The sequence below is a fragment of the Methylobacter tundripaludum SV96 genome, assembly GCF_000190755.2.
GTDB lineage: Bacteria > Pseudomonadota > Gammaproteobacteria > Methylococcales > Methylomonadaceae > Methylobacter_A > Methylobacter_A tundripaludum.
Genome location: NZ_JH109153.1, coordinates 859,214 through 915,133, shown reverse-complemented (window position 1 = coordinate 915,133; position 55,920 = coordinate 859,214). Strand labels below are relative to the sequence as shown.

At 46.9% G+C, this 55,920-nt stretch carries 64 protein-coding genes and 2 tRNA genes (2 of these 66 only partly in view); 31 read left to right on the top strand and 35 right to left on the bottom strand.

The annotated features are described in order from the left end of the window. Nucleotides 1-1,702: the 3' portion of a bifunctional diguanylate cyclase/phosphodiesterase gene (locus METTU_RS16940; protein WP_006893052.1), read on the top strand. Its footprint begins 1,247 nt before the window's first position; only the last 1,702 of its 2,949 coding nucleotides appear in the window; its start codon lies off the left edge, out of view; the stop codon is at nucleotides 1,700-1,702. Nucleotides 1,703-1,789: 87 nt separating this feature from the next. Here METTU_RS16940 and METTU_RS16935 read toward each other — a convergent pair whose 3' ends face one another. Both METTU_RS16935 and METTU_RS16930 read right to left on the bottom strand, forming a co-directional pair. Further along, nucleotides 1,790-2,386 carry a TetR/AcrR family transcriptional regulator gene (locus tag METTU_RS16935; RefSeq protein ID WP_006893051.1) on the bottom strand — a complete coding sequence of 199 codons (597 nt, stop codon included), beginning with the start codon at nucleotides 2,384-2,386 and terminating at the stop codon, nucleotides 1,790-1,792. Nucleotides 2,387-2,413: 27 nt separating this feature from the next. Next, entirely contained in the window at nucleotides 2,414-3,316 is a 903-nt protein-coding gene (locus tag METTU_RS16930) for a LysR family transcriptional regulator (RefSeq protein ID WP_006893050.1), read from the bottom strand. A 183-nt stretch (nucleotides 3,317-3,499) separates the two neighbouring features. On the opposite strand from METTU_RS16930, the gene METTU_RS16925 reads away from it, so the two are divergent. From METTU_RS16925 to METTU_RS16895, 8 genes are all read left to right on the top strand, one after another. Then, the gene (locus METTU_RS16925; protein WP_006893049.1) at nucleotides 3,500-4,084 is read left to right on the top strand and encodes a beta-class carbonic anhydrase; all 585 of its coding nucleotides are present in this window, start codon (nucleotides 3,500-3,502) and stop codon (nucleotides 4,082-4,084) included. 36 nt (nucleotides 4,085-4,120) lie between these two features. Continuing rightward, entirely contained in the window at nucleotides 4,121-4,270 is a 150-nt protein-coding gene (locus tag METTU_RS24100; RefSeq protein WP_006893048.1) for a hypothetical protein, read from the top strand. Nucleotides 4,271-4,355: 85 nt separating this feature from the next. After that, a complete protein-coding gene (locus METTU_RS16920; RefSeq protein WP_006893047.1) occupies nucleotides 4,356-4,862 on the top strand; it encodes an NUDIX hydrolase in 507 nt (168 codons plus the stop codon). Next, nucleotides 4,859-5,623 (top strand): Nif3-like dinuclear metal center hexameric protein, encoded by a 765-nt coding sequence (locus METTU_RS16915; protein ID WP_006893046.1) that lies wholly within the window; start codon nucleotides 4,859-4,861, stop codon nucleotides 5,621-5,623. Before METTU_RS16920 ends, METTU_RS16915 begins: the two co-directional genes overlap by 4 nt. A 91-nt stretch (nucleotides 5,624-5,714) precedes the next feature. Beyond that, nucleotides 5,715-7,661, top strand: coding sequence for a heavy metal translocating P-type ATPase (locus METTU_RS16910; protein ID WP_006893045.1), 1,947 nt, complete (start codon nucleotides 5,715-5,717; stop codon nucleotides 7,659-7,661). Nucleotides 7,662-7,674: 13 nt separating this feature from the next. After that, the gene (locus tag METTU_RS16905; RefSeq protein WP_006893044.1) at nucleotides 7,675-8,367 is read left to right on the top strand and encodes a VIT1/CCC1 transporter family protein; all 693 of its coding nucleotides are present in this window, start codon (nucleotides 7,675-7,677) and stop codon (nucleotides 8,365-8,367) included. After that, nucleotides 8,364-8,645 (top strand): GIY-YIG nuclease family protein, encoded by a 282-nt coding sequence (locus METTU_RS16900; protein WP_006893043.1) that lies wholly within the window; start codon nucleotides 8,364-8,366, stop codon nucleotides 8,643-8,645. The genes METTU_RS16905 and METTU_RS16900 overlap by 4 nt, the downstream gene beginning before the upstream one ends. 160 nt (nucleotides 8,646-8,805) lie before the next feature. Continuing rightward, on the top strand, nucleotides 8,806-9,447 hold the full coding sequence (locus tag METTU_RS16895; protein WP_006893042.1) for a uracil-DNA glycosylase: 642 nt from the start codon (nucleotides 8,806-8,808) through the stop codon (nucleotides 9,445-9,447). A gap of 99 nt (nucleotides 9,448-9,546) precedes the next feature. On the opposite strand, the gene METTU_RS16890 is transcribed toward METTU_RS16895, so the two are convergent. The 6 genes from METTU_RS16890 to METTU_RS16865 form a co-directional block, all read right to left on the bottom strand. After that, nucleotides 9,547-10,122: a hypothetical protein gene (locus METTU_RS16890; RefSeq protein ID WP_006893041.1), complete on the bottom strand. Its 576-nt coding sequence runs from the start codon at nucleotides 10,120-10,122 to the stop codon at nucleotides 9,547-9,549. Between the two features lie 15 nt (nucleotides 10,123-10,137). After that, complete coding sequence (locus METTU_RS16885; RefSeq protein WP_050897796.1) at nucleotides 10,138-10,524, bottom strand: ImmA/IrrE family metallo-endopeptidase; 387 nt, start codon at nucleotides 10,522-10,524, stop codon at nucleotides 10,138-10,140. A gap of 536 nt (nucleotides 10,525-11,060) precedes the next feature. Continuing rightward, nucleotides 11,061-11,477 (bottom strand): type II toxin-antitoxin system HicB family antitoxin, encoded by a 417-nt coding sequence (locus METTU_RS16880; protein WP_006893039.1) that lies wholly within the window; start codon nucleotides 11,475-11,477, stop codon nucleotides 11,061-11,063. After that, nucleotides 11,474-11,665, bottom strand: coding sequence for a type II toxin-antitoxin system HicA family toxin (locus METTU_RS16875; RefSeq protein WP_006893038.1), 192 nt, complete (start codon nucleotides 11,663-11,665; stop codon nucleotides 11,474-11,476). Before METTU_RS16875 ends, METTU_RS16880 begins: the two co-directional genes overlap by 4 nt. Nucleotides 11,666-11,830: 165 nt before the next feature. Beyond that, entirely contained in the window at nucleotides 11,831-12,409 is a 579-nt protein-coding gene (locus tag METTU_RS16870) for a hypothetical protein (protein WP_006893037.1), read from the bottom strand. Nucleotides 12,410-12,536: 127 nt separating this feature from the next. Further along, nucleotides 12,537-12,815, bottom strand: a complete 279-nt coding sequence (locus tag METTU_RS16865; RefSeq protein ID WP_006893036.1) for a helix-turn-helix domain-containing protein — start codon at nucleotides 12,813-12,815, stop codon at nucleotides 12,537-12,539. A gap of 98 nt (nucleotides 12,816-12,913) precedes the next feature. On the opposite strand from METTU_RS16865, the gene METTU_RS24630 reads away from it, so the two are divergent. The 17 genes from METTU_RS24630 (at nucleotide 12,914) to METTU_RS16790 (ending at nucleotide 23,387) form a co-directional block, all read left to right on the top strand. Further along, the gene (locus METTU_RS24630; protein WP_006893035.1) at nucleotides 12,914-13,180 is read left to right on the top strand and encodes a helix-turn-helix domain-containing protein; all 267 of its coding nucleotides are present in this window, start codon (nucleotides 12,914-12,916) and stop codon (nucleotides 13,178-13,180) included. Next, nucleotides 13,177-13,524: a hypothetical protein gene (locus METTU_RS16855; protein ID WP_006893034.1), complete on the top strand. Its 348-nt coding sequence runs from the start codon at nucleotides 13,177-13,179 to the stop codon at nucleotides 13,522-13,524. The genes METTU_RS24630 and METTU_RS16855 overlap by 4 nt, the downstream gene beginning before the upstream one ends. Next, the gene (locus tag METTU_RS16850; RefSeq protein ID WP_006893033.1) at nucleotides 13,525-13,767 is read left to right on the top strand and encodes a hypothetical protein; all 243 of its coding nucleotides are present in this window, start codon (nucleotides 13,525-13,527) and stop codon (nucleotides 13,765-13,767) included. Then, entirely contained in the window at nucleotides 13,768-14,043 is a 276-nt protein-coding gene (locus METTU_RS16845; protein WP_006893032.1) for a hypothetical protein, read from the top strand. Further along, complete coding sequence (locus METTU_RS16840; RefSeq protein ID WP_006893031.1) at nucleotides 14,043-14,426, top strand: hypothetical protein; 384 nt, start codon at nucleotides 14,043-14,045, stop codon at nucleotides 14,424-14,426. The genes METTU_RS16845 and METTU_RS16840 overlap by 1 nt, the downstream gene beginning before the upstream one ends. Nucleotides 14,427-14,720: 294 nt before the next feature. After that, complete coding sequence (locus METTU_RS16835) at nucleotides 14,721-14,957, top strand: hypothetical protein (RefSeq protein WP_006893030.1); 237 nt, start codon at nucleotides 14,721-14,723, stop codon at nucleotides 14,955-14,957. Nucleotides 14,958-14,969: 12 nt separating this feature from the next. Beyond that, on the top strand, nucleotides 14,970-15,188 hold the full coding sequence (locus METTU_RS16830) for a hypothetical protein (RefSeq protein ID WP_006893029.1): 219 nt from the start codon (nucleotides 14,970-14,972) through the stop codon (nucleotides 15,186-15,188). A gap of 88 nt (nucleotides 15,189-15,276) precedes the next feature. Beyond that, entirely contained in the window at nucleotides 15,277-15,735 is a 459-nt protein-coding gene (locus tag METTU_RS16825; RefSeq protein WP_006893028.1) for a hypothetical protein, read from the top strand. A 170-nt stretch (nucleotides 15,736-15,905) separates the two neighbouring features. Continuing rightward, nucleotides 15,906-16,220 carry a hypothetical protein gene (locus METTU_RS16820; RefSeq protein WP_006893026.1) on the top strand — a complete coding sequence of 105 codons (315 nt, stop codon included), beginning with the start codon at nucleotides 15,906-15,908 and terminating at the stop codon, nucleotides 16,218-16,220. A gap of 28 nt (nucleotides 16,221-16,248) precedes the next feature. Next, nucleotides 16,249-16,467 carry a hypothetical protein gene (locus METTU_RS16815; RefSeq protein ID WP_006893020.1) on the top strand — a complete coding sequence of 73 codons (219 nt, stop codon included), beginning with the start codon at nucleotides 16,249-16,251 and terminating at the stop codon, nucleotides 16,465-16,467. Between the two features lie 730 nt (nucleotides 16,468-17,197). Further along, nucleotides 17,198-18,340 (top strand): hypothetical protein, encoded by a 1,143-nt coding sequence (locus METTU_RS16810; protein WP_150107883.1) that lies wholly within the window; start codon nucleotides 17,198-17,200, stop codon nucleotides 18,338-18,340. An 8-nt stretch (nucleotides 18,341-18,348) separates the two neighbouring features. Further along, the gene (locus METTU_RS16805) at nucleotides 18,349-18,807 is read left to right on the top strand and encodes a hypothetical protein (protein WP_006893017.1); all 459 of its coding nucleotides are present in this window, start codon (nucleotides 18,349-18,351) and stop codon (nucleotides 18,805-18,807) included. Further along, on the top strand, nucleotides 18,804-19,922 hold the full coding sequence (locus METTU_RS16800) for a zonular occludens toxin family protein (RefSeq protein WP_006893016.1): 1,119 nt from the start codon (nucleotides 18,804-18,806) through the stop codon (nucleotides 19,920-19,922). The genes METTU_RS16805 and METTU_RS16800 overlap by 4 nt, the downstream gene beginning before the upstream one ends. Nucleotides 19,923-20,445: 523 nt before the next feature. After that, nucleotides 20,446-21,744: a phage replication initiation factor gene (locus tag METTU_RS16795; RefSeq protein ID WP_006893015.1), complete on the top strand. Its 1,299-nt coding sequence runs from the start codon at nucleotides 20,446-20,448 to the stop codon at nucleotides 21,742-21,744. A gap of 136 nt (nucleotides 21,745-21,880) precedes the next feature. Beyond that, complete coding sequence (locus tag METTU_RS23360) at nucleotides 21,881-22,132, top strand: hypothetical protein (protein ID WP_150107882.1); 252 nt, start codon at nucleotides 21,881-21,883, stop codon at nucleotides 22,130-22,132. A gap of 14 nt (nucleotides 22,133-22,146) precedes the next feature. After that, a complete protein-coding gene (locus METTU_RS24995) occupies nucleotides 22,147-22,455 on the top strand; it encodes a helix-turn-helix domain-containing protein (RefSeq protein ID WP_081466945.1) in 309 nt (102 codons plus the stop codon). Beyond that, the gene (locus tag METTU_RS16790; RefSeq protein WP_006893013.1) at nucleotides 22,365-23,387 is read left to right on the top strand and encodes a tyrosine-type recombinase/integrase; all 1,023 of its coding nucleotides are present in this window, start codon (nucleotides 22,365-22,367) and stop codon (nucleotides 23,385-23,387) included. Before METTU_RS24995 ends, METTU_RS16790 begins: the two co-directional genes overlap by 91 nt. Nucleotides 23,388-23,425: 38 nt before the next feature. Here METTU_RS16790 and METTU_RS16785 read toward each other — a convergent pair. The 14 genes from METTU_RS16785 to METTU_RS16725 all read right to left on the bottom strand — a co-directional run bounded on the left by METTU_RS16785 (nucleotide 23,426) and on the right by METTU_RS16725 (nucleotide 39,450). Further along, nucleotides 23,426-23,502 (bottom strand) — tRNA-Pro (locus METTU_RS16785). Between the two features lie 104 nt (nucleotides 23,503-23,606). After that, entirely contained in the window at nucleotides 23,607-23,960 is a 354-nt protein-coding gene (locus tag METTU_RS16780) for a MerR family transcriptional regulator (RefSeq protein WP_006893012.1), read from the bottom strand. After that, nucleotides 23,944-24,240 (bottom strand): integration host factor subunit alpha, encoded by a 297-nt coding sequence (ihfA, locus tag METTU_RS16775; RefSeq protein WP_006893011.1) that lies wholly within the window; start codon nucleotides 24,238-24,240, stop codon nucleotides 23,944-23,946. Before ihfA ends, METTU_RS16780 begins: the two co-directional genes overlap by 17 nt. A gap of 2 nt (nucleotides 24,241-24,242) precedes the next feature. Beyond that, complete coding sequence (pheT, locus tag METTU_RS16770; protein ID WP_006893009.1) at nucleotides 24,243-26,618, bottom strand: phenylalanine--tRNA ligase subunit beta; 2,376 nt, start codon at nucleotides 26,616-26,618, stop codon at nucleotides 24,243-24,245. A 28-nt stretch (nucleotides 26,619-26,646) separates the two neighbouring features. Continuing rightward, complete coding sequence (gene pheS, locus METTU_RS16765) at nucleotides 26,647-27,666, bottom strand: phenylalanine--tRNA ligase subunit alpha (protein WP_006893008.1); 1,020 nt, start codon at nucleotides 27,664-27,666, stop codon at nucleotides 26,647-26,649. Nucleotides 27,667-27,798: 132 nt separating this feature from the next. Beyond that, nucleotides 27,799-28,161, bottom strand: a complete 363-nt coding sequence (rplT, locus tag METTU_RS16760; protein ID WP_006893002.1) for a 50S ribosomal protein L20 — start codon at nucleotides 28,159-28,161, stop codon at nucleotides 27,799-27,801. Between the two features lie 16 nt (nucleotides 28,162-28,177). Next, nucleotides 28,178-28,375, bottom strand: coding sequence for a 50S ribosomal protein L35 (rpmI, locus tag METTU_RS22690; RefSeq protein ID WP_006892999.1), 198 nt, complete (start codon nucleotides 28,373-28,375; stop codon nucleotides 28,178-28,180). A 177-nt stretch (nucleotides 28,376-28,552) separates the two neighbouring features. After that, nucleotides 28,553-29,077, bottom strand: coding sequence for a translation initiation factor IF-3 (gene infC / locus METTU_RS16755; RefSeq protein WP_081466944.1), 525 nt, complete (start codon nucleotides 29,075-29,077; stop codon nucleotides 28,553-28,555). Nucleotides 29,078-29,098: 21 nt separating this feature from the next. After that, nucleotides 29,099-31,006, bottom strand: coding sequence for a threonine--tRNA ligase (gene thrS, locus METTU_RS16750; protein WP_006892997.1), 1,908 nt, complete (start codon nucleotides 31,004-31,006; stop codon nucleotides 29,099-29,101). 61 nt (nucleotides 31,007-31,067) lie between these two features. Further along, a tRNA-Val gene (locus METTU_RS16745) sits at nucleotides 31,068-31,144 on the bottom strand. Between the two features lie 105 nt (nucleotides 31,145-31,249). Then, entirely contained in the window at nucleotides 31,250-34,942 is a 3,693-nt protein-coding gene (locus METTU_RS16740; RefSeq protein WP_006892996.1) for a hypothetical protein, read from the bottom strand. Between the two features lie 206 nt (nucleotides 34,943-35,148). Beyond that, nucleotides 35,149-37,158, bottom strand: coding sequence for a metallophosphoesterase family protein (locus METTU_RS16735; protein ID WP_006892995.1), 2,010 nt, complete (start codon nucleotides 37,156-37,158; stop codon nucleotides 35,149-35,151). Nucleotides 37,159-37,312: 154 nt separating this feature from the next. Then, nucleotides 37,313-38,200: a ribosome small subunit-dependent GTPase A gene (rsgA, locus tag METTU_RS16730; RefSeq protein WP_006892994.1), complete on the bottom strand. Its 888-nt coding sequence runs from the start codon at nucleotides 38,198-38,200 to the stop codon at nucleotides 37,313-37,315. Continuing rightward, nucleotides 38,200-39,450: a M48 family metallopeptidase gene (locus METTU_RS16725; protein ID WP_006892993.1), complete on the bottom strand. Its 1,251-nt coding sequence runs from the start codon at nucleotides 39,448-39,450 to the stop codon at nucleotides 38,200-38,202. Before METTU_RS16725 ends, rsgA begins: the two co-directional genes overlap by 1 nt. An 88-nt stretch (nucleotides 39,451-39,538) precedes the next feature. On the opposite strand from METTU_RS16725, the gene orn reads away from it, so the two are divergent. The 3 genes from orn (at nucleotide 39,539) to serS (ending at nucleotide 42,273) form a co-directional block, all read left to right on the top strand. After that, a complete protein-coding gene (gene orn / locus METTU_RS16720; protein WP_006892992.1) occupies nucleotides 39,539-40,084 on the top strand; it encodes an oligoribonuclease in 546 nt (181 codons plus the stop codon). Between the two features lie 3 nt (nucleotides 40,085-40,087). Continuing rightward, nucleotides 40,088-40,795: a fluoride efflux transporter CrcB gene (gene crcB, locus METTU_RS16715; RefSeq protein ID WP_006892988.1), complete on the top strand. Its 708-nt coding sequence runs from the start codon at nucleotides 40,088-40,090 to the stop codon at nucleotides 40,793-40,795. Nucleotides 40,796-41,001: 206 nt separating this feature from the next. Further along, the gene (gene serS / locus METTU_RS16710; protein WP_006892987.1) at nucleotides 41,002-42,273 is read left to right on the top strand and encodes a serine--tRNA ligase; all 1,272 of its coding nucleotides are present in this window, start codon (nucleotides 41,002-41,004) and stop codon (nucleotides 42,271-42,273) included. A 103-nt stretch (nucleotides 42,274-42,376) separates the two neighbouring features. On the opposite strand, the gene METTU_RS16705 is transcribed toward serS, so the two are convergent. From METTU_RS16705 to METTU_RS16665, 10 genes are all read right to left on the bottom strand, one after another. After that, nucleotides 42,377-44,068, bottom strand: a complete 1,692-nt coding sequence (locus tag METTU_RS16705) for an AAA family ATPase (RefSeq protein ID WP_006892986.1) — start codon at nucleotides 44,066-44,068, stop codon at nucleotides 42,377-42,379. Nucleotides 44,069-44,449: 381 nt separating this feature from the next. After that, nucleotides 44,450-45,007 carry an L-threonylcarbamoyladenylate synthase type 1 TsaC gene (tsaC, locus tag METTU_RS16700; RefSeq protein WP_006892985.1) on the bottom strand — a complete coding sequence of 186 codons (558 nt, stop codon included), beginning with the start codon at nucleotides 45,005-45,007 and terminating at the stop codon, nucleotides 44,450-44,452. Nucleotides 45,008-45,254: 247 nt separating this feature from the next. Continuing rightward, nucleotides 45,255-47,573 (bottom strand): type I DNA topoisomerase, encoded by a 2,319-nt coding sequence (gene topA / locus METTU_RS16695; protein WP_006892984.1) that lies wholly within the window; start codon nucleotides 47,571-47,573, stop codon nucleotides 45,255-45,257. A gap of 106 nt (nucleotides 47,574-47,679) precedes the next feature. Further along, nucleotides 47,680-48,147, bottom strand: a complete 468-nt coding sequence (locus tag METTU_RS16690; protein ID WP_006892983.1) for a Smg family protein — start codon at nucleotides 48,145-48,147, stop codon at nucleotides 47,680-47,682. A gap of 20 nt (nucleotides 48,148-48,167) precedes the next feature. Next, the gene (gene dprA, locus METTU_RS16685) at nucleotides 48,168-49,220 is read right to left on the bottom strand and encodes a DNA-processing protein DprA (RefSeq protein WP_006892982.1); all 1,053 of its coding nucleotides are present in this window, start codon (nucleotides 49,218-49,220) and stop codon (nucleotides 48,168-48,170) included. A gap of 50 nt (nucleotides 49,221-49,270) precedes the next feature. Continuing rightward, nucleotides 49,271-50,389, bottom strand: coding sequence for a LysM peptidoglycan-binding domain-containing protein (locus METTU_RS16680; RefSeq protein WP_006892981.1), 1,119 nt, complete (start codon nucleotides 50,387-50,389; stop codon nucleotides 49,271-49,273). Nucleotides 50,390-50,570: 181 nt separating this feature from the next. Next, nucleotides 50,571-50,738: a hypothetical protein gene (locus METTU_RS23760; protein ID WP_169624972.1), complete on the bottom strand. Its 168-nt coding sequence runs from the start codon at nucleotides 50,736-50,738 to the stop codon at nucleotides 50,571-50,573. 87 nt (nucleotides 50,739-50,825) lie between these two features. Then, complete coding sequence (locus METTU_RS16675) at nucleotides 50,826-51,662, bottom strand: hypothetical protein (RefSeq protein ID WP_006892980.1); 837 nt, start codon at nucleotides 51,660-51,662, stop codon at nucleotides 50,826-50,828. 206 nt (nucleotides 51,663-51,868) lie between these two features. Then, nucleotides 51,869-52,231 (bottom strand): hypothetical protein, encoded by a 363-nt coding sequence (locus METTU_RS16670; RefSeq protein ID WP_006892979.1) that lies wholly within the window; start codon nucleotides 52,229-52,231, stop codon nucleotides 51,869-51,871. Then, nucleotides 52,224-52,499 carry a RepB family protein gene (locus METTU_RS16665; protein ID WP_150107881.1) on the bottom strand — a complete coding sequence of 92 codons (276 nt, stop codon included), beginning with the start codon at nucleotides 52,497-52,499 and terminating at the stop codon, nucleotides 52,224-52,226. Before METTU_RS16665 ends, METTU_RS16670 begins: the two co-directional genes overlap by 8 nt. A gap of 153 nt (nucleotides 52,500-52,652) precedes the next feature. Between METTU_RS16665 and METTU_RS16660 the strand changes: the two genes are divergently transcribed. After that, nucleotides 52,653-53,327, top strand: coding sequence for a recombinase family protein (locus tag METTU_RS16660; RefSeq protein ID WP_006892978.1), 675 nt, complete (start codon nucleotides 52,653-52,655; stop codon nucleotides 53,325-53,327). Nucleotides 53,328-53,413: 86 nt separating this feature from the next. Here the strand turns inward: METTU_RS16660 and METTU_RS16655 are convergent, their stop codons facing one another. Genes METTU_RS16655 through METTU_RS16645 form a run of 3 tightly spaced genes read right to left on the bottom strand, consistent with a single transcriptional unit; the run spans nucleotide 53,414 to nucleotide 55,031 of the window. Then, nucleotides 53,414-53,914 carry a hypothetical protein gene (locus METTU_RS16655; RefSeq protein ID WP_150107880.1) on the bottom strand — a complete coding sequence of 167 codons (501 nt, stop codon included), beginning with the start codon at nucleotides 53,912-53,914 and terminating at the stop codon, nucleotides 53,414-53,416. Continuing rightward, nucleotides 53,883-54,413, bottom strand: coding sequence for a hypothetical protein (locus METTU_RS16650; RefSeq protein WP_006892974.1), 531 nt, complete (start codon nucleotides 54,411-54,413; stop codon nucleotides 53,883-53,885). Before METTU_RS16650 ends, METTU_RS16655 begins: the two co-directional genes overlap by 32 nt. Beyond that, nucleotides 54,414-55,031, bottom strand: coding sequence for a hypothetical protein (locus METTU_RS16645; RefSeq protein WP_006892973.1), 618 nt, complete (start codon nucleotides 55,029-55,031; stop codon nucleotides 54,414-54,416). It lies immediately after the preceding gene. Between the two features lie 708 nt (nucleotides 55,032-55,739). On the opposite strand from METTU_RS16645, the gene METTU_RS16640 reads away from it, so the two are divergent. Continuing rightward, a protein-coding gene (locus METTU_RS16640; protein ID WP_006889238.1) for an IS1182 family transposase crosses the window boundary here: on the top strand, nucleotides 55,740-55,920 show its start. 1,178 nt of this gene lie beyond the right edge of the window; 181 of the gene's 1,359 nt are visible here — the first part of the coding sequence; its start codon is at nucleotides 55,740-55,742; its stop codon lies off the right edge, out of view.

Here is a 55,920-nt window from a genome sequence, read left to right as displayed (position 1 = left end):
CACTTTACGTAAACAAGCGGATGCGCATCTTCGCGTTGCCGCCATCGCTTTCGAGTCGAACGAGCCGATGGTCATTACCGACGCCGATAATATTATTTTACAAGTTAATCGGGCCTTTACCGAATCGACCGGGTACAGCAAAGAAGAGGCCGTCGGTCAAAAGATCAGTTTACTTAAATCCGGACGGCATGGCGCGGCCTTTTATGCGGCGATGTGGGAAACCATCAAGAGCACCGGGACATGGCAGGGAGAAATTTGGGACCGGCGCAAGAATGGCGAAATTTATCCCAAATGGCTGATCATCTCCGTGGTGAAAGGCGATGACGGCGCGATTACCCATTATGTCGGCACCCATATCGACATCACCGAACGCAAGGCTGCCGAAGAGCAGATCAAGCAGCTGGCCTTTTTTGATCCGCTCACTCAGTTGCCCAATCGTCGGTTGTTGCAAGAGCGACTGAAACACGGCATTGATGTAGAACGACGCGATGGCAAACAGTTGGCATTGCTGATGCTCGACCTGGATCGGTTTAAGTCGGTGAACGACAGCCTGGGCCATCTGGCAGGCGACGAGTTGCTGCAACAAGTGGCTGCAAGAATTACGGCCCGGTTGCGCGATGTCGACATGGTGGCCCGATTGGGGGGCGATGAGTTTATCGTGTTGCTGGAAGACATTGCGCATCCTGAAGATGCCGCACGAGTGGCCGAAGAAATCATCGCCGACTTAAGCAAACCTTTTTGGGTAGAGCAGGGCGAGGACATACAGATTAGCGCCAGCATCGGCATCAGCCTGTATCCGCAACACGGCGATAATCCTGCGCTACTCATGGATAACGCAGATGCTGCGTTGTATCAGGCTAAAGACGCGGGGCGCGGCTGCTTCGCCTATTTTTCGGAAGATTTGACGCTTGCGGCGCGTGAGCGCATTGCCCTGGAATCGCGTCTGCGCCGGGCGATTGAACAACAGGATTTACGCGTTTTTTACCAGCCGCAGGTGGATATTATCAGCGGTCGGATCATCGGTGCGGAGGCATTGGTGCGCTGGCAAGACTCGGTCGAGGGACTGATCCCGCCGATCCGCTTTATCCCGATTGCCGAAGAAACCGGCCTGATTCTGGTGATCGGCGAATGGGTGCTGCGGGAAACCTGTCGGCAAGGTCGGCAGTGGCTGGATGCGGGGTTGCTGCCGTTAACCCTGGCGGTCAATGTGTCCCCGCACCAGTTTCGCCGTAGCGACATTTGCGACTTGGTTGCTACGGTGTTAAGCGATACCGGTTTTCCAGCCAGCCAACTGGAACTGGAAATAACCGAAAGCGGCTTAATGGACAATCAGGGCAACGCGACAGAGATTCTCAACTGTCTGCGCGGGCAGGGCATTCGGCTGGCCATTGACGATTTCGGCACCGGTTATTCGTCCCTGGCTTGTCTTAAACATTTTCCGCTGGATCTGTTAAAAATCGATAAGAGTTTTATTGATGATATTCCTCATCTGCAAGACGACATGGAGATTGCATCCACCATTATTGCGATGGGGCATATTCTGGGTTTTAAAGTCTTGGCCGAAGGCGTGGAAACGCCTGAGCAATTGATGTTTTTGCAGGAAAAAGGCTGTGATATGTATCAGGGCTATATTAAAAGCTGCCCCGTACCGGCGGAAGAGTTTGTCGAGTTATTGCGCAATCAGCAGCGTCTGGTTGATTAAGTATTGAGATTAGGCAAGATAAGAAACTTTTACCGTGAAGACACGGACAGTACGAAGTTTTTTCTTCGTGTCTTCGTGGTGTAGATATTAAGTCTCGGCCAATGTTTGCACCCAGCCGGTTATAAAGCTGTTCACCAGCAATACAACGGCCTCTTCAACATCTTTAATAGCCGCGGCATCCAGCTCCCGGGTCAGGGACAAGGTGCAAACTCCGTGAACACCGCTCCAGAGCGCCCGCGCCGCCTGTTGGCTTTGTTGCGCTGAACAGTTCGGTGCAAGTTGTGCAAACTGCGCCTCTACCAGGCTAAAAATCTGCCGGGTTTTCTGTTGATACCATTCGGGGATTTCGGTATCCCGAACAAAAATCATCGTCCACCGGTTAAAGTTTCGGTCGGCAAACGCCACATAAGTCTTGGCCAGCTCTGCGATATAGTGTTCAGGAAGGCAATGGGGCACTTGTTGCATCCGCTCGGTAAGATCATCTACAGTGCTCGCGTTAATATGCATGACCAAGTCGGCCATGTTGGCGAAGACCATATAAATGCTGCCGACCGTATAATCGATGTCCATGGCAATCTTGCGCGCCGTTAACGCCGAATAGCCTTCATTGATGATGATGGTTTCCGCTGCATTCAATACCATTTCCCTGATTTCTTCCAGACTGTGTTTGTTTCGCCTTGCCATGCTATGTGCCTTTAGATGAATATCAGCTTATTTTGTGAGTCGATTGTTTTCTGCAAAATACTTAATTAAAAAATCCACAAACGTCGCCAACTTGGCGGGCAGAAAGCGTCTTTGCAGATAGGTGGCATAAATTTCCAGCGACGGGATGCGAAAAGCAGGCAGAATCTCCATCAGCTTGCCTTGTTCCAAATAATTCATCACCGATAACTCAGGCGCCTGGGTTATGCCCATGCCCAAAGCGGCCGCCTGACACAGAGCCCGGCCATTGTTTGAGGCAAAATGCCAGTTCGCCTTGATTTTAACCTCCTCGCCATCGTCATTAAACACCCAATAATCTTTATGCGGCGTATCCATATAATGCAGGCAGCGATGCGAACTTAACTCGGCAATGGTTTGGGGCTCACCGTGTTCGGCAATATAGTCGGGCGATGCATAAGTGCATAACCGGGTTTGGGCGATTTTCCGGGCAACCACGCCCAAATCAAGCGTATCCGTGACCAGGATAGACAAATCGAAACTGCCTTCGCTTAAATTAACCTGGCTGTTGTGTAAGGTCATCAAAATCTTGACGTCGGGATAGGCGCGTTGATACGCGTCAATGGCAGGCACCATATAAAGCCCGCCAAAATCGATCGGCGCGCTGATTTTTAACGTGCCTTTTACCTGTAAACCCAGCTGCGAGGTATATTCTTCCAGTTCCGAGAAATCATCCAGCAGCTGTTTGCTGCGGTAATAGTATATTTTTCCCGCTTCGGTCATGCTGAGTTGCCGGGTTGTCCGATTTAACAAGGCAACCCCTAAAGACTCTTCCAGCTGAGCCATGTATTTGCTGATCATCATCGCCGAAAGATTCATTTCGCGGGCGACCGCTGTAAAAGTGCCCAACTCAACAATCCGGCAAAAGACTTGCGTGTTATTTAATTTAGCCATACTCGATCTTTTATAAACTTTGAGTTTATATTGTATAACCTATATCGCTATTTGAAACCCTGCTTTATTGGAGTAGACTTTAAACCGGAGATAGTAGTCTAATTGCCGCTTGGTCTTTTTCATCCCTTAGTGATCAGGAGCAAGCGGTTTTTTATGGCCCAATAATTATAATGAGAGGTGTTTATGAGCAAAATTCTTAATGAAGTTTTAGCAGCAAACAGAGATTATGTGAATGATTTTGGTGACAAAGGCGATTTACCCCTGCCTCCCGGAAGACATTTCGCGATCTTGACCTGCATGGATGCCCGTTTGGATCCTGCCAAATATGCCGGTTTATCCGAAGGCGACGCCCATGTCATTCGTAATGCCGGCGGCCGCGCCAGTGACGATGCGATCCGTTCTTTGGTCATCTCCTATAAGTTATTGGGAACACGGGAATGGTTTGTTATTCATCACACCAATTGCGGCATGGAACTATTTAACGATGAGATCATGCGCGACTTGTTAGGAAGCAGCTTAACAACGGCATCCCTGGATGAAAAAGGCCTGTGGTATGACACCGGTGAAGGACCGGGTTCACACGAAGCCAAGCATATAAACTGGTTGACCATTAAAGACCAAGAGCAAAGTGTTTTGGAAGATGTAACCCGTATTAGGAATCACCCGCTGGTTCCTTCCGACATTCCTGTTTACGGTTATATTTACGACGTTAAATCAGGCCGGTTAATTGAAGTAGCGGCTGCAACAGAAGCCGGTAGCGTCAGATAAAATCGTTCAAACATGCTCGCGTCCCAGGATGTGAGCATGGCTTTAATCATCCGCAGTATCCGCAAAGCCCATGAACTGTGCTTGCGTCCCCTTCATAAAAGTCTAAAATCAGCTATTAAATACAATGGAACGCAGATGACGCAGATTAATATGATTAACGCAGATGATTCAAAAAATCTTATTTGATCGTAATTATCAGCGTCATCTGCGTTCTATTTTTCTAACTGTTGAGTAGTTACAATCTTTTTTGATTGATGACTTAACCTTACTGATGAATACCGAACTACTCTCCGTCGTCGATGAAAACGACTGCATTATCGACACCTGCGCACGCCATATCATCCATGCGACAGGCCTTAGACACCGCGCCGTACACATCCTGGTTTTTAACGAGCAAGGGCAGTTGTTCCTGCAAAAACGCTCGATGAAAAAAGATCTCAATGGCGGCCTTTGGGACACCTCGGCGGCCGGTCATGTTGACGCCGGTGAGGATTACGACATCAGCGCCGTCAGGGAGATTGAAGAGGAACTGGGTATCAACGCCGCGCACATGCTGGAACCGCTGTTTAAATTACCGGCTACAGCCGCTATCGGCATGGAATTTATCCAGGTTTACCGTTGCATTCATAACGGTCCGTTCAATCTGGCACCCGACGAAATTGACGAAGGCGACTGGTTTAGCGTCGCTGAAATAGCCGGGCGTATCGAGGCGGACGATCAACGCCTGACCGAAACCTTTAAAACCATCTGGCGACAATTTGAGGCGTTGGCAATATGATTATCCGGTCACAACTCAATGACTATTACCAAGCCCTGCTTCGCCCGGAAACCTATGCCGACTATTGTCCTAACGGCCTGCAAGTAGACGGGGCTGAACACATCGAGCGTATTGCTTTTGCGGTTTCCGCAACCCGCGATTCCATTCATCAGGCTGTCGAAAACAAGGCCGACGCGTTGGTCGTCCATCACGGCCTGTTTTGGACCTTTCACGGCGCAAAACCGTTGACCGGCACGTTCGCGCAGCGGATTTTCCCGCTGGTGAAAAACAACATCAACCTGATCGGGTATCATTTGCCGCTGGACGGACACCCGGACATAGGCAATGCTGCGATGTTAGGCCATCTGATCGGTTGCAGGCAGCAACAGCCGTTCGGCGATTACAAAGGCTCGGCGACCGGCATTAAAGGCGTATTTGAACAGCCGCTGACCGCCGCCGCGCTGCAACAAAAACTCGAAGTCGTGCTCAAACACAACGTCATTCTGGCAACGCCTGATAACAATGCGCCGATCAGGTCGGTCGGCATCATTACCGGCGGAGCAAACAGCGAATGGCGCTTGGCTGAAAAAGAACGGCTGGATGCGTACATTACCGGCGAAATCAGCGAACATGACTGGCATGAAAGCCAAGAGGCGGGCATACACATGTTTGCAGGCGGCCACCATGCCACGGAGCGGTTCGGTATCCAGGCGCTAATGGAAAAAACCCGGCAGCAATTTGCAGTGGAGTGCTTTTTTATCGATAGCGAAAATCCTGCGTAGGGCGTACCGTGCGCGCCAGCAAAGAAGGCGCGCACGGTACGCTTTAGCGGATTGTAGTAAACTAGCGACACCTATTTTGGAGGCTGAAACGATGACCGATAAGCAAGCAACGATCCCCCGCTCAACATCCGAAAACATCATTGCTGTGTTGAGTCTGCTGGGCATCGGCGGGTATTTGGTGTTGCGCTATGCGCTTGATATTGGGCATGAAGTCTATACGTTATCGCTGAATGCCGCTTTAAGCTCGGCGGCTGCCGAACTCTACCAGGGACAACTCGCTATCCCGATTGAACTGGTGCAATTGCCCTTGCTTGCCGTGCTGGCGCTGGGCGGTATTCCGCTGGTTTATCAACTGATCGTAAAATTGGGGCGGGGCGATTGGGGGGCCGATTTGCTGGCAGGCATGTCCATCGTGACGGCGGTTCTGCTGGACGAATATTTGGCCGGAAGCTTGGTGGTACTAATGCTGTCCGGCGGCGTGGTGCTGGAAACCTACGCGGTGCGCAAAGCCTCTTCGGTACTTGAGGCATTGGCCAAGCGGATGCCGTCCGTCGCGCATAGAAAATCGGGCGATCAACTGGCCGACATTACCACCGGGCAGGTTCATATCGGCGATACCTTATTGATCTTGCCGCATGAAATCTGTCCCGTTGACGGCACGGTATTGGAAGGCTCCGGCACCATGGATGAATCCTATCTGACCGGCGAACCGTATATGATGTCGAAAGTCAGCGGTTCGCAAGTACTTTCCGGCGCGATCAACGGCGATTCGGCGCTGACCATACGCGCGGACAAACTGGCTGTCGATTCGCGCTACGCCAAGATCATGGAGGTGATGAAGTCGTCCGAGCAGTATCGACCCAACATCAGGCGGTTGGGCGATCAACTGGGCGCGCTGTACACGCCGCTGGCCGTCATCATTGCGCTGACTGCCTGGGCGGTCAGCGGCGATGTGGTTCGTTTCCTGGCGGTACTGGTCATTGCCACGCCGTGCCCGTTGCTGATCGGCATCCCGGTCACCGTGATCAGCTCGATTTCGCTGGCCGCGCGGCGGGAAATCATCATCAAGAATCCGGCTATTTTGGAAACCATCGGCACCTGCCGCACGGCCATTTTCGATAAAACCGGCACTCTGACGTATGGGCGTCCCTCATTGACCGCGCTGGTTCCCGGCGAGGGCCATAACGAGCAGGAAGTGTTAATGCTAATCGCCAGCCTGGAGGGCTATTCCAAACATCCTCTCTCTCGCGCCATCGTTGCAGCGGCCGAAAAATCGACGCTATCTTTATTAAGCGTGACCAATATCACCGAGTTGCCGGGCGAGGGACTTAAAGGCAATGTGGCCGGAAAGCGGATTCAGATTACCAGCCGAAAAAAGTTTGTCGAACAACACCCTGATTTTGCCAAAGACCTGCCGCCTGTCACCGGCGGTCTGGAATGCGTGGTGCTGGTTGACGATGCTTATGCGGCGACCCTGCAATTTCGGGACGAAGTGCGCACCGATAGCTCGTCATTCATCAACCACCTACGGCCCAGTCACTTGTTTGACAAGGTGATGCTGGTGTCTGGCGACAGGGAATCGGAAGTGCGTTTCCTGGCCGACCAGGTCGGCATTAAACACGTTTATTTTAGCCAGAGCCCCGAGCAGAAACTGGAACTGGTGCGCAATGAAACTAAAGCGGCAAAAACCGTGTTTCTCGGCGACGGTATCAATGACGCCCCGGCGCTGACTGCCGCGACCATCGGCATCGCCTTCGGCCAGAACAGCGACATTACCGGCGAATCGGCCGATGCGGTGATCATGGACAGTTCGTTGTTAAAAGTCGATGAGCTGTTTCATATCGGCGAACGGATGCGTAAAATTGCCCTGCAAAGCGCGGTGGGCGGCATGGCGCTGAGTTTGATCGGCATGGTGTTTGCCGGGCTGGGGTATTTGACCCCGGTAGCCGGAGCGATCACTCAGGAAATCATCGATGTTCTCGCCGTATTGAATGCCTTGCGGGCGGCTATTCCGCCGAAAACGCTTTCGGATTTTTAAAAAAGGAAACCCAATGTCACCTCATCACGAAATACACAGGACTCATCGCATCGGCTGGCTGCGCGCGGCCGTGTTGGGCGCGAACGACGGCATCGTATCCACGGCCAGTTTAATCGTCGGTATAGCCGCCTCCCATGCGACGCATAACGATATAGTCTTGGCCGGTGTTGCAGGCCTGGTTGCCGGGGCGATGTCGATGGCGGCCGGTGAATATGTATCAGTCAGCTCGCAAGCAGATACCGAACAGGCCGATTTAAAGCGTGAGCGCAAAGAGCTGGAGGAAGACGGGCATCATGAGCAAAAAGAGTTGGCCGCCATCTATGTTTCGCGCGGACTCGATCCGTTACTGGCCGAACAGGTTGCCGTGCAGTTAATGGAGCATGATGCATTGGGCGCACACGCCCGTGACGAACTGGGCATCTCTGAAGCAGGCACAGCAAGACCCATTCAGGCGGCGTTGACATCGGCTGTTACTTTTGCCGTTGGCGCGGTGTTGCCTTTATTGATAGTCCTGTTTGCTCCAGATACCGATTTAATCGTGCTGGTGTCGTCTGCATCGTTGTTGTTTTTAACCTTGCTGGGTATCTTGGCAGCCTATACCGGGGGATCGGGTATCATCAAGGGAGCTTTTCGTGTTGCCTTTTGGGGGGCGCTGGCTATGGGGCTGACCGCAGCCGTGGGTTCGGTTTTTGGGACGGTCGTGTGACGCAGTGGAACTGGCAGGTTTACATCATCCTCTGTACCGATGACTCGCTTTATACCGGCATCACCATCGATGTCGCCCGGCGCTTTAATCAACATGCAGACAGACAAGGCGCTAAATATTTTCGCGGCAGACAACCCAAGCAGCTGGTTTATGTCGAGACCGGCCATGACCGCAGTTCTGCCAGTAAACGGGAAATTGTCATCAAAAAACTGCCCAGGCTGGAGAAGTTGCAGTTGCTGGTTTCTGACAGCAACAAGGTGGGTAATTTCCAGTTATGAACAATTAACATGCGCTGTTCCCAATCTCCAGATTGGGAATAGCGAAGGACTGCTCCTGCATCCATGCAAGTCGTAGCTTCGCGAAACGGGAAGCTACAGCTTCCAAACCGAATTCCCAAGCTGGAGCTTGGGAACTAGCGAAAATCAACCTTAACAAAACATGTATCCCAAACAAATATTCGATCAAGATTGCAGGCAGTGTAAACGGCTGGATGATTTTCTGTGTGAAGTTAAACAAAAGCACCCCGACTACCATGCGCGTCCGGTTGCACCGTTTGGCGACAGCGCCGCCCAATTGCTGATAGTCGGACTGGCTCCCGGCATGCATGGAGCCAATGCCACAGGCAGGCCGTTTACCGGCGATTATGCAGGACTGCTACTGTATGAGGCGCTTTACGAGTTCGGTTACAGTAACCAAATAAAATCCGAGTCATTGACGGACGGCTTGGCACTTAAAAACTGCCGTATCACCAATGCCGTTAAATGCCTGCCGCCGCAAAATAAACCGACCAATGCAGAGATCAACCAGTGCAATGCTTATCTGGCCGCCGAGTTGAAAACCTTGCCGGAACAGGCGGTCATATTGGCTTTAGGTCTGGTTGCCCATCAGGCGGTATTAAAGGCCTACGGATTGAAACAGAATAGTGCAAAATTTGCCCATAACGTCCAGCATGCCTTGCCGGATGGTTGTACGCTGATTGATTCGTATCATACCAGTCGATACAACGTACAGACCAAGCGGCTGACTAAGGAAATGTTTGGGGATGTTTTTCGTACCATTCGACTGCATAGCGGCGAGTAGGCCGGAATAAGGCCACCCAAGCGTAGCGCGAGGTGGTGTTTCCGGGTAGTGTGCCGGATTCACCAGTTCTTGCTGCCGCTCGAACAGGCTTATTTCGGCCTATAGGACTGGTTTTTTGTGTGCTAAAAAAAGCGATTTTAATTCAGCAATTTGGCTTAATAATTCCGCTAATGAACTAGCAACGGGACTTATGGGTATTATGTTTTCCCTCTCACAATCTTTATTGTTAGAAAAAGAGAAGCGCATTACAGCAATAGCTAATGTTGTTCCGATTGCGGCGAGCAATGCAATCATCATTAGAAATTGATTAAAAAAATTCCCCAGTTGATCTTTGCTTTCCAGTTCCGGGGAACGTTTGTCTGCTGGTACGCTCTTTTTTGTGTTTTTTGTTACCGGCTTATTCTTTGCATCTGAAGGCAGAGTGGCTGTTCTCTGTTCTGCAGAATGAATTGTTTTAGTAAGCAAAAATACATCCGGGCAGAACATAATACTCCATGAAAAAGCAAGGACTGAGAAAAAGAATAAGCCGCTAAAAATCCATGCCCAAAAAAAACTACGATTTCTGAAGGTCTCTTTCTGTCGTTGCTCAGATAGTAGAACGTCGGTTAAAACAGTATTTTCCGGAGTAGAGTTGCCAGCACTTAGGTCTGTGTCATTATTGATATTGTCGGACATAAGATAATATTGGAATTATAGTAGTCCAAGATTAGTAAGTCGGTATTTCATGACAACTGTTGACACTGAAAATAACTCTGCAAGCTGTGTTAACGAATTGATTTTTTCTTTAAAAACGAAGTGCTTTATCGCTATTTCTGGGGCAAGCAATTCGGCAGCAAATTTATTTGCCTGGGTTTCTTCGGGAATGGATATATTAAAACTAAATTTATTGGCTTCATCCCGGAACTGATGACCGTTATCCGTATGACTTAGAACATGATGTCCCAACTCGTGAGCGATAGTAAAACGCTGGCGCAATAAAAACTCGGTTTGATCATACTCGATAACGGATTGGTTATTTACCTGATAGGCTTTTCCGCTATATCCACGGGAAGAGACAGGTATAACAGTGATACCCATTTTTGCAGCAATAGAGCAGCAGGATCAATAGGCAATACTCCATCCCAATATTTAGTTAGGATTTCTACCGCCTTGTGATTGGGCTTTCCATTGTCTGATAATATGAATGTATTCATTTGGTACCATTTTATACTGCTAATGATAGGCGCGCATACAATAATGTGCGTTATGGAAACTGAGCAGTGGTGCAGTAGGGTGTTAAGCATTTAAGTAACTAGAACAGGTCAAATATGTCTGCTTCTTTATACTGTAAGTCGGTAACGGTTGCGGAAGTTAATGCCGCAGTGGTTAAAGTCCAGTTTCACCTAGGTTTTCATTTAATCGGTTTTTTATGACCTGTGTTGTTTATGTAACTCTTTGTTTCAATTGGTCGGGACGATAGGATTTGAACCTACGACCCCTTGTCCCCCAGACAGATGGGAAAAATAAAACGTAATATATAACAGTAGCTTATAAATAGTTGCAATTTAAAACCTACGCTATAAGAGTTTGATTTAATTTAGTTGGGTTTTTGTCGTAGTGACAAAATTACTACACTATTCCAAAGTTAGTATTAACCGTTTTCCAAGTGCTCTTGCTGCTTTATCTAATTGTTTTAAACTTGGCCAGTGGCGAGGGTCTTCCAGTCGTTGTACTGCCGGCCATGATGTTTTCATTGCATTGGCTAATTCCGTTAATGTCTTATTACCTCTGGCTTTTCTTAACAGCAAAGCTGCTTGTACTTCCGGGCTTGGCGATGCCATATAGCCGTTTACTGGGCACGGTGATGGTTCTGGTATTTCCTGGTTCTTTTCCAGTCTGTAAGCCAGCATGGCGCTCAACACCTCACTGGCGTTATATGCGGCTTCTTCTAAAGTCTCGCCTTGTGTAAACGTATCCTCAAGGTCGATGAATTGCACGAACAAAAAACCGTCTTCATCTGCTTCTACTGTATAGGGGTAGTCTGTTCTCATTTTAACTTTACACCTGTTTGTTTTTCGATTGCCTTTAATAAACCGATACCCACATCCTTCGCGCCGTGTACAGGAACCGGAACACCTCGCGGCATACCATCTTTTTCCATGATGTGATGGCTGCCTTCAATCCTGGCTAAAGTCCAGCCTTCTTCCTTTAATCGTGCAATGATCTGTTTACCGTTCATAAATTTATTATATCAAAAAAGATATAGATTGGTAACGAGTCTTATTTTTGCGATATTTCAAAATCTGCTTTTGCTCTCTAGTAACAGTTAATTTTTATTAAAAGCCGCTTTTTCTCTTATGTAATCATTCCCACAACTTACTATTTTTCCTGTACTTTTTTCAAATCATTCTGGTTGTTTCTTGTATTGATCTTTAAACCTTTGTTCCTTAGCTGGTTCTGCTGTGGGCGGGGTTGGCACTGTAATTTTCATTTGTGGATATTCTTTTTTTCCGTTAGGGTCGACAATAATGGTTGCCCATGTATGATCTATTCCTATACATGTCTGACATTCTACTTGCTCAAACAATAGCGTATAAACGCCCGGAGATACAACATGAAACCAGTGCAAGATAGTGCTGCTTCTATTATCTATGTTGAAACTACAACCTATGTACTCACCCTCATCAATATTTTCATAACTTCTTTCGTTTTTTCCGTTAAGACTTAAGAAATGACTATATTGGCTTTCTTTTATCTGTCCACAATTCAACTGATTAAATGAACCGTTTTTTAAGGTTATGTTAATTTTTGGTGCTTTTAGTTCACTAAAACTTTCATTATTTTGTTTCTTCCTTGAAATATCTAGACTTTTAATCAATTCATTCTTATTGACGTCGTTTAAAGATTCGTATCCGTAATAGGTCAAAAAATTTGCTACTAAAACACCGATTACTACACAAAATATCAATTTAATTTCGCTCATTTTATATTCATTCCTGATGCTTACATTACGCGAGTAACGGCTTACATAAGCCGCCTTTGTGCTGCTTTCGGCCTTTATCCGGTTATTGTTTTAACCGTCCCCCATTTTGATAATGCCCTTCCCGCGGTTACGTACCCGTTGACAGATTTTTTCTTGTTTCCTCGATCTCAGGGCTGATTTGTCCTGCTGCTGGGATGGTTTGACCTGTAGCTAGCCAATAGGCGTACTCTGGCCATACTGTTGATATAGCTTGAATCTGCCACCCATAAAGTTTTTGCCTGTTATTTTCAATACTGCTGATTTGTCCGCTTTTTATCCCTGTTTGTAGTGAAAACTCGTCCACTGTTAAATCTAGATGTGCTCTTAAATCTTTGAGTCTTTGATTAATTTCAAATTGATCGATCATATATGCAAATATTTATTGTATTATTTACATGCAATGTATATAATACATGTAAGTTTTCAAACCAGCCACAACCAGCCACTTAGGGCTAAGGTGCAATCATGAACCAACAGCAAAACACAGTCAAATTAGATACGCTATTTGCATCTAACCCAGACATCAAACAAGGTCTGGAACAAACCGCCTCCCATTTGTTTTTCATCCCGTTCATGACACCTGATAAATTCGCCGAGTCCATAGGCCTAAGCAAAGGCGTAGTAGGTGGCTGGATAGATCAAGGCTACTTACCTACGGCGAAGATAGGCCGTTATCGCATGATTAATATGGTCGTTCTGGTGACTAACCTGAAAGAGGGTAAAGTGTTATGAGCGCTATAAAACTAACCGTAGACGAAGTAAATAAAACCTGTCGTCTAATCACTTCGGATTCGCATCGTAAATTCAAACAAGCGTTGGCTAATTACCATGACTCGTCCAGTCATTTTTATAGGGATATGGAGCATTGTCGTAATGAACTTAATCTGATTGCTAATACAGGCAGTGAGCGTTTACAGGGCTTTATATTCTTGTTTTTGGGTAACGAACAACTGATTACGGAATTCAAAACGTGTCAGGGTGAAATAACAGAAGACCGTAAACTTTTTGGTTCTCTTTTGATTGCTGGTGGACATTATAAAGATGAAATCCTTGTCGATGTTAAAGAGGTGGCATAAATGAACTCTATAGTTTTTATTCAGAATAAAGATTCTAAATCGTGGGCGGTAAAAGATAACCGAACTGGTGATTTAAAAGGGTTGATTACTGAACGGCTTTATTTGGGCTTGCCAGGATCAGGTAATTATGTTGCATATGAATTTTGTTATTTCGACAGCGATTTTGCAATTTCTTTGCATTCAGCTGATGAATTATCGGAAGCTCAGTCTTTTTTTTCAAAACAACCCGTAGGAGCCGTATAAATGGCTGAATCATCGATACTGCCTGATCGCGGCAGCTCAGAAGCGCAAGGTAAAAATGAACGCCTTTATAGAACCGCGCTTGAGCAGAGGGACTATATAAACCTTGAGCTTGAAGCCATGGATAGAGGCATGAAGCCTTTTGGTCTGACTAAAGCCATTATGACGCTTTACCTACATAAACAGCTTATTCCTATGAAAGAACTTTCTGAAGAACTGCGGACGCAAGTAATAGAGCATTTGAAAGGGAAACATGCAGCGAAACAAGCGGCGCGCTAATGATTCGGTTCCTTGACTTCCCGGCCTCCACGCCCCGCGCAAAGTATGAACCGAGGTACGAGGTCATCTTTGCCGGGCGTCTGGCCACAGGAGACAACCCGCTACCGGCATCAAACGCGCGCCGCATGTTAAAAGCCAAGAAACACAAACACCTGACCTTGGACAACAAAAGGGTGTCGGTGAACATGGGTAATAACAGGCGCGTTCTGCCCGTCGGGCATTCACCTAGTCCAATAGTGGCGCATCGCGCCCATGCTGCGCGTGGAAATGGCTATAAAGCCAAGGCTGAAAAAAAACCCACAGAAAGAAAACCGGCTGCGCCATTTACCACCCCATACATTGCCTTAAAGGCTGACAACATAGAGAAGTCGGCGGCGAAGTAGCCAGCGTCGAATTAGCGTAGTGAGTCCATACGCAAGCGAAAGGGATTGTAGAGGAAATCGGCGATTAAAACTGAATTACTGGCAGTTAGGTCAAAACCTTTGAAGCTTGCGTAAAAGCGTTTTGGCCTTACTGCCAGTTATCAGGTTTAAACGTCGATTGGAACGGAAAGCCCGGCCCTTTAGGGTTCGCCAAAAAAGAACAAAATAAAAACAGTGCAACAAAAATGTTAGATAAAACCGGCCATAACCAGCTTTATCCAGCCTCAAACAGAACAACAAGAACAGGGGTCAAAAATGATTACCATAAAACACTGCGTACCCGGTCAGGGCATGACATACAGCCAGCGCAGACGATTAATAAATCTATTATGGGCATTCGTTTCAAACTCAGCGCTTCCCTTTGTCTTGGGCCTTTTCATTGCACTGATCTCAATTACCTATTCATTTACTGAGATAGCAGAAGCCTTTGATAAATCCGGAATTGGGGCCTGTATTCAACCGGAGACGACGGGGAAGAAGACACAGATTTAGAGGATTAAACAAATGGCAATATTAGTATGTCCTGAGTGTGGGGAGGAATATGACGACCGCTTAAAGTGTTTTACTTGTGACTTATTTCTTGAAGAAGAAATCAAGCTTAGTGGCGAACAGGTGGAACTTTTAGACCAGATTATTGAGTATCGCGCCTTAGAAGATGAGTATCACTCCCTAGACGACGGCGAAGAAGATCCCGATTTAGAAGATCCCGACATAGAAGACTAACCGCGTTCGACCTACGCGTTTTAAAAGGTCAAGCCAAAAAGCAACAGAAACCGAAAGACCACCCTTAACCCAACAAAGGTACAAAATCATGACCGACCAATTAACCCAAAACAGCTTCCTAGGCGACATGCAAACAGTCATAAGAGGACAAGTTGAATCGTTAACCCGTTATGAAATAGATGGAGACAACAAAGGCGGCTCCATTTGGGTATCAAAACCCAACACCGGAAAAAACCCCAACAACCTGGGTAACGAACTAATCAAAGTCAAAATGCCGTTTGAAATGTTCGATCAGAAAAAAGCCGAAGTAGAAGCCGGAAAACTGTATTTCCCCTGTCAAATGGAAATCCTCTGTGAAATCAACATGGGTGGCCAAAACAAAGCAGTCCTGACAGCTATCAGCATGAAACTTGACGGCCCGGAACCCGGACAAATAAAAGACGAAGACATAGACAAAACAACCGGGGAAATCCTCCCTGATAAAGACAAACCAAAAACCGGTGCGGCCCAGACAACAACCGGTACAACTCACACTAACAAGCCATAAACAGAGGTTAAACCATGAAAATCCGCTCAATGGCCTGCCTGATAAAAAAGCCCGTAGAGTTCAAAGAGCGGGTACTCAGCAACCAGGTAAAAAAAGGCCGATTTATAAACGGCCATGTAATAAAAGAAAATGGACAATTAAAAGAAAACAAACCGAGGAGCATTACTTAAATGTCTGTTTGCGTTAAATCCGCGTTACTGACTGCTGGTATTTCGGGTAATGCTCTTAAACAGGATGGACAAGTTGTTGATGTTTACGCATTCGTTATTGATCCTGTTCAGACCACTCCTTGTCCTAATTACGCCATTCTAAGCGGACAAGACTTCGCGAATGTTCCTACCCTAACCGACATCTTCACGATGCCGGTAGCGGAAGATTTGCAACAAATGTGGATGCTTGGCTTTAGCTTGCCAATCATCACATACCTGACGGCTTGGGGTTATGGAGTCGTTATCAACTGGTTTAACGAAAAATATCATCGTTAGACTTTAACTTAAGAAAAATAGGTGAACTATGAAAAATATCAAAAGAATCGGTGCAGTTTTACTCACTGCATTAGCCTTGGCAATGGTTGCAATTACTCCTGCAAACGCTGCGCTGGACTTTACAGCCTTAACAGCGGCGGTTGATGCAACAACCATCGTAGCGGCACTTACAGCCATTGCCGCAATTAAAATGCTGCCCGGTGTAGCCAAGTGGGGCTTTAACAAAGTTATCGGCTGGTTCCGGTAACCAAGAAAAAGGAAGGGTGTCGAAAGGCACCCTTTTTTATAAACCCAAAAAGAGACCAAAAACATGATTTTTTTAACCTTGTATTTCCTAAGCGGCCTAGTTTGCGCCTATGCCGTCATATCGGGATTTGACAATGCGTAAAATAATCATATTTTTGATTTTATTGTTCTCGAGTTCTGTCTTTGCCGATACCTACCCCGCGCATCCACAATATTATATGGCGTGGGGTGGCAATAATGTTTATTCGCAGATCTCTTATTCCGATTTATGTTCAACGGCGCATCTTCCGGCCTCGAATACGTATGTCGCGTCTGGTAGTAATTGTTACGTAAACGGTAACACGTCTCCGAATGAGATGTCTTCCCAATACGGTGCGTCCGCATGTCCTTACGGTGGCACTCTTTCGGGTACAAGTTGTGTTAATGCTGATCCTTGTACAGCACCACAAGTTCGCAATACAACAACCGGCATGTGCGAAACGCCTCCCCCGGTTACATGCCAAACCACACCTACAACCACTACATCGGGATCAACACAAACTCTTACTTGGGAAACGCTAAACACCGGTTCAAACACCTGTGACCCTCATTCCTTGAATTGCGATTACCCACTTGCCGTAAACGCAACAACAAAACAATGCGATTTATCGTGTCCTGATGGCTCCACGGTTGACGTATCAGCGGGGGCCCAATGTCCGCCGCCATCATGCCCGAATCAAGTCAATGGTAATATGATAACCAAACAGGCATGGAATTCCGTTACTCAGAAATGTGAAAATTCCGACATTGTCTATTGTGACGGTCAATTACAAGTTCCTGACGCTGGAACAGGCACCTGTTTACCTAAACCCGGTGCAATCGATTGCGGAAACGGTGTTGTTGTCATATCTCCGGTTAAATGCTCTTCCGAGCCTGATCATTCGCAGGATATAACCTGTCCTGACGGCACAATAATTTCACCGCCTCGTGTTTGTGCCCCTTTACCGCCTGATCCGGCAAATTGTCCGGGTGGTGCTTCAGCCGTTGAAACCACCGGGTACGTTAACGGTGTTCCGACATGCATTATGAAAGACGGAACCAAAACAGCTGCCGCTGATGGTAGTCAGTCGCCAGCTGATGATAAATACAACCCTCAGAGTTATAAAGCCGGTGTGGCTTGTAACTCCTCCAATTCCTACCCGTGTGACCCGTCGCTTCCTGTTGTTAGTACGCCCGGCCTTACAGGTATAGAAAAATGTGGCCCTGGTACTTTTTTTCAGTGCGCTGACAAGTATGATAAGCCTGTCATTCCTGCCCTTTATCCTAAATCCCCTGCACCCACAACAGCGACAACCACCACCACCGGGACAGGTACTACAACCATAATAAATTCTGATGGTTCAACGTCCACGCAAACAACAACGACCAACAATACCGGGACGACAACCACCACGGGCGGCTCTACTGCCGGATTGGCTACTGAAGATACAGCCCGTGAGATTGCCAGTCGTTTGGGAGGTAAAGCAAAAGGCACTGGTGCTGCCACGGGTGCGGGAATGGGTACATTTACAGGCCGTGGAAAAAACACTAATCCAAACCTAGGCAAATGGTACGAGGCCACAACAGACACTTATGAGGGGGTATTTCAAACAAATGTTAATAGCGTAAAGGATTCGCCCCTTATGGGATTTAGCCAGAAAATCTTTAACGTGTCTATTCCGGGCGGCACCTGCCCTATCTGGACGATTCCGGCGGTTATGAATATGCAAGCTATCCCTGTTTCCGCTCTTTGCAGTGATTTCATGGACTCTATTTTTCCGATAATTAGCGCACTTGTTCAAGCCTCTGCGGTGTTTATGGTTTTTAAAATTATTATTTCCGGCTTTAAGTCATAGGAGGCTATATGCAGGCACTTATAGACACAATATCGAATTATTACGACAAGTTTATATTCTTTTTCATTGACGCTTTTGCATCAGTGAAAAGCTTTTTTACAGCAATCTTAGACACCATTGATAATTACTATGACACGGTTTATACCTTCATAACCAATGCTTTTGATTCGCTTCGTCTTTGGGTTACTGATGTTCCTATTTGGCTACTAAAGAAGGGATTTGAGGCACTTTTGTGGGTTTTGAATTGGGCGGCTGAAAGTTGTTCTTACTGCCTCGGTGGGGTATCTCATGCGGGTGAACTGGCGGACAAATTCCAATGGGCATGGAACACGATAGCAACTTATTCGCCGGGGCTTATTTATGTTGTTAACCGCTGTGGGGTTCCTGAGGCATTCAAAATATTAGTCTGCGGCATGGGCATTTGGGCCGTTGTGAAAACAATTATGATTATTAAAGGCCTATTATGATTATCTTCCATGAAGGCCTAGCCGGTTCCGGTAAAAGCTACGAAGCGGCCATTAATCAAATTATCCCGGCGCTCCAAAAAGGTCGAATGGTTTATGCCTATATTGAGGGCTTGAACCATGAAAAGTTTTCTGAAGTAACAGGGTTGCCATTACCCGTAATTCAAAATTTACTGCGCCAATTGACGAAAGAGCAGGTTAAAGATGTTCAAGTTCACGTTGCGAACGATTCTCTGGTTATTATCGATGAGCTTCAAGATTTCTTTCCGGCTGGCAGGGCGACTCTTGATCCGGGTATAACTGAATTTGTTACCCAGCATCGTCATCGGGGCATAGACATAATTTGCATGGGTCAGGATTCCCGTGATTGCCATATGCTGTGGAAGAGACGAATTGATACCCTGATCCGTTTTGTCAAACGTGATGCTATCGGGCAACCTGACGCATATACCTGGACAACCTACAAGCAACAAGCGGGTAAATTCGTGCAGTTGCGGTCTGGTAAAGGGACTTATGATAAAAAGAATTTCGGTTTGTATGCTTCACATACTGAAGGCGTTAGCTCAATAGATGCTCATAAAGACGACCGGACAAACGTTCTTAAGTCTGCGGCTTTTACGTTTTACATTCCGCTTTTTTTAATTGCGCTGGTTGTCGCTGTGTATTATCTCTACGGCTTCCTATCGGGGCGTAGTTCGCCAGTTAAGGCGAGTACGGCACCTTCTGCTGAAATTCGTCCGTCTACTCCTGAAAAGCAAGAGCAGTCCAAGGCAGCACCGCCACAACCAGCCCCGCAACCTAAACCGCCACCACCTTCAGACACAGATTATTTGGAAAAATATTTAACTGAGTATAGGCCTCGTTTGGTTGCACTGATTGAGGATAAAAAAAAGAACAAGATGGTGGCGCATATAGAATTTATTGATACCTCCAATAGAGTATTTGAACGGCTGAACATTCCCCAGATTGTTGCATTCGGCTATGTGGTCGAGCGTAAACCGTACGGACTATTGTTGAGGCGTGGAGATAAGCGCTATCCGGTTACATCGTTTCCAATTGAAAGGAGTGAAGGCGTTACGCGTCATCCTGAAGATTCTAGAAATTTTGCTGCTCGCTGATATGAACGTTACTGACCTGGCTCATTATGCCCTGGTTCAGTAACGGTGAACTTGGGTGATAGTTTTACTTATCAAAGTCGCTGGTGAGTTTAAGCAGCGCGTCATGCGGTGAATGAAGATTGACCGATTGAAGGAGTGATTGAGGTTAGTTATTAGACGCGGCACCGGGGGCGGGGGTGTATCTGACTGAGCGTTCACGGCGGCCAAAAATTTTAATGTTTAGGGTGAAATCTTTTTGCCTGTTTGAGGTTGGGACAAGCGAGTTGCAAAAAATTTCCGGGTTCCCTGGGCATTAAAATTTTTGAATAGGTGCCGTGGCGAAGGAACGGTATAGCCCCGCCCCCGGTGCCGCGCTAATAACTCCGAATGAGCGAGTGATTGAGGGATTGATGAATGAACGGCATGACGCGCGGGATCTAGTTTTCCTTCCCCTTGCTGAAGTAAAGAACCACAAAAAAGGCTGTTACGCCCCTGTATCACGTAACAGAACAATACACCACGAAGCCTATAAGAGCTGAAAAATATGAAATTTAACCAACGCTTTTCCCTTGAATCTCTTTCCCTTGGTTCTGAAGAAGATCAGTCCGGCTTATTGTTTGCTAATGGTGATCAAATTATAGATCTTTCGGGCGTTAACATTGTTGGCGCTTCAGTGGATACCGTAAGACAGTTGTTTCATGGTGTACCCAAAGCTTCTTTCATTACTAAGCTTGAGCAACATGTGGAAAATAAAGATGAGTTTATCCGGTTAACCGCAAACGACTTGGTTAATGATGACCGTTGGCATTTTAGCCGGATGGGTAAAACTGGCGGTTACCGGTATAAACTTCAAAACAACGCTGTTGGGTTGGTTGTTCTGTTTGGTAGCTGGTACGGCAAGATAGATCAGGAAGGCTCACATTTAAAAATTGAACTGTCGCCGCATTTTATTTCACAACGTACAGTCCCGGAAATTTGGGATTATCTGCACGGTGACTTCGTTGGTATATCTCGCATTTTCTTAGAAGAGCCGGAAGCAAAGGGTGTTGCTGTTCATTTGGCTTGCGATTATCAAGGATTCAATTTGCCTGTTGATTTTATACAAAAATTTTCAACCAGTTCCAGGACGATTAGGGCCTATGACGGTATAGCCTCCCTTGACCTGTCAGACTTTACGGATGCAGTTGCAACTTATGGCCGGGAAGGTCAGGACAAAAACTATCTGATCGGTAAGCCAATAGCCGTACAAATGGCGCTTTATGATAAGAGCTATGAAATGATCAAATCTGACAAAGTTGATTATTTTAACGAAGAATGGAGTGTTTATTCTTTTGGGACTTATGATTCAACTCAGTCAGTACGCCGGATAGAAGCAAGGCTTCATCATACCGTTATTCGTGAAATAGGCCACGGCTTGGGTTTGGAATTTGAGGGCTTTAACCAAGTCGCTGAGCACTTAACTGACCTCTGGCGCTATGCCCTGGAACGCAACCGACTAATGATTGACGGTGATCCCCGTGGTTATCTCAATCCCTTTTGGCAGCTTCTTATGCAGGATGTTCATTTCTATGTTCCCGCTCAAGGCGTGAAAATTTCGCGCAAAAAAAAAGAAGCAGTAGACCCTATCGCTAGAAACATCACTTCCGTTATTGGCAACTTGGTTTCAATCATGGCTCGCCGTAATGATTGCACAGTACGGCATGTGATGCGCCAGTTACATAACTTGCATATATGGCCGGAAATTCAAACGTATTACAGGAGCAGGGGGAAGGATGATGATGATTTGCGGGAGCAGATTAAAGAGGGATTGGAAAAACGGCGTTTGATTGGTAGGGCTGCGTAATGAAAATGGTTGATGCGTACTTTCCATTAATGGTTTGTGTTGTTTGTGGCAAGCGGTCGATTTTGCTGTTGCGTCCTGAACTTAACTATCATTGTTCGATTGCTTGTGTTGCTTTTGGTCTTCGGCATAAAGTCAAATGAGTAGTGATCCCTTTTCTATTGTGCCTTGCTCTTCTTGCTCTGGTACGACTTTGCTTAAAACCGCTTTGATCTGGAAAGAATCTGTTTTTTGCTCGGTGGACTGTCTGAGAAACTATGTTGATAGTGTACGGGTAAATAATGAGCCTATAAAAAAGAAAGCTCACGATAATTTTTTTAAACCTGTTTCACGTCTATCTGATGCACAGGCCGTTCAGGCCATTGGTGAAGATAGACATTTTTTAATTTAAACGGAATTAAACTGATGCAGATTTTTGACATAGATGAAGCAGCGGATTTTCTTAAAATGAATCCTGAAGTTTTAAGGCGTAAAGCTAAACTTGGATTGATTCCCGGCCGTAAGGCTGGAAAGCGTTGGGTTTTTGTCTGTGAGCATCTAGCCGACTGGGTTTCTGGCCGTTACCCGCTTTCTGTAAATGACACCTTGACGGTAGTCGATGATCAACCAAAGGATACTATTCAATGTCGATCTACAAGCGTAAAGATACATGGTGGATTCAGTTCACCGCTCCAGATGGACGGCGAATACAACAGACTGCTGGGACTCAGTTAAAGGATGAGGCTCAAGAATTACACGATAGGTTGAAAGCTGATGCGTGGCGGGTAAAGTATTTGGGTGCTAAACCCCGTTATTTTTGGAAGGATGCTGTTATTCGTTGGTTGACTGAGCAAGGGCATAAAAAAAGCATTGAGACGGACAAGGTTCATTTGCGTTGGCTTGATAAGCATTTAAGTGATGTTTATCTTGATGAAATTAACAAGCTCAAGATTGATTTAATAAAAAATGCAAGATTGGCTGATGGTGTGAGTAATTCAACTGTGAATCGACTTTTATCAATCTTGCGGGCTATATTGAATAGGGCTAAAGATGATTGGGAATGGATAGATTCCGTTCCGGGGTTTCGTTTTTTACCTGAGCCTGCTGGCCGCGTTCGTTGGATTACTCGCGATGAGTCAGTCCGTTTGATTGAAGAGCTTCCCGAGCATTTAAAGTTTATGGTTCGTTTTGCTTTGGCTACTGGTCTACGTGAAAGTAACGTAACTCATTTACAGTGGTCGCAGATTGATATTCAACGTAGGTGTGCGTGGGTTCTAGCTGATCAAGCTAAGGCGGGTAAAGCAATAGCTGTTCCGTTGAATGATGATGCTCTTGATGTAATTGCCAGTCAGGTTGGTAAACATGATGTTCGAGTGTTTACGTATAAAGGTAATGTAGTTAATGATGGTAATACTAAATCATTTCGCAAGGCGTTAAAGAGGGCAGGTATTGATGATTTTAGATGGCATGATCTACGCCACACCTGGGCATCTTGGCATGTTCAAAGCGGTACTCCTCTTCACGTATTGAAGGAGTTGGGTGGTTGGGCTGATATATCGATGGTTTTGCGGTATGCTCATTTGTCGAGCGCTCATCTTGAAGAGTACGCGGGAAATTCTTCTTTCCGACTTGAGGCAAGTTGTGACAAACTTACTACATCGGGATAATTCTTTGTGTTGATAATGGTATAACTCTTTGATTCAATTGGTCGGGACGATAGGATTTGAACCTACGACCCCTTGTCCCCCAGACAAGTGCGCTACCAAGCTGCGCTACGCCCCGACAGTTTGAAATAAAGAATTTAAAGCTGAAAGGATTGTGAACACAATCCCCAATAATTCAATGCGGCAAATTATACTACATTTCGCCGCATTGAATGAAAAAATCTACTTTAGCAGCTCCAGAATTTCTTCCAGTTCGCTAACCATTTGATGAATCAACTGTTTGGTGCGGGTCGAATCTTCTTTGGCATCGTCACTGCTCAAATGAGCTCGGGCGCCGCCGATAGTGTAGCCTTGCTCATACAGTAATGATCTTATTTGCCGGATCATCAGCACATCATGGCGTTGATAATAACGACGGTTGCCGCGTCTTTTTACCGGGCTAAGTTCTGTAAACTCTTGTTCCCAGTAGCGAAGTACATGAGGCTTTACGCCGCATAACTCACTGACTTCACCTATGGTGAAATATCGCTTTGCCGGGATGACCGGCAACTCATTATTATTACTCGGCTCCAGCATATGCTTCCACTCTGGCTTTTAGTTTTTGACCTGATCTGAATGTTACCACGCGGCGGGCTGTTATGGGGATTTCTTCGCCTGTTTTTGGGTTTCTGCCGGGGCGACTGCTTTTGTCGCGCAGCTCGAATTTTCCAAAACCGGAAATTTTTACCTGCTCACCATGTTCCAGTGAGCCTTTAATTTCCTCAAAAAACATTTCGACCATATCTTTTGCTTCGCGCTTGTTTAAGCCAAGCTCGTCAAACAGCCTTTCGGCAAAATCGGCTTTAGTTAATGCCATCGTTAATCCCTCAGCTTTGCACTTATTTTTGTGGTCAATGTTTCTAACAGTCCGCTAAATATAGCATCTATTTCAGAATCTGTTAGGGTTTGTGAAAAATCTTGTATTACTAAACTCAAAGCTACGCTTTTACTGCCTTCTTCGACGCCTTTTCCACGATAAATATCAAAAACCACTATGTCTTGTAAAGTCTGTTCCGCACAACCTTTAATACAATTTATTATCTCGCTGACGGCGACTTCTTCCTTAACAATCAAGGCTATATCGCGACGTACTGAAGGGTACTTTGATAGCGGCTTGAATTTCGGGATTTGTTTGTTCAGCAACAGGTCCTGATCCAATTCGAACAGGAAAACCTGGGTATCAAATCCCAATTGTTTTTCCAGCGTTGGATGCAACATACCCAGCCAACCGATTTTATCGCCTTGTTGCGACAATATTTCAGCCGTTTGTCCGGGATGCAATGCGTGATGTTTGGCCTGGACAAACTGCACGGCTGCACCAGTCAACGAAAACAGGGCTTGCATGTCGGCTTTAACATCGAAAAAATCAACTTTGCGGGTTGCGACGCCCCATTGCTCGGAATAGGCGCTACCCAAGGCCAAGCCGGACAGCATTTTTTGCTGTTGCATGTTATCGTCTTTATTGACAAAACGCAGGCCGGTTTCAAAAAAACGAACCCTGTTTTGCTGACGATTGGTGTTATGCAAGGCGGCCTTCAACAAACCGCACCAAAGGGTCGTGCGCATCACCGATAAGTCGGATGAAATCGGATTTTTTAACCGGATAACGTCATCGTCAGGGGCGACCACTTGTTGTATGTCTTCATCGACAAAACTATAGGTAATCGCTTCCTGATAGCCCCGGTCAACCAGTAAGTCTTTAACGCGATCCAAATCCAGCACGGCTTCGGTAGCTTTGCCAAGTTCCGAGCGCATTAACAGACTGCTGTTCGGCAGGTTGTTGTAGCCGACAATACGCGCGACTTCTTCGATCAGATCGGCTTCAATGGCAATGTCGAAACGACATCCCGGCGGCGTCACCGACCAGCTATCCGGCTGTGTTTGTACGGACATGCCCAGGCGTTGAAAAATATCAACGACTTGCTCGTCGGCAAGGTTGATGCTCAGTGTTTTTTCCAGGCGCAGCTTTCTGAGCAATACCGCAGAGCGTTGCGGCAAGGTAGATGCCGTTGTCACTTCGGTAATTGCGCCGACGCTGCCGCCAGCAATATCGATAATCAGTTGGGTCGCGCGTTCTATGGCGCGTTCTTGCAAAGTCGGATCAACGCCGCGTTCAAAACGGTGCGATGAATCGGTGTGCAAGCCGTAGTTTCGGGCTTTACCGGCGATGCTTTGCGGGATGAAAAACGCGCATTCCAGAAATACATCTTGGGTGTCGTCGCTGACTGCGGATTCGCTGCCGCCCATTACGCCGGCCAATGCCAGCGCTTGATTATCGTCGGCGATCACCAGTGTTTCGTTGTCCAGCTTAATGGTTTGGCCGTTTAATAGGACAATGCTTTCATCGGTTTTTGCATAGCGCACATTAATACTGCCGGATAATTTAGCGGCATCGAAGGCGTGTAGCGGTTGACCTAATTCGATCAGCACGTAATTGGTGACATCGACCACGGCACTCAAACTTCTGACGCCCGAGCGGCGCAAACGTTCCTGCATCCATAGCGGGGTTTCGGCTTTAGGGTTTACGCCTTTAATCAATCGGCCCAAATAACGCGGACAAGCATCGGTAGCCTCGACGGAGACGATCAGGGTGTCGGCATGGCTGACTGCGGATTTTTCAACTTGAGTGGCCGACCAGTCCATTTTGTTCAGTACCGCTACTTCGCGCGCTATGCCTTCAACGCTGAGGCAATCGGCTCTGTTGGGGGTCAAGTCGACTTCGATGATGTTGTCGTTGAGCGACAGGTAGTCGCGTATATCAACGCCTACCGGGGCATCGGCTGCCAGTTCCATTAAGCCATTGGCATCGGCAGCCAACCCTAGCTCTTTTTCAGAGCACAACATGCCGTAGGATTCTACGCCGCGGAGTTTGGATTTTTTGATCTTAAAATCGCCCGGTAATACCGCCCCGATCAATGCCGCAGGGATTCTCAGTCCGACCCGAACATTGCTGGCGCCGCAGACGATTTGCAACGGTTCCGCTTCGCCTACCGCGACCTGGCAAACTTTCAGTCGGTCGGCATCGGGATGTTGCTCCATGGCGACGACTTCACCGACGACAACGCCGCTGAATACTGCAGCCGCAGGCGTCACTGAATCGACCTCAAGGCCCGCCATGGTCAATTGCTCGACCAGTTGTTCTGTTGTTATTGCTGGATTGACATATTCTCTTAACCAGGCTTCACTAATTTGCATGACTCAAGTTTTCCCGTGTAACGACGACTTATTTAAATTGTTCCAAAAATTTAAGATCATTTTCAAAAAATAATCTCAAATCGTTAATGCCGTAACGTAACATCGCGAGGCGCTCCACGCCCATGCCAAACGCAAAGCCGCTATAAGTTTCGCTGTCGATATTAACTGCTTTGAAAACTTCGGGATGTATCATGCCGCAGCCCATCACTTCCAGCCAGCCGGTATGGCTGCATACGCGACAGCCTTGGCCGCCGCACATCACGCATTCAATATCGACTTCAGCGGATGGTTCGGTAAACGGGAAATACGACGGTCTAAAGCGCACCTGGATGTCTTTTTCAAAAAAGGCGCGCAGGAATTCGTAAACCACGCCTTTTAAGTCGGCAAAGCTGACGTCGGTATCGACCAGAAAGCCTTCGACCTGATGGAACATCGGCGTGTGGGTGATGTCAGAATCGCAACGATACACGCGACCCGGCGCAATCACTTTTAACGGCGGCTTTTCAGATTCCATAACCCGGATTTGTACCGGTGAGGTATGGGTTCTTAATACGGTGTGGGCATCAAAATAAAATGTGTCATGCATCGCCCTGGCCGGGTGATGCGCGGGAATATTCAGTGCCTCGAAATTATGATAATCGTCTTCGATTTCAGGCCCTTCAACGACTTGAAAGCCGACGCTGGCAAAAATCTTGGAGATTCGGCGCAATGTGGTAGTGACCGGATGCAAGCCCGCAACAGTTTGACCTCTTCCCGGTTGGGTAACGTCGATGCCTTCGCTGGCTAGCCTGGCTTCTAATGCGGCATTTTGGAGCAGACCTTTTTTGGCTTCCAGTTGCTGTTGAAATTGATCTTTGGCCTGGTTGATGACTTGACCGGCAGCGCGTCTTTGCTCTGGACCGAGCGCGCCGAGTTCTTTCATCTGGAGGGTAAATAAACCCTTTTTGCCGAGATAGTGAACACGAACCAGGTCGAGTTGGTTAAGGTCTTGTGCGTCGCGAAGCTGCTGTAATGCCTGCGCGAGAATTTCTTCTAGGGTAGCGGACACGGTTTAGCTCGCTGTGTGTGGGTGGTGGGGATGTTTATTAAGGGGAAAGGCTTAAAGCCCTAATTCCACCCCTCCTCGGAAAGAGGAGGGGTGGATAGCAGGATTTCAGATAACTAAAATCCGGATCGTTCCTTAAGGTTTACTTTGATGTTCCTTTGCAATTTTCGCAATTTCCGCAAATGCGGCAATGTCGCGAACTGCAATGTCAGCTAGAACCTTACGGTCAATCTTAACATTGGCTTTAGTTAAGCCATTGATGAAGCGACTGTATGACATTCCGCTTAGACGGGCCGCCGCATTGATACGGACGATCCACAAAGCGCGGAATTGACGTTTTTTCTGCTTGCGGTCACGGTACGCATACTGACCCGCTTTGATTACCGCTTGTTTGGCAACGCGATAAACCCGGCTTCGTGCGCCGTAGTAACCTTTCGCTTGCTTTAATACTTTTTTATGTCTTGCTCTGGCTGTTACGCCGCGTTTAACTCTAGGCATGATTTATTTCCTTAGATTAACTGTACGGCATCATACGTGCAGCCATGCGCACATCTGACGGATGAATAGTTGCCGGCGAGCGTAACTGTCTTTTTCTCTTAGTCGATTTTTTAGTCAGGATATGACGTCTGTGGGACTGGCCACATTTAAAACCGCCGTTGCCTGTGCGTCTGAAACGCTTGGCAGCTCCACGGTTAGTCTTGATCTTTGGCATTTGTTTGCTCCAATTAATTAAAATTTAAGTCCCTGAGTTGTAACCCAGCAAGGCAAAATGCATGGCCCTGAAGAATTAACGGCATCATTTGCATGATACTTAGCGGCTCATCCTATGCCGCTGTAGAGATGATGCAATGCAGCGTCTCTATGATTTTTGTTGCGATCGTTTATGCAATTATTTTTTCTTTTTCGGCGCCATAACCATAACCATTTGGCGGCCTTCCATTTTAGGAAATTGCTCGACGATTGCGATCTCTTCCAAATCTTTTTCTATCCGTTTCAACAGATCAACACCGATTTCCCGATGAGCCATTTCGCGTCCACGGTAACGTAGGGTGATTTTGGTTTTATCGCCATCATTAAGGAACTTGGTTAAGCTTCTTAATTTAACTTGATAATCCCCTTCGTCAGTTCCAGGCCTGAATTTGATTTCCTTGACTTGAACCTGCTTTTGTTTCTTTTTGGCGACGGCCAGTTTTTTGTTTAACTCAAACTGGTATTTGCCGTAGTTCATCACCTTGCAAACCGGAGGATCCGCATTCGGCGATATTTCCACTAAATCCAAGTCTGCAGCGTAAGCAATCTGTTTGGCTTCATCTAACGAGATAATCCCTAACGCCTCACCATCTGCACCTGTAACTCTCACCCGTCTTGCGGTGATAGCGTCATTCAGGCGCGTTTCGTCTTTTTTAGCAGCGATATCTTAATCCTCCAAAATCATTCATTGTCTACCTGTAATCTCTTGTTTCAACCGTTCGGTAAATTCATGGATCGACAGGCTACCTAAGTCATCACCTTTTTGCGTACGTACCGTAATGCTTTGTTGTTCTAATTCTTTGTCACCGATAATGACAAGATACGGTACTCGCTGCATGGAATGCTCGCGGATTTTAAACCCGATCTTCTCATTTCTCAAGTCAATTTTTACCCTGATGCCTTGTTTTTCAAGGTCTAGCATAATTTGCGCGGCATATTCGGCATGTCGGTCGGTGATATTAAGCACGACCACCTGCACTGGCGACAGCCAGAGCGGGAAGGTTCCCGCGTGTTGTTCGATTAAAATGCCGATAAAGCGTTCCAGTGATCCGAGTATCGCCCTGTGCAGCATGACCGGCACTTGTCGTGATCCGTCTTCGGCAATATAAGTTGCGTCCAGGCGACCCGGCATCGAAAAATCCACTTGAATCGTGCCGCATTGCCAGACCCGTCCGATGCAGTCTTTTAATGAGAATTCGATTTTAGGACCGTAAAAAGCGCCTTCGCCGGGTTGTAAATCCCATTTCAACCCTTTGGTGTTAAGCGCCAGTTCCAGGGCATTTTCCGCCTTATCCCAGACCGAATCGTCACCGACTCTATTTGCAGGGCGGGTAGACAATTTAATGATAACTTCTTCAAAGCCAAAATCTTTGTAAACATCGAACAGCATATCGATAAAGGTCGACACTTCGTCCTGAATCTGGCCTTCGGTGCAGAAGATGTGCGCATCATCCTGAACAAAGTTCCTGACCCGCATCAAGCCATGCAGGGTGCCGGAAGGTTCGTTGCGATGGCAGGAACCGAACTCCGCCAGACGTATAGGCAAATCACGGTAGCTTTTAAGGCCCTGATTATAAATCTGCACGTGGCAAGGGCAGTTCATCGGTTTGATCGCGTAATCGCGATTCTCGGAGTGCGTGGTAAAAATCATGTCACCGAATTTTTCCCAGTGCCCTGATCTTTCCCATAAAGAACGATCCACGACCTGCGGCGTTTTGACTTCGCCGTAACCGTTTACCCTTAATTTCTCGCGGATGTATTGCTCAACCTGTTGATAGATGACCCAGCCTTTTTCATGCCAGAACACCATTCCGGGAGCTTCTTCCTGAGAATGAAACAAATCCAGTGTCTTCGCCAGCTTGCGGTGATCGCGCTTTTCCGCTTCTTCCAATCGATGCAAGTAAGCTTGCAAGTCTTTTTTATCGCCCCATGCCGTGCCGTAAATGCGTTGCAGCATTTCATTGTCGGAATTGCCGCGCCAATAAGCGCCGGCAATCTTCATCAGCTTGAAGACTTTTAACTTGCTGGTGCTGGGCACATGAGGGCCTCGGCACAGGTCGGTAAATCCGCCTTGCTCATATAAAGATAAATCTTCATTAGCCGGAATAGATTCGATAATCTCGGCTTTATACGCCTCGCCCAGATCCCTGAAAAACTTGACCGCCTCATCCCGTGATAACACCGAGCGATGAATGGGGTAATCTTCGGCAACCAGTTGCTCCATCTTTTTTTCAATGGCGCTCAGGTCTTCCGGTGTAAAAGGTCTTTCGTAGGCAAAATCGTAAAAAAAGCCGTTTTCGATAACCGGCCCGATAGTTACTTGCGCTGAAGGGAATAACTGTTTGACGGCCTGAGCCAATAGATGTGCAGTTGAATGACGAATAACGGTGATGCCGTCTTCATCCTTTGCGGTAATCAGTTGCAGCGTTGCGTCCTGATCGATTGGGGTACTGGCATCGACCAGAGTGCCGTTAACTTTGCCTGCCAAGGTTGCCTTGGCTAATCCCGATCCGATAGACAGCGCAACATCCATCACTGTTACAGTTTGCTCGTACTCTCGCTTGGAACCATCGGGAAGGGTAATTACCGGCATTTTTTATCTGTGTCTAGTGTCTACAATAAAAAAAGCACTGCGGTGCAGTGCTTTAAATGTTTGGTAGGCACGAGTGGACTCGAACCACCGACCCCCACCATGTCAAGGTGGTGCTCTAACCAACTGAGCTACGCGCCTGAAGCTTATGCAACTTCGAGCTGGCTATTATACCAACAGATTTTTGTTACGCAACTGTTAAACCAATATTTACTCTTGTAGGTATTGATATTGTCTTTAATTCAATTACTGTTTTTCCAGTAAATAGCTCAGCCAAAGATTAGACAGCTTTTCCTGCACGGTATTTTGCCGCAACCTTGCATTCAGATGCGGAAAATCAACCTTATCCAGGTCCTGATCCTGATCATAGCAAGAATACACAAAGTATTCCTTACCCGTATCTGCATCGATATGTTTGCATAAACACTGGGCGCAAATGCCTTTCATCATGCATTGCATCGGCGAGTTGATGGAGCCGATCGCGTGATGCGCTTTGTTTAAGTAAGGTTTCAATACATCGAAGCGCGCGCTTTTTACCGCGGCCATCATGCGATCCGAGCCGATCACGATCAGGTGGTCGACATCGCTAAGCGAAATAGGCTGCTCGCCTAACTCGCCTTGGGCGTAAGCCAACATACACTCGAGGATATTGCCGACAAAAGTTTTGTCTTGCGGGCGTGTTGGGGCAATGGCGGTGACGCCTTCGCCTTTATCGACCGACCAGATGATAATGTCTGCGGCTGCTTCAACATCCTCGACTTTAAAACGGTCTTGCGCGTATTTATAACCGGCAAAATAAATTACTTTATTGCCCGCTGCTCTTAATGCCTTACCGATAGAAAACAGTACCGCATTGCCCAGTCCGCCGCCGAGCAACAGCACGGTTTTTCCGGTCGGTATGTCGGTCGGGGTGCCGGTTACGCCCATGATTACCAACGGATCGCCGACTTTCCAGGTTGCGCACAGACGCGAGGATGAACCCATTTCCAGTGCGATCAGCGAGATGGTGCCTTTTTCCTTATCGACTTCCGCGCCGGTTAGCGCCAAACCTTCGGCTGCCAGCACTGTGCCTTCGACGACAGGCGCGAAGGCTTCGTAGTTTTGTACGCGGTAAAATTGTCCTGGGTGGAATTTTTCCGCCGCCATCGGAGCTTTGACCACGACTTCGATAATCGTTGGCGTCAGGCGGTTGATGGACACGATAGTGGCTTTAAACGATTCATCCAGTTGGGCAAACAAGGCTTTTAACGCTGCATCGCGTTCCGGCTGTTGCGCTGGATTTAATCTTGCCAATTCCTGCTCGAACAGTTTGACCACGTGAGGGTAGCCGTTTTTGGCGCTGGCCATGGCTTTAACCACGTTGCCTGCATAAACGGGATGGTTGTCGCCGTAAAAACTGATGAACTTGCCGTCTTTTTGGTAAGACGTCAGCGGCGCGGGTTTGCCGAGCTTGGGCATGGCTTCATCGTGCATCGGCACCAATTCGACCGAGTCGTTGGTCCATTCGGGCTGATAGCGCTGGAAAAACCATTTATCCATCACAAAGGTGTCAGGATATTCGCTTTGATAAATGGTGTTCGGCGATGTACCTGCCGCAACGTATAAGCTGCGTAACGGCACATTGACGGTCTGTCCTGAGTTGCTCCAGCGGCCTTCTTCAAGCACCAGCTTTTCAAACTCAACGGCATTTAAATGTCCGTATTCGTCGGCTTGAGCGCCGAGCGGGCTCATGCCTTCGGCCAAGGCGATGCCTTCTTCCAGCGCTTTGGCAATTTCTTCGTGGTTTTGGCGATACGCGGGCGCATCGTTAATGCCTTTGCGATAAAACAGTGTGACGCCGCCCCACGCTTCGACCAGCGGTTGGAAATCCGGTTGTTCGCCTTCCGCTTCGGCACGTTGACGTTCTGCGTGTATGGCTTTGCCGTGCGCCAGGAATTCATCGAGTATGATGGTTTCTTCCTGGTCGTAACGGCCGCGAACGGATTGCTCGCCATAGACGTTAACCAGCGTTTCATAACGATGCAGGATTTTTTCGACCTGTACCGGATAATACGCCATCAATTCGGTTGCGGTATCCATGGCGGTCAAGCCGCCGCCGATAACGCCGGCAGGCAAACGCACCTGCAAGTTTGCCAGCGAAGAAGCCTTGGCGGCTCCGGTTAACTGCAACGCCATCAGGAAATCCGAAGCTTTGCGTATGCCGCGCATCAGGTTGTTTTTCATGTCGATAACCGTCGGCTTACCGGCGCCCGAGGCGATACAGATATGGTCGAAGCCCATGCTCCACGCGTCTTCAATGGTAATCGTGCCGCCAAAACGCACGCCGCCGTAAGAGCGAAACGCTTCGCGGCGTTGCAAGGTCAGGTAAATGACTTTCAGGAAGTTCTTGTCCCAGCGCACGGTAATGCCGTATTCGGCCACGCCGCCGAAACCGGCCAGGATGCGTTTATCCAAATCTTCGTAAAGGTCTTGAAAGTTGACAATCGGCGCAGGCAGGTTGTTGCTGTCGCCGGTCAGTTCCACCGGTAACGGTTCCAGTTTTAAGCCGTCGATACCGGCAACGCCAAAGCCTTCGTTTAACAAGTAATGGCTCATCGTGTAACCGGCGGGACCTAAGCCGACCACCAGCGCATTTTTGCCGTTGTAAGGCAGCATGTACGGACGTTTTACGTTTAGCGGATTCCAGCGGGTCAGTAAGCTGTATATTTCAAAGCCGTAGGGCATGAACAATACGTCGGTCAGTACGCTGGTTTCAATTTGCGGAATATCGACGGGATCGGTTTTTTGATAGATACAACCTTTCATGCACTCGTTGCAAATACGATGCCCGGTGCCCGGGCACATCGGGTTGTCGATGGCAATAATCGCCAACGCGCCGATATTGTCGCCGCCGCGTTTAACCAGATGCATTTCCGAAATTTTTTCATCCAGTGGGCAACCGATGGTGGTCACGCCCAGCGGGTCAACCTTGAAAGTATTGGTTTTTTTGTTGCGCATGCCCTTGGAGCATGAATCGGTATCGCGCTCGTGACAGTAAATGCAATGATTAACTTCGGACAATACCTGGCGTTCATTGAAACGCGGGTCGGTTAGCTTGAAGCCATCCCGACGACGACGGTGTTCCTGCTCGCCCATCCACGCCTTAAATTCGCCGCGATCGACCAGTTCATGCTCGACCAGATGGTCGAAATCGCGTTTTTCCGGGAGTTTAAAACTCGGCCAGTTAGCAACTACATCGTTATCCTGTTGGGCGACAAAGCTCCAGCGCAGCACGATGTCCATCAGGCCATTGATGAATTCGGCGGGATCTTGCAAGCTGATGATGTCGTTAAATTCGCTTGCCGCTTCTTGGTGTGCGGCGAGTTTGGCGCGCAAGGCCTCTGCGACCAAATCGGCATTTTCGTAATCGCTGTCTTTGCCTTTGGCAATCAGTTTGTAATGGCTGTACAACAGTCCAATAACGGCGCCGACCCGCGCAACGCGATGTTCTGGGTCATCGTCCTGATTGGCTTCGGGGAAACCCGCGTCGACCAGCAGGTCAAAGCGGTTCAGGACGGCGGGAATAGCCCAATCATCGGCATTCTGGCCTTTAAAGAAGAAAGCCAGCTTATCGACGATTTCATTTTTAAAGGTAAAAATGGTATCAATCTCGTCCTTGATTTTTGCGCCTTGCGCCTGATGTTGCTCGGAAACATTAAAAATCCTGGCGACAAACTGACCGACATAAGGCCCCATGCGCACCAACAGATCGGAAATAGCCTCCGGTGACAAACCTTCACCCTGATTCTGGCGGTAAGCCTTGAACTCATTGTGCAGCTGCGAATCATGGCGTTCAACCGAAGCATCAAACACATCCAGCAAATCTTTCAGACGCGCAGAATCGTATAAATCGGGGTAGTTAAAGCCGGGGATGCCTAGGGTAAGATTGTGTTGTTCCATAGTTCTCGTGTTTGATTAGATCGTTTGTTCATACAGGCCGCCTGAAAAATGGCTTTATCTGTACTTAAAAGGTTGCCGAAAAGACTAACAAAACCGTGTATTGTAAGTAGATATGACTTTGTTTGCCACAGATAATCTTTATCTCGTTCCTTCACGCCGGCGAGGGAGCGTCTGAAGGATTCGGCAAAATGCTCTATAGCCCATCGTTAGGGCATTGTGAAGGTCTTACAATCAGGCAAGGAATACACAATTTGTTCGCTGTTTAGCAAAGTATGCTGTGCGGGCTTTCCGTTCTCGAATTTCACCAAACCTAAATTACATTCAGGATGAACGCGTTGTTTTGAGTTTGTGGGTAAGAGCAGATGCACCCAGTTTTCCCATGAAGCAATAGGTAGCCAAGGAAACAGTTCCTTAAGCTTATTAGCATGTTTAGTGCTGCCGTTACCAAATTGGCTGGCGGTTTCTATACCCCGAAGTTGTTTGTCGGCGGGGATGTTTTTCAAGGAAGAGCTGACTAATTGATAACAATGCAATTTGTTTACTCCTTGTGCATCAATGTACTTTCCCATTGCACTGAAGGAATAGTGCACATCTCCTGAAAGAAAAACGCATTGTTTAATCAGTATGTCCTGGCTTAAACAATCCATTAACGTTAGAAAACTCTGCTTGTTAGATGTCCAGGCTTCCATATCGACGAAGGCAATGATTTTCTTTGTGAAATAACCTTGTTCACTGATTATTTCCTCAAATATTTTTATGTACTTGTAGCCTTCTAAATATGAAATAAGCCAGTAAGCGATTTTTTGTAAGCCCTCTAACGCAAAAAATCCCTGCACGGGCGTGGTAGCAATAAAAATAGGGCAAGTATCAGTGGAAATGATTTGACCTGTTTTCAGTTTCGCCCATTCCACGCGCAGCCAGTCGCGGGCATAGCGATCCAGTAACACGGGTAAATAACTATCCAAAGTCGGCATCCGCTGTGTACGTGAATCAATGGCGATAATAGGCGGATTGGTAGGCACCGAAAAACCCCAGCCCCTATGTTTCCAGGTATGTAAGTCATAACGCTCGTTGATGTCCGGGCTATTTGTAGCATCCAGCAAATATTGACTGATTGTTAGCTGTAAGTCTTTATCGAAATTATCGGCATCATTACCCCAGCCCTGGAACGCCCAATATGCAGCCAGCGCATTGGCAACAATACGTTGCCCTAACGGTGAGCTGCGAACTTCGTCGTACCACGTATTGGTAATATTCCAATCATCAGTGACATCATGATCATCAAATATCATGTAAGTAGGGATATTTGCCAGCAGCCTGCGCACATTGGGGAGTGTTGACTGGAAGATACCAACGGCAGTTTGTTGTTCGGTAAATGCCTGTTCGGCTTTTTTGGCTTCTTTAGTGCCTGTAGTGAATTGTGGGGCCAATGATGCCCAAGTGCTTGCAGGACTCCAATCTTCAGCATTACCAAAAACGTAAATATACATGGCGGCGAATTCGCCAAAGCTCAGCAAATGATTTTCGGATTTTTCGGAAGTAAAGCCGGATTTATACGCTTTGAGGAAACTTTTTCGTCCATGTGCAGGAATGTTTTGTGAATCTTGATGGATTATTTGTCCCTTAGAGTCTTTGTCATAGGGCAGTAATTCAGGTCTCCCTATGAGTGCGGCGGCTTTTTCTTTCAACATCGCCAGCACGGAAATGGAAACATCGTCTGCATAAATTTGATCGCCCGTCAGCAGCAACACGGCGGGGCGGTTAGCCAAATCGTCATGCGTTGATTCTAATAAGCTATCGCCATAACTCAGTGCATCGGGGCTGTTCCTACCGCCATGCGGTTTACGACAACTGCCGTGTAACAGCTGCCGCAATGCATCGGGAATAAAAAATTTTGGGTGCGGCGTTGATTTATCGTAAGTTAATGCCGATAAGTCCAAAGGCTTGGCAGTGTCAGTATCAACAAGCCGGTAATAAAGAAAAGTATCCGCCGGATAGGGATGCTCAGGGTCATTGCAGCGAGCCTGTGCCAAGTACACAAATAGATTTTGACCTAATCGGCAATAATCATTTTGAGTGCTTTCGCCCAGCACGGTGCCATTTTTTGAAATAACTTGCAGTGTTAAGTGAGCCGGCTCAGTGGTAGCAAACCACACGCAAACACGGTTTGGTGTGGCGCGTCGTAAAATAGGTCCAGCGAGTAATGATGTAGTCATATTTCCACCTTATTGATAATAAAGAGTAAACCAACAGAATCAACATCTTATTATTTTTACAGTCAAAGGGATACAACTTCTTTATCTCAACAGAGGTGGCTTATTGGTTACAGCAAGTTCCCGCCTGCGAGTCATTCTTCTTGGCGAATTTTTATCAGGTATGCGCTGTCGGCATCTTCTCTCTAAGCTTTAAAAACCGCTGATACCGCGTCATTGAAATATCGCCGTTTTCCGCAGCCACGCGCACCGCACATCCCTTATCAACCAAATGACGGCAGTTCTTGAACTGGCATTTATCGATTAGCGGCTGAAATTCGCGGTAGCCGTAAGCCAGTTGTGGTTCGGAAAGACCGGCCAGCCCGAAAATGGCAACGCCGGGACTGTCGATCAAATCGCCGCCTTCATTCATGTGATACAGCGTTGCCGCCGTGGTGGTATGCCGACCGTGTTTGGTAGTTTCCGAGATGGTGTTGGTTTTCAGTTCCTTGTCGGGAATGATCGCATTGGTTAACGATGACTTACCGACGCCGGATTGCCCGGCCAAAATGCTGACTTGATCTTTTAAAGCCCGCTTTAGTTCATCCAGTCCCGATGCCGCTGTGGCGCTGACCCGGTACAGTGCGTAGCTCAGGTTGGTATAGTCCAGCAGTTCCTGTTCAATACCGGCCGATTGAGCCAGATCGGTTTTATTCAGCACCAGCGCCGCATCGATATTGCGGTTCTCGCAAATCGCCAAGTATTGGTCGATCAGCAAAAAATCGCAGTAAGGCTCGACCGCAAAGACGACAAAAACGGTGTCGATATTGGCGGCAACCGGGCGAACCTTGCCGTTTCTGGACGGGCGCATTAATAACGAGCGCCGGGGCAGGATTTGTTCTATACGGCCTTGGTCGGGCGAGGATTGCGTCCATAAAACCCGATCGCCGACTGCGACGGTTTCAAGCCGTCGCAGGGTTTGGCAAAGCACAATCTTATCGTCATGTTCAACAGCAATGCCTTGGCCTAAATGGGAGATGACCAGTCCTTCAATTAACTCAGCCATCACGCGGGGCGTATTTTGGATTCTAAATTTGCAATACGAATAGCCGCTGGCGGGTGGCTGTAATGAAACGCCGAGTACAACGGGTCCGGCGTCAAGGTGCTGGCGTTTTCTTCAAACAGCTTGACCAAGGCGCTGACCAGTTTTTCGGCTTTGGCGTGGTTTGACGCGAAATCATCGGCTTCAAATTCAAATTTGCGTTGAAAATAGGCGCTGATCGGCTGCATGAAAAAGGTAAACGATGAGGACACCAGCATGAATAACAACAGGGCGGCGGCATGCGAGGGTTGTTCCACGCCCAGCCCGTTGTAGAACCATTGCTGGTCGATCAGCCAGCCTAAAATCGCAAAACTGATCAGGGTCATAACGGCATTGGCAACCAGCATCTTGATCGTGTGTTTGCACTTGAAATGTCCCAGTTCGTGAGCCAGTATCGCTTCCAGTTCTTCATCCTCCAATGAGTTGATCAAGGTATCGAAAAACACGATGCGCTTGTTGCTGCCGAGGCCGGTGAAGTAGGCGTTACCGTGGCCCGAGCGCTTGGAGCCGTCCATGATGAATATGCCCTGGCTGCTAAAGCCGCAACGGGCAAGCAAGCCCTGAATCCGGTCTTTTAGCGAGCCTTCTTCCATCGGGGTGAATTTATTGAACAACGGCGCGATCACGGTAGGGAAGAGCCAGCTCATCAGCAGCGCAAAGCCCATCAATATGCCCCAGGCCCATAACCACCACAGCGAACCGATGCTGTCCATGACCCACAGGATTAAAGCCAGCAAAGGCATGCCGATAGCGGTGACCAAAACCAGTTGCAGCAGTTGGTCCTTGATGAATTGTTGCGGGGTGCTTTTGTTAAAACCGTATTTTTCTTCAATCACGAACGTTTGGTAGACGCTGGTGGGGATTTCAACCAGCGTCATGACCAGGAAAATGCTGGCAACAGCGGCCAAGCCTGCAATCAATGGGCTGGTGATTGTTGCCGCCCAAAATTCGAAAGCGAAATTGATGCCGCCGCCGAGGGTCATGGCTAACAGCAGGATAACGCCGATGATGCTGTCTATATCGCCCAGCTTGCTTTTTTCCAATGTGTAGTCGGCCGCTTTTTGGTGGGCTTCCAGCGAGACAGTGTTTTTGAAAGCTTCAGGCACGGCGTCGCGGTGCTTGGCAACGTAACCGGCGTGTCGCTTAGCCAGCCAAAACTGGACAGAAAAAGAAAGGGTTAGCGCGATTAAAAAGACGATCGTAAAGCTATTCATAAGCGGGATTCTTCAATGTTTAAGAGTTAGACGTACAGATTAGCCAATGCTACACTAACCGCCCCCTTATATACAATGGAATCGACAAATGGCGCAGGACCCATCGCACCTTATCTGGATAGACCTCGAAATGACCGGGCTGGATCCTGACAACGATTTGATTATCGAGATTGCTACGATCATTACCGATAAAGACTTGAATATTCTGGCCCAAGGTCCGGTGCTGGCCGTGCATCAGTCCGATGCGGCATTGGGGGCAATGGACGAGTGGAATCAGCATCACCACGGACAATCCGGCCTAATCGCACGAGTCAAGGCTTCCACTATCGATGCAGAGGAAGCGGAACGGCAAACGATTGAATTTTTAAAGCAATGGGTGCCGGAAAACACCTCGCCGATCTGCGGAAACAGCATCGGCCAGGACAGGCGCTTTTTGTACCGCTACATGCCCAAACTGGAAGCATATTTCCATTATCGCAATATCGATGTTTCAACGGTTAAAGAGCTGGCCGCCAGATGGGCGCCGCAGGTAAAAGAGGGCTTTAAAAAAGCGTCCACGCATCAGGCCCTGGACGATATTATCGAATCTATCGAAGAGCTGCGTTATTACCGCGAGCACTTCATCAGGTTCTAGCCTATGAATCAAATTCTTGCGGTTGCGCTGGGCGGATCGTTCGGGGCGGTGATTCGGTTCTTGGTGTCCTCGGGCATTTACCAGTGGCTGGGGCGCGGCTTTCCGTATGGCACCTTAGTCGTCAACGTGCTCGGTTCGTTTATGCTCGGCTTGCTGACCGAATCGTTGATGCAGCAACGCCTCACCATCACCTTCGAATACAGGGCGGCCATATTAATCGGCTTTATCGGGGCGTTTACTACTTTCTCCACGTTTTCGCTGGAAACGTTTTACCTGATAGAGCAGGGCAATTTAACCAAAGCGGCGCTGAATATATTCACCAGCGTTATGGCCTGCATATTTGCGATCTGGCTCGGATTGCTGTGCGGCAGAGGCTTGTTTTATTATTCTGACGGCGTTATCCAATGGTCGGGCGGCATGATTCCTTATGCGTTGATGACCATCAACGCGATAGGCGCTTTTTTGATCAGCATCATCGCGACTATTTTATTGCACAAAGTGGCGCTAGCCGTGGAATACCGTGTCGTACTGACGGTGGTTATGGTAGGTATTTTTCTAACCCTGTCCGGTTTATATCTATTGCTGTTTTTGGTAGAGCATGGGTTTTCATTCGACGCCCATTTGAATTTAATGCTGGGTACGTTTGTCGGCAACAGCTTGATTTGTATTTCGGTGATTTGGATGGGCTTGCTGGTGGGCAGGCAGATATAATCCCCCTCAGTCCCCCTTTTACAAAGGGGGAGGCCAATTAGCTCAGCAGCATAGTCCACACACAGCCCCCCTAGCCCCCCCCCTTTGAAAAAGGGGGGGCTAGGGGGGGGATTATCGTTCCCACGCTCCGGCGTGGGAATGCAGTCTGCGCCGCTCCAGCGGCGCGAAGTCAACTACACAATTTTATTAAAGGTAACTACGCAATCATGTTAGATCCCCGCTTATTCAGAACCGAGCTTGATTTTGTTAAGGAACAACTCAACAGGCGTTCATTCGATTTTAACCCTGAGTATTATTCCGAGCTGGAAGCCCGGCGCAAAGACATCCAGGTTAAAACCCAGGAATTACAGAACGAACGCAACAGCAGCTCTAAAGCCATCGGCATCGCCAAAGCCAAAGGCGAAGACGTACAGCCGCTGTTGGATCAGGTTCAGCATTTGGGCGACGAGCTGAAAGCCGCGGAAACCGAATTGTCCGACATTCAGGCAAAAATGACCGCCTTGATGGAAGGCATTCCCAACCTCCTTGATGAGAGCGTGCCGAACGGCAAGAGCGAAGACGACAATCTCGAAATCAGCCGCTGGGGCGAAATTCCTAGTTTCGATTTTGAGCCCAAAGACCATGTCGATTTAGGCGCAAAGATAGGCATGGATTTCGAGCTGGGCGCCAAAATCGCCAGCGCAAGGTTTGTGGTGTTAAACGGGCCGCTGGCGCGCTTGCAACGGGCCATTATCCAGCTGATGCTCGATACGCATACCACCGAACACGGTTACATCGAAACTTACGTGCCTTTCCTGGTCAATGCCGACAGCTTGCGCGGCACCGGCCAGTTGCCCAAGTTTGAAGCCGATTTGTTCAAGGCCAACGATGATCCTGCTTTATACCTGATTCCCACCGCCGAAGTGCCGGTTACCAACATCGTCAGGGACGTGATCATCGACGCCAAAGACCTGCCGCTTAAATTCGTCTGCCACAGCCCCTGTTTCCGTAGCGAGGCTGGCGCATACGGCCGCGACGTGCGAGGCATGATCCGTCAGCATCAGTTTGAAAAAGTCGAGATCGTGCAAATCGTAAAGCCGGAAGATTCGGCGGCGGCTCATGAGCAGTTAACCGGTCACGCGGAAGCGATTTTAAAAATACTAAACCTGCCTTACCGCAAGATGTTGTTATGTGCAGGGGATACCGGCTTTTCATCGACCAAGACCTACGACCTGGAAGTCTGGCTGCCGGGGCAGGGCGCTTATCGGGAAATATCATCGTGCAGCAACTTCAAAGACTTTCAGGCGCGTCGTCTGCAAGCGCGCTGGCGTAACCCGGAAACCGGCAAACCCGAGTTGGCGCATACCCTGAACGGCTCCGGTCTGGCGGCGGGCAGAACCCTGATTGCGGTGATGGAAAATTATCAGGATGCAGAAGGACGCATCCATATTCCTGATGCATTGCGTCCTTATATGGGCGGTTTGGAAGTTATTGGATAGTTTTGTGCGGACGAGGTGTGCACCTCGTCCGTGATGTTTTTATTTGCCTTGAGGGGTTTTGTCGGATGTGCTGAAAAAGTGGTGCACATCACATCGTTCGCGATTATTCTGTATATTCTTCAAAAATTTGTTGTAATTCGATGCATTTCAACGCATCCGAAGGTGCCATTGGGTTCACGTTTTTTCCGAACATTCCATTCATTGATGACCGAACAAGTTTGAGCATTGTTTTCCCAAGGCGTTTTGATGGATCTAGAGGTATATCATCACCGATTAGGTCAATTGTTTCAGGGCATTCGTCTGGGTTTTTGCGGTAGAGCGATTGCTTTATCTGGTCACGTTTTCTCGTATAACTGTGTTGAAGTTTATTATGAATAGAAGCCGCTAACTGATCTAGCCACTCTTTAATTTCAGTTTCGTCTTTGTCGAGAAGCATCGCGAGATGCGCTAAATCTAAAAAATATCCTTCCAGGTCACTGTGTAATGTAATGAATGGAATTGCATCAGCCTCAATTATGTTTTTTTGAACGAGTTTAACTTCTTGATCGGTCATGAAGTCGCGATCTCGATGAATTATGACATGCGTCATGGGCACCACGTCTTTAATAAATCCACACAAAGCAAGTGCAGATTGAATATTTGTTGAGGTTTTGTAGCTATAAATAGCAACTGTATTTAGATCAAAGCCAGAGCTTTCCAGAAGAGTTTTCACTAAAGCGAGTTTGCTATCTTCTGTTAGCACCACCCAGTTAATTTCTCCTCCTCGAAGTTTATCGAAGGTATCAAGTGCTCCCAAATCGAGAAGGAGTGGTAGTCTATCCAGACCAATACCTTGGTCAATGACTCTCCCTTCTTTTAACCATATAAAATTAGCTTCGTCATAAAGAGCTTCAACTAAATGTCGACTGTGTGTCGACAGGATTACTTGCGTTTTTGTTTGTAGTGAGATTGTCAACACAGTTGACGCTAGTAAACCTTGATTGTCGGGATGAAGATGAGCGTCTGGTTCGTCAAGCAAAAGAAGCGACGGCTCAAAAAGAGTTACGTATGAAAATATCTGTAGCGCCTGTAATACTCCCGTTCCCGATAACTCCAAGGGCCATTTACTCCCATACGGCCCAGTCAAAGACACGGTAACGGATATATAGACATCTTCTCGCTCGTTAAAGGAAACAGACAACCAAAAACGTGGAAACACTGATTGCATCAGTTCGACCAACTGGGTTAGTCTTTTTTTCTTGGAGATTAAAAAAAGAACATTTCTGAGGTATAAATTCGCATCGCCACCAGCAATACCACGTCGGATAACGCTTTCAGTTCTGTACTCTTCTTGGCGTGGAATACCAGCAAGTCCAGGAACGTAAATAGAAAAAAGACTGGAGGAGGTTGTAACTGCTGCACCGAGTATCGCATTTCCGGTACGTGTACAGCCAATGTTACCTTCATTTCTCCCTCGGTATATTTTGATTTTCGATTCAACCTCATTGCCTCCAATTTCAGCTTTGAGTGTCAAGTGGCTGAAGTTTGATTGATTAAGATATTCCGAACCATGACGGAGAGTCACAAATTCGTGTGCTGGACAATAAAGGAGTGCACTTTGAGCAAAAGTATTTCGTTCAATTAGGCGTGATGCGACAGCTGCACACACCGAAAAGTGTATTCCTTGTAGAACACTGCTTTTTCCTGAATTGTTGCCACCAACTAAAACATTTGTCGCTCCTAAATCAATATCGACAATATCAACACGTTTGAATTTTGTTAGTTGTAATGACTTGATTTGAATGTTTGTAGGCATAGTTCAAAAATATGGTTAATTCCACAAGCAAGTACTTGAATGGATATGTTTAATTTATCAAATATGATGGTATACAGCCTACAAGTTCGGGGTAAGTACAAATTCCAGCTAAAGAGTTTGCCAATAGGGTTTGAACTGTACTGCCAAAAATATGCAAAATCGGCTTTTCGATGGCATTGCCATCAAAAACCAGATTAATATATCAAAACAGGTTGAGAGCATATCCCTACAACTCACAGAAACTAAGAATGTATTCAGAAGAAAGCTGCTGCACGACCAATTGCACCGACTCTGTAATCCTCGTACTAGCCAAATGTTGCGCCGTATTGAGTGGCATATCGTAGCGCGTATGGCAGTGCTTCTAAGTCCCAGTTTTTATAATCAACGCAACCGCTTTCCACTCACTGCATCATAAATAGCGGTTTCCTGTGCCAGCTCGCCGACTTTGCCATGAACGATAAAAATATCGGCATCGGCAAAGGTTTTTAACAGTTTTCTTGATTCCTTGATGGCTGGCCGGGTCGTGGGGTTGGCGCTGGTGGATACCAGCGGGCTGCCGAATTGGGCGCACAAGTCTCGGGCTATCGGGTGATTGGTCACTCTGACTGCCAATGATTGATGCTCGCCTCTCAGCCATTTCGGCACCCAGGGTTGGGCCGGAATAACCCAGGTGACAGGGCCTGGCCAGGTGGGCGTTATGCGGTCGATGAGGGTTTTATCTAAGACGAGGTAGGGGCGCAGTTGCTCCAGGGATGAGGCAATCAGTATCAGGCCTTTTTCTATCGGTCGCTGTTTGATTTCGAGCAGAGTCATCACAGCATCTTCGTTGAGCGGGTCGCAGCCCAAGCCGTAGACGGCTTCTGTGGGGTAAGCGATCACTGCTCCGGCTTTGAGATGACGGACGGCGTTTTTTATTTTGAAGGGGGAGTGGTAGGGCATTTTTGAGTTTACGGTTTGGGCTGAGTTATAAGTATAGGTATTTATATAACTCGTCATCCCGGCAGGGAATGCCGGGATCCAGAAGCCATGGATGGCTACGATAGATTATGCTTTAGCCACATAAAATTAATTATGGTCTATTTTCACATCCCTGTGCTCTGGATTCCGGCAATCCCTGCCGGAATGACGGCTGTGTGCCAATATGGCTATGTCCTTTGTTAAGGGAACCAGCCGAGTGAGCTGAATGCTAAAGCGACTTCGGCCCCTGCACATCCGCAGGATCGCCTTCATACGGCGTTGCGTATTTGCAGTCCTTTTGCGGACAAACCTTTTCCACGCCGCGCCGTTTGGTTTCCTTGACGGTCAAAATAGGCCACTCGCATTCCGGGCAGCTTTCTTTTATCGGCGCGTTCCATAATGCGTAATCGCATTTCGGGTATTCCGAGCAGGAATAGAATATTTTGCTGTTCCGTGACTTGCGTTTGAGGATGTTGCCTTTTTTGCATTGCGGGCATTCGACGCCGGTATCCATCGGTTTTTCCAAAGGCTCGATATGCTTGCATTTGGGATAACCGCTGCAGCCGATAAATTTGCCGTAGCGTCCGGTCTTGATCACCAATGGCGATTCGCATTTGGGGCAGACTCGGCCTTCTACAACTTCGGGTTCGTCGCTAGCGGCGCCATCATCGTTCAGGTTCCGGGTATAGGAGCACTCAGGATAATTGGTGCAGCCGATAAACCGGCCATTCCTGCCTAAACGAATGGACAGCGGACTGCCGCAATCGGGACACTTTTCATCAATGGCTTCCTGCGTGACATCCTTGCGCTGGACGCTTTCTTCTTTTTCATGGATTAGGGTGGTGAAGGGTTTCCAGAAGTCGTGCATCAATGGAACCCAGTCTTTTTCTCCCCGCGACACCGCATCCAGTTCATCTTCCAGGTTAGCGGTAAAATCGTAATCGACGTATTTGGTGAAATGTTCGGTCAGGAATTTGTTGACGATTCTGCCGACATCGGTCGGGTAGAAGCGTTTGCCGTCCAGGGTGACATATTCACGATTTTGCAAGGTCGAAATAATCGACGCATAGGTCGACGGTCGGCCGATACCGTGTTCTTCAAGGGATTTCACCAGACTGGCTTCGCCGTAGCGTGGCGGTGGCTCGGTGAAGTGCTGTCCGGCATTGATGTCGCCCAGCTGGACGGGGCGGCCTTCTTCCATCGGCGGCAGAAAGCTTTCTTTGTCGTCGCTCTCGTTGCTGTCGTCTTTTCCTTCCAGATAGGCGGCCATGAAGCCGGGTGAGGCGATCGTGGAACCTGTTGCCCTGAAGACGTGCTTGCCGTCGGCGCAGGTTAAATCGACGCCGACCACATTCAGTGTGGCATGAATCATCTGGCAGGCGATGGTGCGCTTCCAGATCAGCTCATAGAGTTTGAACTGTTCGATACTCAGATGGCTTTTTATCTGGCTGGGTAAGTGCCGGGGAGATGTCGGGCGTATGGCCTCATGCGCTTCCTGGGCGTTTTTCGACTTGGTCTTAAAGACTCTCGGCTCTTTGGGCACATTTTCGGCGCCGTAGTTTTCGGCAATCAGCGCGCGGATTTCTTCGACAGCGTCTACCGACAGGTTGACCGAGTCGGTACGCATGTAGGTAATCAAACCGGCGGTTTCGCCGCCTATATCGATGCCTTCATAGAGTTGCTGGGCAACTATCATGGTGCGTTTGGTGGTAAAGCCCAGTTTGCGCGAGGCTTCTTGTTGCAGTGTCGAGGTGATAAAGGGCGGGGCGGGGTTGCGTTTTTGCTGTTTCTTTTCCAGCTTGGCGACCATTAATTGGCCGTCGGCCGCATCCAGTAAGGTTTGCTTGGTTTTTTCGGCCAGTTCTTCATCGGTAATGCTGAATTGACTGATTTTTTCGCCTTCAAATTGAGTCAATTTGGCTTTAAAGGCTTGGTCATGCGCCATCAACGCGGCATCGATTGTCCAGTATTCGCGGGTTTTAAAGGCCTCGATTTCCAGTTCGCGCTCGACGATCATGCGCAAGGCGGGGCTTTGAACGCGACCCGCAGACAGGCCGCGGCGGATTTTTTTCCATAACAGCGGCGACAGGTTAAAACCGACCAGATAATCCAAAGCGCGGCGCGCCTGTTGGGCATTGACCAAATTGATGGCTATTTGCTCCGGGTTGGCTATGGCTTCGGTGACGGCTTTTTTGGTGATTTCATGGAACACGACCCGATGTACCGGCTTGTCTTTCAACAGTTTTTTTTCTTTCAGTAGCTCAAGCAAATGCCAGGAAATAGCTTCCCCTTCTCTATCAGGGTCAGTCGCCAGATATAAGGTGTCTGCAGTTTTAAGGGCTTTGCTGATGGCTTGCACATGTTTTTGGTTGCGATCGATAACTTCGTATTTCATGGCGAAGTCGTTGTTCGGGTCGACTGCGCCTTCTTTTGGGATCAGGTCGCGGACGTGTCCATAAGAGGCTAAAACTTGAAAGTCCTTACCCAAATATTTTTCTATGGTTTTGGCTTTTGCAGGCGATTCTACAATGACGAGATTCTTACTCATTTATTTAAAAGGGTGAAAGGCGAAGGGCTAAAGACGAAGGCCGAAGGGCTAAAGGCGAAAGTGTACGTTCTTTTTTGCCTTTAGCCCTTAGTCTTTCGCCTATTTTTTAATGCAAATACGTTGGAATAAGGTCATAAACAATATCTTCCATTCTGGAGAAAGCGATTTCCTCATCCGGCTGGCTGAGCAATACCATCAGCACTATCCATTTTAGCTTTTCCATTGATAATTCTTCATTTTCCAGCGCCATGGCCCGGTCGATGACAATTTCCCGGTTGGCTGAACTCAGGATGCCGCTATGCTCAAGGAACATAATCAGATTGCGGGATTCAAGATCCAGTCTGGCTGTCTCTTGACTGCAAAAAATGCGGAATGTGGGCGATACGGATGCTTTTATTGCCCGTTGCACGCTAAGCGATTCGAGCCAGTCGAAAGCTTTATTGACTTCGATTTGTTCAAAGCCCGCTTCAAGTAATTCTGTTCTGACGATATCACTGTCTGGAAGTATTTCAATTTCATCTTCCATATAGTTTTCGAATAAGTACATCAGGACATCAAAAATATTTTCTTTCATAGGCTCTTGGTTGTTTATGATTATTTTATTCTCGTATAGCATCCGCCGGCGGATGCTTCTATGTAACCTTGCAGTTCCAGAATCAGTAACATTGACGAAATAACTTCGACAGATTCGTTGGCATTTTCAACCAGAGTATCGATGGAAGTTGGGCTAAACATGACAAGATTCAATAATGTTTGTTGCTCCAGGTCAAGTGTTGATTGCATTGTTAGTGGGGAGAAAATCTCATCCTGTTGATTATATTGACTTAGTTCTTCGAGAATATCTTGGGTTGTTTCGACAAGTTTTGCGCCTTCACGGATTAACGCATTGCAGCCGCGGGCCAGCGGGTTGTGAATGGAGCCGGGAATCGCAAAAACTTCGCGGTTTTGTTCGAGGGCCATGCGCGCAGTAATCAGCGAACCGCTTTGTTTAGCGGCTTCAACCACCAACAGCCCCTGACACAGGCCGCTGATAATGCGGTTGCGTCGGGGAAAGTGGTTGGCTTTGGCGGTTGTGCCGGGGGGGAACTCCGAGATCATCGCTCCGGTGTTAACGATCTCAGTGGCCAGGTCTTTATGTCTCGCGGGATAGACACGATCCAGTCCGGTTCCCGCCACCGCAATCGTATAACCTTTGGCTTTTAATGCGCCTTGATGGCTGGCTGCGTCTATGCCTAAAGCCAGTCCGCTGGTGATCACAAAGCCGCAATGACTCAGGGTTTTGGCAAAGTTAAAGGCGATTTCCAGGCCTGAAGTCGAGGGGTTGCGGCTGCCCACGATGGCGATTTGCGGCAACGATAACAGTTCAGGATTGCCGCGTACAAATAGGATGGGCGGAGGATCTGAGATTTCCTTTAATTGCAGTGGATAGTTTGCGTCATTAAGGGTGATTGCACTGTTATTTTCTTGATGCAGCCAGCTCAGGTCATAGTCGATAAGCGTCCAGTCAGGATTCCTGAGCGCATGAACGATGTCGCTTTTTAAGCCCAAGGCGCCCAATGCGGATGATGATTCCGCAAATAGCTGCGCCGGGGTATGGCTTTCGAGTAAGCGGAGAAAAGTTCTGCAACCGACGCCCGGCGTGCGCAATAACGCAAGCCAGTATTTTATGTCGAGCTCGGATTGTTGTGCGGTAATGTTCAGGGGGTTTTAACTTTGTCTAAAACATGAAGAGCCTGGGTCGCTTTCATGACCAGGGCGTAACTGACGCGCTCAAACGGGCGGAAAACCATCAGGGTACCGGCAACTTCATCAGGAAGATTAACGGCATCATTTTTAATCGGGCTGTAATCGTCTCTGACGATCTTGCCGGTTTTATATATATTCAGCTCGTGTCCGACTAAAAGGCCGTCTGCCGTGCCTTTGTCTATTACAACGACGTTATATCGGCCGATTTGGGAGACGCCGCCAAGTACGCTGAGAATGCTGCCTTTGATGCTTTGTTCAGGTGGACGGGGAAAGTAATTTAAGGCAAGTTCCTCTTCCGTATTGGGCATAATCCGGTCGCCGGTGCGGATTTCACGATCGGCTTTGGTGATGGCCAACGTTGCCGGGTCGCCGGGTTGTTGCAATGAGGCATCGGCAATGTATTGCGCCTCATAGCCCAGAATTTCTCCGTTTTCAGGGCTGATATAAGCGCTGCCCGGCCGGTAAATTGTGTGGGACAGGTTTTTAGATTCGGTTATCGAGCGCACATAAACACGGTCGCCGGTACCTACAATGATATGTTCTCCCGCAAAGCCGACAACATAAGGCGCATTGCCCAGTTCATTCTCATCCACTACTTTGGGCGATGCCAGATAACTCGCTATGGTTTCAGTAGGGATTAACCTGATCGCTTGTTTCAGGTCGGTTTCCCGAATGCAAGGCAGTACCTTTCCATCTTCGGAAACGGCAAAGTCTTTGCGGCCATGTTTATAGTCTTCTTCCTTAAGCACGCAGGGAGTATTGGGATTGGCTTGGGCCTGAGGTAAGTCGCTTCTGGAAAGGCTAAGCTGCGGCTTGCCGTTTATCATCGAAAAATAAAGGGTATCGCCGGGATAAATCAGATGAGGGTTCTTGATTTGGGTATTGTGGCTCCATAATTCGGGCCATTGCCAAGGGTGCGTTAAAAATTTACCGGATATTTCCCATAAGGTATCGCCTTTAACGACAGTATATTGATTGGGGTGGGACGGATTTATTTGTATTTGATCAGCCCATGCGCTTAAGCTGAGCAGGAGAGAAACGATCAATCCGGTGAGTGTTCGAAAAGCCATGTTGGGTTCCTGTCGAGTCTTTTTGTACTATCTGAATTCAAAGTTTAGATGAATTCAGATAGAAATCTAGTCTGAAAATAAGTTATTGATTTTTATGGCTTACAAACTTCGCTATTTTGGTGAAGTGTGACACCTATATGGTGTCGTTTGATGTGATTAGTTTGGCACTAAATATTGATAGTTACAAGGTGGTGAATAACAGACCGCCGTCATCACCCTGAACCGTAGTTGCTGCACCCAACGTTGGGTGCATGATCGTATGAATCAACATGCCGGCATGATTTGCTGTCGATACGATCGTTGACGCTGCAATGGTGTCGTTCAGTTGTTCAATAGTTAAAGTTCGCATTTGTTATTATTTTATCCAAGTTGTAGTTAGGTTAGGGCGCAACCTTAACACACTATGTGAAACAATATACGTAAAAATACCTAAAAATCAGCTAGTTGGAGTAAGTAAGCAGTGACTTACTTTTATGTTTTCGTTGTAAAATTGTGTCGAAAGTTCGTTTAAATCCGACGAGATGAAACAAAACGACTCTTTTCCTCTGACCGACTCCTTTGTATATTTTCTGGCAAACCACCGTCTGGTAAATTGCTTTGTTCCGTATGATACCCAGTTAAATACGCTGTAAAACTCCCCATATAACCGCGCTTGATTCCTGCGTGATTCGATTGGAAAATCTATGGCGAACCTAAGTCCTTTCTTTTGCCTTATCGTGCCGTCAGCGTTCATTCTGGGCTTCTTTGTGTCAGAATTAATCCAATGTAGCCCGAACAATTCTTTAAATGCCTGTTCGCATTTTTCCAGACCTCCTGGACGCAGCAATATTTCTCCATTCAAATGCTTCCCGTATTGTTCTTTCTGATTGTCATATTCGGTTGTCAGCCAATACAGTGGAGTAGTTCCGAATATGTCTTTCAATTTACGCTGAATTGCTTTTCTTAAATAGCTGTCGCTCATTGCGTTTAGTTCTGGCGATAGCCTGAACACAAACGGGTGAGCATTGGCTGTTGCATCCGGTTGGTTATGTAGCAAGCACTGACAGACAAGAATTTTATTTAGGATACTTAATCTTGAGTAAGGAACTGGTGTCTTTTCACTGAAATAAGTGTTGATGAAATGGGTTATATCTTTCTTACTAAAGAAGCCCGGATTTTGGGTTTTCATTGACAGGGTTCTAGCCCTTGCCGCACATGCGTTTCTAAGGGCTTTTATTCGATAGAAATTTTTACCTGTTCGTCCGCGTTTTGTAAGTTTTTCAACTGCGTCCATGTGATATAATTGCCTTGTTTTGTTGTTAGAAGCTCCCGGCGTTCGTTGCGCTAATGGGAGCTTTTTATTGTCTAGCTATAAGTATTCGTTCTAAATGACTTCGAGTAGTGAATGGTAGGTATAGCGAGATATTGCTTATTCTCTAAGACTTCGTAAATGCGAACCTTTCTCACTTGCAGTCTCGCTGCTGTATGGAGTGTAGTAGCCTAAACCAGCTGCTCGTCGGTAACTTCTGGCTCAACTGTAGCAGGCTTGAAGTAATAATTGCGCCCCGCCGCTACTGCATCAGCTTTGGCCAGTTGAATCGCCAATCGTTCTTCGCAGATTGGTTTGATTGCGTTATTGCACAAGTCTCGAATGTCTTCGAGGCGGTAACTGATTCGCCCTTTGCTATCCTTTGAGAACGGAATGCGGCCATACTTAATGACGTTGGGGCTTCTTGTGATTCTGCGATTCTCTGCAAGCAACAACGCAAGATCGTTTGGAAATACCCCGCTGTAATTGTTGCGACTTAACCAAGTGTTAATGTAACGAACTGCTTGGGGTGGTGGTAATTGTGAATTAGTCATTTTTTGATTCTCCGTTAGTTAATTTGTTTCGTTTTGCTGCCCATTCAGTAATTGCTTGCTCAGCAAGTGATGAAATGTGTTCAAGTCTCGATGTTCCCGTGATTTCACAGTAACGCTCTAATATTTCAGCGGTCTTGCTGGAAATAACAATGCTGAAAGTTTTGGCTCCAGCGCCCGCCAATTTCTCACGTTGGCGTTGTTTTCGTTCTGCCGCCGTCATTGGCGAACCGTTTAGTGATGGTCGCCCCTTTTTTTTGATCTGTTCCATAATAAATTCCAATTTGTTCAACAGGTTAAATACTATCACGATATTTTGTATTGTCACTATATATTTTTGTGTTGTCACAATATAAGGATTGATGTATCCTTTGACTACAAATTAAACGAACGTCTTGTAATGTAGTCAAAAGGGGGAGTCATCATGGCAAACGGTAAATTCATTGCTTACTATCGCGTTTCAACTCAAAAGCAAGGGCAAAGTGGTTTAGGTCTGGAAGCGCAACAGCAAGCTGTTAACAATTACTTGAACGGTGGCGAATGGGAATTGATAAAGGAAATTATTGAAGTAGAAACCGGCAAAGGTGCTGATGCTTTGGAAAAGCGCCCTCAACTGAAAGCTGCGCTGGAAATGTGCAAAAAACAAAAGGCCACGCTTCTTATCGCTGTATTAGACCGGCTGGGTAGAAACGTTCACTTTATATCTGGGTTGATGGAGTCTGGTGTTGATTTTATCTCTGTCGAAAGTCCCAATGATTCACCTTTCATGCTTCATGTGAAGGCGGCTGTTGCAGAGGAGGAGGGGCGCAAAATCAGTGCACGGACAAAAGCGGCATTGCAAGCGGCAAAGGTGAGGGGTGTTGTTTTGGGTGCTGCTGGTGCTTCAAATTTGAAGCCGAACATTGAAGCGCGCCAGCAATCCGCTGTTGATTTTGCTAGTAAGTTGAAGGGCGTTATTGAAGGTATGAAGGCGCAAGGATTAAGCCAGCGCGCCATGTGTGAAGAGCTGAACCGGTTAGGTATTAAAACTGCTAAGGGTGGTGAATGGTCGTCGTTGGTTCAATTGCAAAGAATCATAAATCGAATAAAGGCATCTTAAGGGCTCACCCTGCAGGCATTTGAATTATATAGATGTCTGCTGGGGTATTTCTTATGCGTGATTTGCAGCGCGGGTCGTTGAAGGTGCTAATCAAGCGGTTCAAATTCCCTAACCAAGCGATTAACAAGATGCATCCTATATTCTAATCTTTGGCTTCTCGACCAGCCTTGAATTTCTTTTTCTAACTTCCGTTTTTTTGGAGGCTCAAAAAATACATTTTCGTCTTTAGTTAACTGTCTTATTTCAATATGGGAATAATTTTTTTCTTCTTTTAATGGGTCATGACAAGGTGTGGCCATGTCCTTATACCTTGAATCTTCTGCAGTTATAGAAAAACATCCATCATTTTTACTCCCATTTTTCCTATCTCTTACACTTATGGGTTTGGAAAATCTGTCCCAATTACATGAAAAGTCAGGAAAACGAATCGCATTAACATTAATCTTGTTATCGTCTAAATCGTCAGAATTAAATGCATGAAATAACTTATCTTTTAGATCAAAATCGGATGGCTTATGCTTAAGCCAACACAAACGCATTATAAGTGGATATTTTTTAACTATTAAAGGCTTTAATTGCGTCAACAAGCTGTAATCCATAGATGTCTTCTGAATACTCAATTATTTTTTTTTCGTTATTTGTAACAATAGCGGCCACTTCCAGATTATTGTAGACCTCAATAATTAACGATTTATTGTCAGCTATATAAGATAAATATATTCCTTCCTCTTTTGTTGATGCTATTTTAGAAGGGAAAATTTTGCGCTGAAAAAAAATAAACTGACATATTTCGAAAGATTTTTTTTTTGAAGCTAAATTTGGACTAGCAATCCCCTCAGACAGCCATCTATCTGGAAAAATAAGATCCTCAAAAATACTGGATTTTACAGCAGCAATTTCAGCCCTATGATCATAGGCAAGAGCAATATTACGATATGCTAAAGAGGGATCGCTATGGAAAGTAAGGTCTTGTAATTGGTCAAAGCTAACTAGCTTAGCTGGAACATGGGCACTAACTTCATAAAATGATGGAGTGTTTATTGCCGTTTCTATTTGAGCATCATACAAAGGAATGGTCGCAATCATTTAATTCCTCACAATAAGGCTTTCTGCCAAATTATTTGCACAATTAAAATTATCAATCAAAAATTCCGCTGCTTTTTCCATTATGTTTTGTGAATTTGAATGCTCAAAGTTAATTATTAAGCTTCTTTCTTGACCCTTGATCTCATATATTATATTTGTATTAAAATCACTCTTAGAAAGAGTATGCTTAATAGATCGGAATGTTAGAGATGCGTCGACCAAGTTATTAGGCAAATTCTTAATTACTGGCACTTTTTCGACTTCTTCACTACTGAATTCTTCATCTTTATCTAATTGAAAGAAAAAGTTGGAGCCCGCTGCGGAAATTGGTGTAAATACTAATCGCTGATATATCCCTTTAGCTAAAACTGACATTCTAGATAGGGTGTTTTCATTAAGATCATTTTTAGGAATAAACGCAAGTCTATTGCTTGAGGGTGATAAATAAAAATCATCAAAATCAAAACGGATGTTATTTGTTTGTATGTCTATTTCAACGTTCAATGGACTGGGTGTGATATCTGGAAATTCTTTAGTTAACCATTCACCCTGCAATATTGCAGGGTTCCATGCCCCGATAACTATGAATTGTGATCTATCAGCTATTATTTTAGCCATATAATTAAATAATTAATCTTCTGCAAATAAATAACGAAACAAAATTGAACCTAGAAAAATCGTTCCGCACATTTTTTGGTAAGTTGCTGTTTCCTGAAACAGCCCATTTAAGATGAACATTTGGTTCTGAAAATCATTGAAGCTCTATGTTCAATGAACTTTGCGGTTCTTTGCGGTTGTTAATTAGAACATAAACCAGCAAGTTCAGGCAAATAGAACCGTTATGCAAGTTTAAAAGGGTGGTGCTTCAATCCGTAATCGATTTTATTGAATTCCTTAACCAATGGGCCTATATCGGCCTCACGGTGGCCGCCATCACGGTATTGTTTTTCCGCTATGTTCGGGATGGCATGGCCATCAATAGCTGCCACTATATCTCGATCAGCGTGATTCCTTTTAAGGCAAGTTGTTAGAGTATGCCTAAACGAGTGAAACACAACATCTGGGCTAACCACTCCAGCATTGCCGCTATATTCTCCCCACCATTACGATTCTGGGCCAAACGACTCAGGGCCATATTTCCCTTTATTGCGTTTAGAAGTGGGAAATAATTCTACTTCGTCTTTCGTCTTGAGGTTTTTAACATGATCTATCAAGCCAAGATCAAATAAAACTTTGTGAACTGGTATAAGTCTAGGAGACTGTCGGATTTAGCAGTGCAAAAAGTGTTAAAATAACCCTATCGAAACACCAAATCAAAAAACAAAAATGGCTACCCAATTCATCCTGATTGATCGCGATACCCCCTACATTCTGCCCCCGTGTGTTCAGGATTATTTGCCTGAAGATCATATGGCCCGTTTTGTTGTCGAGATTGTCGATCAACTGGATTTACGGACGCTATCAGCCGTCTATGCGGGCAAAGGAAAGCGCCCCTATCATCCGGCGA

Coding starts and splice junctions, on each gene's coding strand:
- METTU_RS16885 (WP_050897796.1), bottom strand. CDS start 10,524: ATGGGTATCACTGTTATACCTGTCTCTTCCCGTGGATATAGCGGAAAA.
- METTU_RS16840 (WP_006893031.1), top strand. CDS start 14,043: ATGATTCGGTTCCTTGACTTCCCGGCCTCCACGCCCCGCGCAAAGTAT.
- pheT (WP_006893009.1), bottom strand. CDS start 26,618: ATGCAAATTAGTGAAGCCTGGTTAAGAGAATATGTCAATCCAGCAATA.
- METTU_RS16665 (WP_150107881.1), bottom strand. CDS start 52,499: ATGGAACAGATCAAAAAAAAGGGGCGACCATCACTAAACGGTTCGCCA.
- METTU_RS16910 (WP_006893045.1), top strand. CDS start 5,715: ATGACCGATAAGCAAGCAACGATCCCCCGCTCAACATCCGAAAACATC.
- rsgA (WP_006892994.1), bottom strand. CDS start 38,200: ATGGCTGAGTTAATTGAAGGACTGGTCATCTCCCATTTAGGCCAAGGC.
- crcB (WP_006892988.1), top strand. CDS start 40,088: ATGAATCAAATTCTTGCGGTTGCGCTGGGCGGATCGTTCGGGGCGGTG.
- METTU_RS16650 (WP_006892974.1), bottom strand. CDS start 54,413: ATGATTGCGACCATTCCTTTGTATGATGCTCAAATAGAAACGGCAATA.
- METTU_RS16670 (WP_006892979.1), bottom strand. CDS start 52,231: ATGACTAATTCACAATTACCACCACCCCAAGCAGTTCGTTACATTAAC.
- METTU_RS23360 (WP_150107882.1), top strand. CDS start 21,881: ATGAGTAGTGATCCCTTTTCTATTGTGCCTTGCTCTTCTTGCTCTGGT.
- rplT (WP_006893002.1), bottom strand. CDS start 28,161: ATGCCTAGAGTTAAACGCGGCGTAACAGCCAGAGCAAGACATAAAAAA.
- METTU_RS16865 (WP_006893036.1), bottom strand. CDS start 12,815: ATGATCGATCAATTTGAAATTAATCAAAGACTCAAAGATTTAAGAGCA.
- METTU_RS16820 (WP_006893026.1), top strand. CDS start 15,906: ATGTCTGTTTGCGTTAAATCCGCGTTACTGACTGCTGGTATTTCGGGT.
- METTU_RS16920 (WP_006893047.1), top strand. CDS start 4,356: ATGAATACCGAACTACTCTCCGTCGTCGATGAAAACGACTGCATTATC.
- METTU_RS16895 (WP_006893042.1), top strand. CDS start 8,806: ATGTATCCCAAACAAATATTCGATCAAGATTGCAGGCAGTGTAAACGG.
- METTU_RS16725 (WP_006892993.1), bottom strand. CDS start 39,450: ATGAATAGCTTTACGATCGTCTTTTTAATCGCGCTAACCCTTTCTTTT.
- METTU_RS16890 (WP_006893041.1), bottom strand. CDS start 10,122: ATGTCCGACAATATCAATAATGACACAGACCTAAGTGCTGGCAACTCT.
- METTU_RS16815 (WP_006893020.1), top strand. CDS start 16,249: ATGAAAAATATCAAAAGAATCGGTGCAGTTTTACTCACTGCATTAGCC.
- METTU_RS16810 (WP_150107883.1), top strand. CDS start 17,198: ATGATAACCAAACAGGCATGGAATTCCGTTACTCAGAAATGTGAAAAT.
- METTU_RS16875 (WP_006893038.1), bottom strand. CDS start 11,665: ATGAACGGTAAACAGATCATTGCACGATTAAAGGAAGAAGGCTGGACT.
- METTU_RS23760 (WP_169624972.1), bottom strand. CDS start 50,738: ATGCGAACTTTAACTATTGAACAACTGAACGACACCATTGCAGCGTCA.
- METTU_RS16850 (WP_006893033.1), top strand. CDS start 13,525: ATGAACTCTATAGTTTTTATTCAGAATAAAGATTCTAAATCGTGGGCG.
- METTU_RS16690 (WP_006892983.1), bottom strand. CDS start 48,147: ATGAAAGAAAATATTTTTGATGTCCTGATGTACTTATTCGAAAACTAT.
- topA (WP_006892984.1), bottom strand. CDS start 47,573: ATGAGTAAGAATCTCGTCATTGTAGAATCGCCTGCAAAAGCCAAAACC.
- METTU_RS24630 (WP_006893035.1), top strand. CDS start 12,914: ATGAACCAACAGCAAAACACAGTCAAATTAGATACGCTATTTGCATCT.
- METTU_RS16930 (WP_006893050.1), bottom strand. CDS start 3,316: ATGGCTAAATTAAATAACACGCAAGTCTTTTGCCGGATTGTTGAGTTG.
- METTU_RS16935 (WP_006893051.1), bottom strand. CDS start 2,386: ATGGCAAGGCGAAACAAACACAGTCTGGAAGAAATCAGGGAAATGGTA.
- METTU_RS24100 (WP_006893048.1), top strand. CDS start 4,121: ATGGCTTTAATCATCCGCAGTATCCGCAAAGCCCATGAACTGTGCTTG.
- METTU_RS16805 (WP_006893017.1), top strand. CDS start 18,349: ATGCAGGCACTTATAGACACAATATCGAATTATTACGACAAGTTTATA.
- METTU_RS16825 (WP_006893028.1), top strand. CDS start 15,277: ATGACCGACCAATTAACCCAAAACAGCTTCCTAGGCGACATGCAAACA.
- METTU_RS24995 (WP_081466945.1), top strand. CDS start 22,147: ATGCAGATTTTTGACATAGATGAAGCAGCGGATTTTCTTAAAATGAAT.
- rpmI (WP_006892999.1), bottom strand. CDS start 28,375: ATGCCAAAGATCAAGACTAACCGTGGAGCTGCCAAGCGTTTCAGACGC.
- METTU_RS16830 (WP_006893029.1), top strand. CDS start 14,970: ATGGCAATATTAGTATGTCCTGAGTGTGGGGAGGAATATGACGACCGC.
- METTU_RS16905 (WP_006893044.1), top strand. CDS start 7,675: ATGTCACCTCATCACGAAATACACAGGACTCATCGCATCGGCTGGCTG.
- METTU_RS16870 (WP_006893037.1), bottom strand. CDS start 12,409: ATGAGCGAAATTAAATTGATATTTTGTGTAGTAATCGGTGTTTTAGTA.
- serS (WP_006892987.1), top strand. CDS start 41,002: ATGTTAGATCCCCGCTTATTCAGAACCGAGCTTGATTTTGTTAAGGAA.
- METTU_RS16675 (WP_006892980.1), bottom strand. CDS start 51,662: ATGGACGCAGTTGAAAAACTTACAAAACGCGGACGAACAGGTAAAAAT.
- METTU_RS16680 (WP_006892981.1), bottom strand. CDS start 50,389: ATGGCTTTTCGAACACTCACCGGATTGATCGTTTCTCTCCTGCTCAGC.
- METTU_RS16880 (WP_006893039.1), bottom strand. CDS start 11,477: ATGAGAACAGACTACCCCTATACAGTAGAAGCAGATGAAGACGGTTTT.
- METTU_RS16660 (WP_006892978.1), top strand. CDS start 52,653: ATGGCAAACGGTAAATTCATTGCTTACTATCGCGTTTCAACTCAAAAG.
- METTU_RS16780 (WP_006893012.1), bottom strand. CDS start 23,960: ATGCTGGAGCCGAGTAATAATAATGAGTTGCCGGTCATCCCGGCAAAG.
- METTU_RS16645 (WP_006892973.1), bottom strand. CDS start 55,031: ATGGCTAAAATAATAGCTGATAGATCACAATTCATAGTTATCGGGGCA.
- METTU_RS16705 (WP_006892986.1), bottom strand. CDS start 44,068: ATGCCTACAAACATTCAAATCAAGTCATTACAACTAACAAAATTCAAA.
- METTU_RS16795 (WP_006893015.1), top strand. CDS start 20,446: ATGAAATTTAACCAACGCTTTTCCCTTGAATCTCTTTCCCTTGGTTCT.
- METTU_RS16740 (WP_006892996.1), bottom strand. CDS start 34,942: ATGGAACAACACAATCTTACCCTAGGCATCCCCGGCTTTAACTACCCC.
- METTU_RS16790 (WP_006893013.1), top strand. CDS start 22,365: ATGTCGATCTACAAGCGTAAAGATACATGGTGGATTCAGTTCACCGCT.
- METTU_RS16735 (WP_006892995.1), bottom strand. CDS start 37,158: ATGACTACATCATTACTCGCTGGACCTATTTTACGACGCGCCACACCA.
- METTU_RS16915 (WP_006893046.1), top strand. CDS start 4,859: ATGATTATCCGGTCACAACTCAATGACTATTACCAAGCCCTGCTTCGC.
- METTU_RS16855 (WP_006893034.1), top strand. CDS start 13,177: ATGAGCGCTATAAAACTAACCGTAGACGAAGTAAATAAAACCTGTCGT.
- thrS (WP_006892997.1), bottom strand. CDS start 31,006: ATGCCGGTAATTACCCTTCCCGATGGTTCCAAGCGAGAGTACGAGCAA.
- tsaC (WP_006892985.1), bottom strand. CDS start 45,007: ATGCCCTACCACTCCCCCTTCAAAATAAAAAACGCCGTCCGTCATCTC.
- orn (WP_006892992.1), top strand. CDS start 39,539: ATGGCGCAGGACCCATCGCACCTTATCTGGATAGACCTCGAAATGACC.
- METTU_RS16835 (WP_006893030.1), top strand. CDS start 14,721: ATGATTACCATAAAACACTGCGTACCCGGTCAGGGCATGACATACAGC.
- ihfA (WP_006893011.1), bottom strand. CDS start 24,240: ATGGCATTAACTAAAGCCGATTTTGCCGAAAGGCTGTTTGACGAGCTT.
- METTU_RS16925 (WP_006893049.1), top strand. CDS start 3,500: ATGAGCAAAATTCTTAATGAAGTTTTAGCAGCAAACAGAGATTATGTG.
- METTU_RS16800 (WP_006893016.1), top strand. CDS start 18,804: ATGATTATCTTCCATGAAGGCCTAGCCGGTTCCGGTAAAAGCTACGAA.
- METTU_RS16845 (WP_006893032.1), top strand. CDS start 13,768: ATGGCTGAATCATCGATACTGCCTGATCGCGGCAGCTCAGAAGCGCAA.